The following is a 53,872-nucleotide window of genomic DNA, read 5'->3' as shown; positions in this document are numbered from 1 at the left end:
GTGATCCGCCGCTTCGACGGCGCCAACTCGAAGGGCATCGACATCAGCGCGGCCGCCGGCACGCCGGTCGTAGCCGCGGCGTCGGGCACCGTGGTGTACGCCGGCAACGGTCTGCGCGGCTACGGCAATCTGCTGATCCTCAAGCACAACGCCGACTACCTGACCGCCTACGCGCACAACCGCGTGCTGCTCGTGAAGGAAGGCGAATCGGTCAAGCGCGGCCAGAAAATCGCCGAAATGGGCGACACCGACACGGATCGCGTGATGCTGCACTTCGAACTGCGCTATCAGGGCCGCTCGATCGATCCGTCGAAAGAACTACCGCCGCGCTAAAGGCAAGCGGTGCACTGCGCGTTCGCATCGTGCGCGATGCGTGCCATCTCAGGCACGCACGCGGCAAACCGGGCGCGGGAACCCGCGTGCTATAAACGCTCAATTCGAGGCGGCCTCGCTGCGGCAGCCGCCCCTTTCGTTATTTGCAAGGAATCTGACATGAAGAGCGCATTGGCGCGCGTCGCGACGGCCGCGGCGGTCGGTCTTGGCCTGCTGACGCTCGGCGGCCTCGGCGGCTGCTCGAGCACGACCACGATGACCTACCTGCCGAGCGGCGACACCGGCTTCGCGATCAACTGCAGCGGCAGCGACGCGAGCGTGAGCTGGGCCGAGTGCTACAAGCGCGCGGGCGAAGTCTGCGGCAATTACGGCTACGACGTGGTGTCGAAAGACGTCGACAACGGCGCGACGTCGGGCGGCTCGATCGGCGGGATTTTCGGCGCGAACGTGAAAAACCGTTCGATGGTGGTGCGCTGCAAACAGTAACGCAGGCTGTGCCGGCGAGCGCAATCGCCTATTCACCGGTTAGCGGCGGCGCCAGCGTCCGGAACGCGGATCGATGCGCACGGCAAAGCGCAATAACAGCCCCAGCGCAATGGGCCATACGCCGAGAAAAGTGATCAGCCAGGTCATGACCCGTACGATAAAAGATAATCGGCCATGATCGGTGACGGATGTGAATTCGCAATGAAGGAAGCGAAATCCGCCCGGCAAAATCCCCACGCATCCGGCGAAAAAAAGCCCGGCACGGAGCCGGGCTAACGGGGGTTCGGCGCATATCGGCAAAGGACCGGTTCACCATGCGCCAGAACGAAATCTAACAACCTGCATTTACAAGCGCAATCCATTATTTTTGCGGTCAATGTGACAGGCCGTACGGATTCCGCAAATCGCGAACCGGAAATGTCGCAATGAGCCTGGCTAAATGCGCCGGCTGTTTGATCTAAAGCGGGACAAATCACATAAATGAAATTTCCGGCGTGCGCCGTCTGCCAAAGGGCTGACCACGTCTACGGAAATCGGCCACAAAACAACTGACAAAAGATCATTGGCCGATTTTGACTAATAGGCCCAGCCCGAAACCGACTTTCTCGATACCGAATAAACTTGGTGCGCCAACGCACGCAACAGGCCGATTTCTTATTCGTCTATTATAAATAAGTCATTTTACCTTTTTCATTGCGAAATTCGCGAATAGCGAAATATTAATATCGGTATATCTACCGACAAATGATTAATCCACATTCAGCCGTGTTTCCCGTTCACTCAATCGGACCACAATCTGACAATTGCATCACAGGCGAAGCGTATGCAACGGTTGCGCGCATCGCCCGATCGCGCCGTTGAATCCAATAACCTGAAGGTTCAAAATCCGGGCATCAGAAATCGACGGAGGAATCGAAGGCTTCGATAAACATCGCAGCCATCGCTCCGCCAACCCGCACGAGCCGGACCTGCGGCCCGTCCGGCGAGCCCGCGCCGATGGTTTATAGTAACGACCCCGTTCGACCCCGCTTACGATGACTTCCAACGACGCCCCCCACAGCCCCCTGTACGCCAAGCTGCTCGGCGAAACCGCCAAGATCGGCTGGAGCGAACTCGAACGCTTCTTTGCGCGCGGCATGCTGCTGCGCGTCGCGCGCGACCTCGATCTCGTGAGTGTCGCCGAAGCGATCGCCAGCGACGACACCGCGCAGGTCACGCAATGGCTCTCCGCCGGCCTCGTCGAGCGCGTGCAGTCCGAAACCGCCGCCGACTTCGTGGCGCGCGACCCCGACCTCTGGGCCGTGGTCGTGTCCCCGTGGGTTTGCGTGCAGGAACGCGCTTGAGCGACACGGTAGAAACCGCCGGCCCCCTCGCGCCCGCGCTGCCGGTGCGCTGGCACCGGCGCGTGCTCGCGCTGGCGTTTCCGATCGTCCTCGCCAACCTGACGCAGCCGATTCTCGGCGCGGTCGACACCGCCGTCGCCGGCCATCTGGACGATGCCTCGTATCTCGGCGGCGTCGCGCTCGGCGGGCTCTTCTTCAACTTCGTGTTCTGGGGCTTCGGCTTCCTGCGCATGGGCACGACGGGCCTCGTCGCGCAGGCGCACGGCGCGGACAACCATGACGAACTGCGCAACACCGTCGTGCGCGCGCTGCTGATGGCGGCCGCGATCGGCGCGGCGGTGCTGCTATTGCAGGCACCGCTGATCGGCTGCGCGCTGCGCCTGATCGGCGGCAGCGATGCCGTGCAACGGCACGCGCAGATCTATTGCCATGCGCGCATCTGGGCCGCGCCGCTCGCGCTCGGCAACTACGTCGTGCTCGGCTGGCTGCTCGGCACGCAGCGGGTGCGGCTCGCGCTGCTGTCGCAGGCGTTCATCAACGGCGTGAATATCGTCGCCGTGCTGCTCTACGTCTATGCATTCGATTGGGGCGTGGCCGGCATCGGCGCGGCCACCGCAACCGCCGACGCGCTCGGCTTCGTGCTCGGCCTCGCCCTGCTGTGGCACGGCAGACCGCGCGGCCTGCCGAAGCTGAGCCGCGCCGCCGTATTCGATGGCGCGGCGCTCAGGCGGCTCGTCGTGCTCAATCGCGACATCTTCGTGCGCACGCTGTGCCTGCTGTCGTCGTTCGGCTGGTTCGCGCATCTCGGCGCGCGTCAGGGCGATGCGACGCTCGCGGCCAACGCTCTGTTGCTCAACTTCCAGACCTTCATGGGATACGGACTCGATGGCTTCGCGCACGCGGCCGAGGCGCTCGTCGGCGCGGCAATCGGCGCGCGCGACCGCCGCGCGTTCACGCAGGCGGTCAGGATCACCGCGCTATGGTCGGCCATCGGGGCGGTGGGATTCGCGCTCGTCTACTGGGGCGCGGGCGCGTGGATCATCGGGCGGCTGACCGATCAGGCGGCGGTGCGCGCGGCCGCCGACACCTATCTGCCGTGGGCGGCGCTCTCGCCGGTGATCTCGGTGTGGGGCTTCCTGCTCGACGGCGTGTTCATCGGCGCGACGCGTACGCGCGAGTTGATGTTGTCGATGGCGGTATCGCTCGCGGTATTCGTCGCGGCATCGTCGGCATTGCTCGCGTGGTACGGCAATCACGGGCTGTGGCTTGCGCTGCTGATCTTCATGGCCGCGCGCGGGGTGACGCTCGTGCGTTATTTGCCGCGCGTTTCGCGCGGGATTGCGGCAGCATAGCGCGTCGCGTATCTCTTTGTGTCGAATATCTCTTTATTGCGCCGCAACCCGGCCGCGCCGCGAGCGCGCGAAATCGGGAACGCTGCGCTGCGCCGGTTTTTCGCGGGACGACAGCCGGTTACGGATTGAAACAAGCGCATACATATCACATAACGCACGCACCCTAGAATGATTTCAGCCCGTGCTCTCCGCGCGAACAGTCAGCGCGGGTCAGAGGTGCCGGCGTGCCCGCGCCGGCACTTCGCCTCTCTCCCCTCGCCGTTTTCATTTCGCAGACTCGCTCGCTGACGCGCTTCGCGCGCTTTCTTTGTCACGCTTTCTTGGTCAGTTTGTCAGCGGTCTTTCCGTGCGGCTTCTCGCTACGCTTGCTGGCTGCGCTTCCTGCCTGAGCTTCTTATGGGCGCGCCTGATGGGCATTTTTAACGCGCGCCCCGCCGCTTCACGCGTAGCTAGCCGGCGCCGACCCGCGTGGCATGCGCAGCGTGCTCACTCCGCCGGCGGCGCGGGCACCATCGAGGGCGGCCGATCGTCGGTCGGCACGCCGTGGTAATCGGCGGGATCGTGCGGCGGGCCGCCGTGGTGGCCGGACGGATTGTCCGCGCAGCCGGCAACGCCGGCGCACAGCAGCAAGGCAAGGGTTAGAACGCGGATCATCGGCAGTCGTCTCCGGAGCAAAAGGTAGGCGGACAAACCGTCCGCCGGCGCGCCGAGAGTCTACCCGCAAAGCGCGCGGCATGACGCCGTCGCGCGCAGGCCCGAGCGGCCATTTCGTGAGATTTCGCGTGCCCTGATCTACTATAGGCTCATGGCCGAACGTTTCAGGAGACTGCCATGGACGCTGAATCGATCGCAGGTCTGATCGGACTCGCAGTAGGTCTGCTCGTGCTGGTGGCGCTGTCGGTTTTCGAATCGAAAACCTACCGGCGCGAACACGACGGCGAAGGCATGCTGCATCACTGGACGCATCAGCATCTGCATATGCCGCATTGGAAGTGGCCGCGACATTGAGCGCCGCATTCGCAGGCACCCGGCGACGATGATCTGGCGGCGCTCGAACCGCTGCGTTGGATGCCCGGATTGCGCTCCCGATGGATCAAGCCGCACTCGGCGTCGCGATGAGTTTGCGCGCCGAGTGGCGGGGGGCGGTGCGCGCGGGGTATTGCATGTTTCAGGCTCGTGGCCCGGGTTCTTTGCCTTGCGCCGAGGGGTACATATAGACCAAAACAGACCAAACGATTGACGCGATCGGCTGGCTCCACCTATAATCTTTGGCTTGTCGGAGCGTAGCGCAGCCTGGTAGCGCATCTGATTTGGGATCAGAGGGTCGAAGGTTCGAATCCTTTCGCTCCGACCAAAGAAAATCAAGGACTTATGGCGTTTCGCCATAAGTCCTTTTTCTTTTTCTGGCTCCGTCAAACGGATTCCAGCGCAAACACGATCATGGCAATGATCGAACCAAAGAATAGGCATGCCCCGAGCGTGCGCTTGCGATTGAGCTCGGTCCACAGAATCACGCCCGTTAGCGACAGCAGCACGAGGCTCCCCGCGATGGAGTCGGCGAGCAGGACCCATCCGGCGCTGGCGCCATTGGCTCGGTGCAACGCCTCCAGCATGCCGATGACGCCCTGCTCCCGCCGCTCGACCGACACGAATGTGCCGCCTTTCCAATATTCGGCGTTGACGAAGTAGCGCGGGGAAATGAATCGCGCAGTCCAGCGCTCGGGCTGGACGACCGATTGATCTCCCCAGGTCACGGGCTGCGCAGGCTGACGCGACACGCTGGAGGGCGGCCGGTCGAGATGAAGCCCGGATCGAACCCACTTCCCTAAATCGCGCGGGTCGTTCAGCGAGCCGGCAGCAACCGGCAACTGTACGGTCGAGACCACGGGCCCTTGGCCTACGCGGAATTTCATAACGGCCCGATGGTTCTGCAATATGCCCGTCACACCGAACAGCAGCCCAAGGACGGCCCCCCACAGACCGACCCAGCCATGTATCTTGCGCAGCCATTTGAGAAACTGGCTGCGGCGCGAGCGCGTGGTGGCGCGGATCGTATTGCCGGTACTCGCGGCGGCGACTCGAGTAGAAATTTGCATCTTTCGATCAGGTAGAACGGTTGTCCGGGGCATTCCTATTCCTGCACAGTGAATGCCGTGCCCGCGATTTCATGGAGCAGCTTGACGCGCTGCCGGCGACGATGGTTGGCCGAGCGCCCAGTCCGTGGCCGCATCGAATAGTGTCTGGCCATCGCTGCTCAGCTTTTCGAATGACCGGTTGCCGAGGAACAGCGCGACTCGCCGTGCCGGGGCGATAAAGTCGTAATCCATGGTGGAGCCCTTCTCATAGGCGAACACGACGGCGTGGGACGGTTCACCGGGAACGGTCGCGATCACGGTCGCGCCGGGGCCTGGCCTGCCCCACCCCATCTCGTCATCACGCGGATAGACCCAACGCTTTCCCGCGGGTACGCCACCGGCGATCGGGCTCGGCGCGTTGACCACGCTCACGTAGTGCTCCTTCTGCAGTTCGCCGAAGTCTTCCCCCTTCTTCTGGCCGGTGAAGCGCAACGAATCGTAAAGATCGGACTCCCAGGTGAGAAGCGGGATCGGCACGTCGCGAAAGCCCGTGCTTACCATGTCGCGGGCGCTGACGACCGAAGAGATGATCACGAGATCCATGCCATTCGACGCGCTTGCCGGCGTGTTTTCGTCCACCATGGTGACCGACATCCCGCGCGATTCCAGGTGGGCCCGCACCTTGTCATCCTCCTCGCGATCGCGATGGGAAAGCCGGGTCACGTAGAGAACGCGCTTGTGCAGCGCGACGCCGGGCGGCGAGCCGGCGGGAACGGACTGCGCCATGACCTCGTGAGAAAAACCAGCGACACTCACAGCGAACACGAGCGCGGCAAACCGCATGCCCCGATGACGGGACGTCGCTGAGGAATGAGAGCTGCGAGTCGCAGCGGACCAGACACGGAAAGCAAAATCAAGCATGATGAGCAGGAGCAGGTTTATGCCGGCACGCAAGCCGGCATGGTTCAGAAGTCGAAGGTCGAGGTGAGAATGACGGTGCGTTCGAGTCCGATACCCAACTGACTCGACCCGGCCGACGCCCAGTAGTGCTTATTGAAGGCGTTTTCCACGTTGAGCTGGAAACTCGCCGCCTTGCCATAGATTTTCGTGTCGTAGCGGGCTCCTGCCGTGAACAACGTATAGCCCGGAATGTAGGCCTGGTTCGCATCGTTGATCGGACGCGAGCCGACGAAATACGCCCCGCCATTGACAGAAAATCCGTTGACGTGCGGCACGCGATAATTCAGAAAGACGCTTCCGGTATAACGCGGCGTGTTCTCCGGGCGCTTGCCGAGCGTGGTCGGATCGGTGCTATCGACCAGCGTTGCGTCCAGCCACATGCCTGTCGTCACGATCGAGAGATCGCGCGTGATGTCGCCCTGGTACGAGAATTCGACTCCCCGGTAGCGGCCCACGCCGTTTAATGCGTAGACATTGTCGGCATTCGCGCTGGCGGCCGGCTGCCGGATCTGGAACAGCGCCGCCGAGAAAAGCCCGCCATTGTCGAAGCGATGGCGCACGCCGAGCTCTTCCTGCCGGCTCACGGCGGCAGGCAGCACCTGATAGGCATTCGCCGCGGTCGCGGGCGCGCTGCCTGCCGATTCGAGCCCCTCGATATAGCTCGCATAGACGCTGGTTTGCGGCGTGAGCCTGAACACGAGGCTCGCGGCCGGCGAAACGTGATTGGCGTCCTGCGTGGGCGTATACGCCTGCGTGGCATGATACGAAGCGTAACGCAGGCCCGGCGTGAATTGCAGCCAGGGCGTCAGGTCGATGCGATCGAATACGTAGGCCCCGCTATTCGAGGTGTGCTGCGCATAGAACGCCTTCGATCCCGCCGGCTTCAGGTTCGTGATGCTGATCGGGTTGTAGAGGTTCTGCGAGGCCGTAAAGTAATAAGTCGTGAAATCGGGCTGAAACTGCCACGTCTTGTTCACGCCAAACGTGACGTCATGGTGAAGGCGGCCCGTATCGAACAGCCCGTTGATTTCCGCGCGTACGACCTTGCTCTCGTAGAACTGTCCATCCTGCTGGCTGCCCTGCAAGGTGCCCGCGCCGGTGTTGACGTTGTATTTCTGGAAGACCCATAGCCAGCGGTTGCGCTGCGTGATCGACTGGCCGACTTCCACATTGGCACGCCAGTTGTCCGAAAAGAGATAGTCGGCGCGCAGCAACTGGCTGGTCGCCGTTGCATTCGTTTTCCTGTCGTTCGGAACCAGCAACGTGGAAGGATCGGGCAAACGCGGAAGCGCGATGACACCGCTGACCGCGGCGAGAGGCGTAATGCCGGCCTGCTCGACGACATTCTGGTCGATGTGTTCGAGGTCGTACTTGAACGAAAGACGGTTAGTCGCGCGCCAGTCCAGCGCCACGCTGGCAAAGCGGCGAAAGCCGCGATCGCCGTCGATAGGCGTTTCGACGTGCTCGTCCATCGCATTCACGCGCAGGCCGAACTGGTTGTCGGGGCCGAAACGGCGGCCGATATCCGCGTGTGCGCCAATGGACCCGTGCGAATCCGCCACGATCGAGGCCGAAGTGACGGGATCGCTCCCGGCGCGCTTCGTGACCATGTTCACCACGCCGGCCGGGACGATAAAGCCGTAGTACAACGCCGAGGCGCCTTTGAGCACTTCGACGCGCTCCTTGTTCTCCATCGGCATCCAGATGTTGTTGTCCACGGGCAGGACGCCGTTCAGCAAATAGCTGTTACGGTTGTCGAGCGAGATGCCTCTTATGGATAACTGATCATATGCGATGCCGCTCAATTGCTGTCGAACGACGCCCGCCACGTTACGCAAACCGCCATAGAGGCCGGAGGCCGCCTGCGCCTTCAGCAGTTCCGACGTCACGACGTTGACGGTGGCAGGTACGTCCAGCACATCGAGTCCGGCGTACGGGCCGCTCTGTATCGACCTCGCTACATACGCGCTTGCTTTCTCCTGCTTTGACGTGACGACGATCGCCTTCAGTTCGCTGCCGGGCCCGCTATCCGCCGTGGTGCTTGCCGCGGGACGGGTCGGGTTGGCGGATGCCCCATTCCGCACCGAATCGCCGGAGATCGCGGTGTCGCTGTCGGTCGTCGATGCGCATGCCGCATAAGGCAAGCCGAGGCTCACGACAGCCAGGGCGGCGGCGATGGCAAACGGCGTTGGGGTCGATGATGATTGGGCCGAGCGTCGGCGGCGAAAGGTTGGGTGCATACACGGTGAAACGAGGGGCATGGAACGGACGATGAAGCATTGCTCCGCCATCGACGAGACACGGCTCGCAACGGCACAGGGCGCCGAGCGAAAAGTTGTCAATCAGGAGTACATATCTTCACCACGGCGTGATCGACGGCGCGAACCTGTCTCGTCGCTGCATTTCAGCCGATTGGAAAAATCAGATTGTAAGCAGGCGGAAGTTGATCGTCAATGCATATGAGAATTATTATCATTAACTAATCTGTCGTGGCGCGGGGATAGTTGGGGGTAATCAGGAACGGTTCGGCCAACCTCGCAACCAGTCAGGTCGCGATCTGCAGCATCTCCGCCAGCACCAGTCCAGCCGCCCCGCGCATTCCGGCAAGATAGCCCGCGTCGCCCAGAACCAGTTCCAGGGCGGCTCCCGGGTGCCAAGGCAAAAGGTCATTGACCTCCCGTGCAATTGCATCGAGGAGTGTCTGCCCGCCCGCAGCGATATCCCCATGCAAAATGAACATGCCGGGCGCGACGATCTGTTGAAGATTGGCGATGCCATAGGCCAGATTCCGGGCAAACTTCCTTAGCAGCAAGTCGGCATCGGACGAACCGCCGGATACCAGATCGGTCAACAGCCTGAAATCGAGCTTGTCGGCGTTGCTCAGGCCAACTGAGCCGGCCTCGCGGCGAAGCCATCCGAGCGTGGCGATCGTCTCCAGGCAGCCGCGCTGTCCGCAGTGGCAGAGGGCTCCGCCCACGTGCACACGGGTATGTCCAAGTTCGCCGCCCGTTCCCTTCGGCCCGCGCAGCACGCGACCATTGAGAAAGAGCGCGGAGCCGATACCCTTCGTAACGTACAGGACAGCGAAACTATTTTTCCCTCGGCCCGCGCCGAACCACCTGTCTCCAAGCAGGAGAGCACGCGGATGGTGGTCGACGAATGTCGGCAAGCCGAAGCGACCTTGAACTTCATCCCGAATCCGCAGACCACCCAGACCCGGCGTCATGGCGTTATCGACGATCGATCCGCTGTCGGTGTCGACCATGCCGGCCACCGCCACGCCAATGCCGAAGGGCGCTCTCCCGGCACGCTTCAGGGTGGCCTGGACGCACTTGAAAATGATTTTCAGCAATTCGGACTGCGGCACGTCGCATGAGTCGAACGGCAGCCAGTTTTCAGCCCGAATGCGGCCGTCCATCGAGACGAGCGCAGCACGTACGCCGTCATGCATGAGCAGAACGCCACACAGGGGCTTTGCGTCGGCGGCGAACCAGAGGGGGCGCGCCGGCTTGCCGCCGACGTTATTCGCCGGCAGAGGCTCGCCTTCCACGAGTAAGCCCTTGTCGAGCAGCGGCTGAAGTATCCCGGTCATCGTGGACCGGTTGACGTCGGCATGCCGCGCAAGTTCTGCGCGGCTGGTCGGTCCGAGGTCGAACAGCGCCTGAACCACCCGGTTGCGGTTTGCAGAGCCGACATCGGATGACGAAATCAGGCCCGCTCTCCCCTGCCGGCGGTCGCCGGGCTCAAGGAAGTCATCGAGGCCACGAGAATTTCCGACCGTGCGGCCGAGTGCGTTGGTTTCTTTCATTTTGCAATCGTGTTGGTCGCCGAAGGCCGAACCATTGCCCGGCTAGTCTGAATATTACAGGTGATCGCGGTTGTCTCTGTCGGGCGAGGTAAGAAGTACACGAACGCGTCACATGTTTGTGTGAGACTCGAACATACTAAAACATGATGCACCAACGTCATGCACCGCTCGTCCGTCTGTCTTTCCCTTCACGTGACCCCGCTGTACTTACCGCCTTTGGATATACCCATGGAAAAAATGAAAATGCCGCCAGGAAACGCTCAGAAGCTGCAGGGACCCGCGTTTCCCCTACGCGCCACGGCTCTCGCTGTCATCGTCCTCGTCCCGGTCTTGCTGTCCGGATGCGGCAGCAGCAATGACAATCCTGGCAATACTACGCAAACGCCGACGCCGGCGCCGACTCCCGCTCCGGTCGCAACGTGGCAATTGCCGGCCTCGGAACTGCCGCTCGGCCCTTCGGGACAGCAGGAAGCGCGCACCACCACGCCGTTGAAAACGGGAGTCACTTACTATCAGATAACGCGCGGTCAAACAGCGAGCAGCGATTTCTGGACGATCACCGTTCAGTTCGCGAAAACACAGTCCGCAGCGGCCCCTGCCGCCGCCGCACTGGCGACGGCAGGATATCAGGTGCGTTATGACTCGGCGGGTACAGGCCCAGACGGTTCGCCACTCGGATTCAACGTTTCCGTGGGCCAGTATCCTACGCAAGCGGCCGCGCAGACCGCCGCGACGACCATCGCGCAGCAGACGAACAACGCCTATACGCTCAAAGTGCGCAACACCGGCCTCGACGGCAATGCCTCGTCGACCGGCCCGTGGCTCGTCAATGTCCTTGCCATCGCGCCCACCTTCAAGGGCAATCTGCAGAACGTCATTGCAGGCGGCAACCAGGCGGACACCGGCGGCATGATCGGCCCCGCGGGTCTCGAAACGCCTCAGTCCACGGCCGCGCGAATGGGCGCATTTGCCGCCATTAACTCCGGATACGGTTCGGCAACCGCGCTCGCGACCGGCGGAACGGCAAGCACCCTCGTCTCCAATGGGAAACTCGAAGGCATGGCGGTGAAGGGTCAGCCGGCTGTCTCGTTCGCACAGGTCAACGGCTCGCCGTCGGTCTCGTTCCTGCAAAACGTGTCGACGACGGCGACGGTCACCAGCAGTCAAGGGGCCAGTGCGTCGATCCTTGGAGAGAACCGCTCCATTCTCGGACAGGTCTACAACTGCGGCAGTCCGGGCGCATTGCCTAACGCGGGGCCCGCGATGGATTATCCGTGCACGAACTACAACGACCTCGTGCTGTATGACGGCAACTACAACGGCGGCCTGACATCGGCCACTAACGTCGACCCCGGCTACTCGGGAGCAACCTATGAGGTACTGGTCGATAGCAAGGGCGCCGTGGTTTCCGGAAGTACCGTTCTGGGAGCGCCGCCTCCGCCGGGTGGCTACGTTCTTCAAGGGCTCGGCACAAGCGCGGCATGGCTGCAACAGAATGCGGCCAACGGCGCCTCGCTCAACGTGACGCAAAACGTGCAGTCCAACGCGGGACCGATGACGCTGGCTCAAGGTACGTCGCTGGCAGCGGCAGGTCCTACCCTGCTGCCCGCCGCAACGGTCCAGCAATCCGCCGTGGCCGAGGGATTCTCGCCCACTTTCGGCAACCTCGATCGCACCGGCAGTTGGTACTGGGGCTGGTTCATGGCTCGCAACCCGCGAACGATGATCGGCACGACACCCGACGGCACCATTCTTCTCGTGGAAATAGATGGGCGCCAACCCGGACTGTCCATCGGGACGACCATCCAGGAAACGGCAAACGTCATGCAATGGCTTGGCGCCAGCAAGGCCATCAATCTGGATGGCGGCGGGTCCAGCGCCATGATCGTCAACGGGGCCGACGTCGCTCATCCGTCGGATAACTCGCCGGCAACGCCGACCCAACGAAAGGTCATCTCGTCACTGGTGTTGACCCAGTAATCGCTGTTCGCGCTCGCCCGCTCCGCTCACTAGCCGTGCGGGCGAGCGCGGCTCGGGCGAGCGACGGTAACGCGTGTCGACGCATCCGCATCATGATGCAACACGCCACGGCTTTTTCAAACGACGGTACCCGCCCACCCAACTCAACCACGCTGCTTGCGCGGACTCTCCTCGAGATCGGCGATCGATTGATCGATCGAATCCATATGCGCGGTCATGGCCGCCCTCGCGAGCGCGGGGTCTCTCGCAGCAATTGCCGCATAGATGGCGCGGTGCTCGCTATGCGCCTGCGAGCGCCGTTGCGGAAGACGGGCCGCCGTGAAGGCTTCTTCTTCGACCATGGTGCGCAAGTTTCCGATGATCTTGGCAAGCAGCGGATTACCGGTGGCCCGGGCAATCGCCACATGAAAATCGGCGTCCAGCTTGTTACGGCTCGCGGCGTCGTCTTCGCTCTCCAGCCGGTCGAGAATCGATGCGATTTCGTCAAGCTGCGCCTTGCTGCAACACCGTGCCGCTTCCTCGGCCGATGGAATCTCGACGTAGCGCCTCACCTGATTCAGATGCGCCGGCGCGTAGCCGCCGAATACGAGTTCAGGTTTGACCTCCGTGGCCACGACGAAAGTACCGGACCCGCTTCTGGCAACGGTCAGGCCCATCGCGTCCAGACTCACGAGCGCTTCACGGATGACCGGCCGGCTCACGCCGAAGAGCCGCGCCAACTCGTTTTCCGACGGCAGCCGCTCGTTGATGCCCAACTCCCCGGACTGAATGCTGGCGATAAGCCGCTCGCGCACCTCGTCGACGGCACGACGGCGGCCGATCTTTTCGATCGATCCGGCAAAGGACGGCGCATTAGACACGGATGACCCCAATCTGCCGGGCGCGTTGCACATGCAATCCCTCGCGATGAAGCGCGGCACAGGAAGCGCGATATGACGATGCGCGCAAGACGTCAGTTAGCATGGATGGTTCGCGACGGTATTGACGAGAGTGCCGATCTGGGAAATTTCGATCTCTATTGTATCGCCCTTCTTCAACCAGACAGGCGGCTCGCGAAACGCGCCGACACCACCGGGCGTGCCCGTGATGATGACGTCGCCGGGTCGTAGCGGCGTGAACGACGAGCAATACTCGATGAGCTCCGCAATGCCGAAGATCAGGTCGCTCGTGTTCGCGCGCTGCATGACCGTGCCGTTCAGACGGGTAGTCAACGCGAGATTCGAGGGGTCCGGAATCTCGTCGGCGGTGACGAGCCAGGGGCCGAATGCGCCCGTCGACGGAAAATTCTTGCCGGGCGTGAATTGCGTCGTATGACGTTGCCAGTCACGAATGCTCCCGTCGTTGTAGCACGCATATCCCGCGACGTATTCGAGTGCATGTGCAGACGGCACGCGATGTGCCTCGCGGCCGATCACCACGGCCAGCTCGCCTTCGAAATCCAGTTGCGTGGACTCGTGCGGACACACGAGCGCGCCGAGATGGCCGCATTGGGAATCGGCGAAGCGCGTGAAGATCATCGGATGCGACGGCAGCGCGCGGCCCGTTTCCTTCACATGTGCATGGTAGTTGATGCCGACACACAGAATCTTGCCGGGATCGGAAATGACCGGCAGCATGTCTACCTGGTCGAGCGGCAAATGCTCCGTGGACTCAAGCGCCCAACGGGCAATGTCCGGCAAACGCCCAAGCGCAAGCGCGTGCCTGAGCGTCGCGCCGACCTCGGAGGAAATCGGCGCCACGTCGATAATCCGGTCTTCCTCGACGACGCCATAGGACGCGCGTCCATCGACGCGAAAACTTGCGAGCTTCATGCGGGTATCAGTCCGTTCGATGTTGAAAGGGATCAGGCGGAGTGCCGGACCGCATTGGCCTGTCGCAAGCTGTCCGGCGCGCTCGCGAACCAGGTGCAAACGGCGGCGACCACAAGGCACACCCCCATCAGCACGAGTCCCGATGCGAACGACGGCGATACCGAGCGTGCGTAACCGACGAGATACGGTCCGGCGAAGGCGCCAAGCACGCCGCCGATGTTGACGATCCCCATCACGATGCCGGTCACGCCGGGCGGCACCGCATCGGTGGCGATCGACCAGACGACCGGATACACGCCATAGATGCCACATGCGGCGATCGTCAGCAGCAGCATCGCGATACCGAAGGACACGTTCCCATAGGTGGCCGCGCCCACGATCAGCGCCAGCGCCGAGACGACCAGCGGCCACACGGCATAGCCGCGCCGGCTCACGGCCCGATCGGCGAGATTCGACAGGATGACTAAGGAAATGACAGAAACCGCGAACGGCAGCGAGCTATACCAGCCCAGGGCGACAGAATCGAGTGAGGACGCGTATTGCTTGATGACGCTCGGCAGCCAGATCACGAAGCCGAGAAAACCGATGTTCCAGAACAGCAACACGAAGAAGATCAGGATCACGGCGGGCGAGCGCAACTGCTCGAACACGACCTCGCGCGTCGCTTCCTGACGGGCGGCCGCGCTGGACGCCAAATCCGAGGCAGCGAGATGCTTCAGGAGCGCGGCGCGATCCTGATCGCTCAGCCACTTCGCGACGGCGGGCTTTTCCGCCATGCCCCATAGCCAGACGGCCGCCCACACCAGCGGAAGAATGCCTTCGACGATAAAGAGCGTTTTCCAGCTTCCGTGTTGCAGAATCAGGCCGGCCATCGGCCCGCTGACCGCCGCTGAAATCGGATAGCACAACTGCCAGATGCCGTTTGCGCGAGCGCGCTCCCGTTCATTGAACCAGGCGCGCACGATCACGAGGAAGGTCGGAAAAATGCCCCCTTCCGCGAGACCGAGCAGAAAGCGCACGATCACGAGCTGGGTGGCACTGGTCACGAAGCCCTGCGCAATGGCAACGATGCCCCATGCGACCATCAGCACCGCCACCAGCGATCTCGCGTGGCCCCGGTCGGCCAGCCAGCCGCCGGCGGCCTGCGTAATCGCGTAACCGAGAAACAGCACGCCCGACGAGAAGCCGAGCACGCTGGCCGTGAGCCCGAGCTCCGGCCCCATGGTCGGGATGGCGAAGCTGATATTGGTGCGATCGAGAAAGGCGATCAGGAATGTCACCATCATGATCGGCAACAGGATGATCCATCGGCGTAACATGCAGGTCTCCGTTTTCTATGTGTGTTGTCGTGTCGTCAGCCGATCTCGCGCAGGAACTCGCCCGCCATGCCGGCAACGAGCTCCGCGTCTTCGAGATGCGGGAAATGTCCAAGACCGGACAATGCGCGCAGCTCGACGCGCGGCGCCTGGGTCAGGCCGTCGCGCGCCGCCTCGACCATGTCCTGCGATACGAGCCAGTCTTCGGTGCCGCGCGCGATCAGCACAGGACACCGAACGTTTTCCAGCAGCGCTCTGGAATCGCAATGTGCGTAGGCACGAAGGTCGCCTTGCTGGGCAACCGGGATGATCGACAGCACGCCCCATTCGGAAAACGCGCGCGCCTCGTCCGATGCGGCGGAGCCCACGAGACTCATCGAGAAGTCGAGATTCGCGTGCATCAGGTTCACCTGCGGGTGCGTCATCATCTCGAGCGCGCCGTCGGTGAAAGTCGGCGTATGCGCGGCGCCCTGCAAGGCGATCACCGCCCGCACCTCCGGATGGCGAGCGCCCAGCAGTAGCGCGAGGTTGCCGCCGATCGAGCATCCCATCACCGCCGGGCGTTCGAGCCCCAGCGTCTGCGCGAAACGCCATAGCCAGGCCTGGATCGACTCGATATCGCTGAGGCAGACGTTGCCTGCGAGCGGCCAGCTTTTGCCGTGCCCCGGCAAGTCCGGCGCGACGCAATGAAACTCCGGCGCGAGGCGCTGCATCACGCTTTGCCATTGGCGGTTCTCGCGTCCCGCGGTATGCATGAGCAGGATCGGCTTACCGCTGCCCGCACTTTCGTAGTACGTGCGCACGCCGTCCACATCGACGTAGCGTCCGACGATTTCAGTCATGGGAATCTCCAGAGGCAACCAGGTGCCGTGTCAACCGGAACAGCTGCCAGAGCGGACGATTGGCCCACGTCGCGGCCAGGGCGTCGCCGCTGACCCGGAGTTGGCCGTGCACGACGTTGATGGCCGCGCCGTAGGGCTTCTCGCCGGCGACGAGCCGCGCCCATTCGTCAGCGGGACCCGCTACGACGAACGCCGGCGCATCCGGCTCGACAAGCGCGAGGCTGCCGCGCTCGATACGCAGGCCGATACGGCGGCCGCCCACCTCGAAGCCGAACGCCAGCTCGCGCAGATGCGCGCCGCGCTGGCGGAAGTCGTCGTCCGCATTGGCGGCGGCCACGACCCGCTGCCAGAACGGCTCGCTGCCGACGGTGTCACTCAGTACGATCATTGCGCTCACTTTGAATCTCCCACGATGCCGAGTTTGCGCAAGAGGCGATCCGCGTTTCGGTACAGCACGCCTTCGAGTGCGTCGGGCGAGAACGGGTGCATGCGTACGCGTTCGAGCGCGGTCGGAATCGGCACGACCGGAAAGCCGCTCGCGAACAGGATGCGATCGGGAATGCAGGTGTTGGCGGCCTCGGCGAACTGCGCGCAGCCCGGCAGATGAAAGTAGAACGAAGTATCGACATAGACGTTCTCGTGCCGGAACGCGAGCGCGATCGTTTCGGTGACCCAGGGCCAGCCGGAATGGTCGATGACGATCGTGAGTTCAGGGAAATCGCAGGCCACGTCGTCGATCGGCAGGACGCTGCCGTGTTCGAGCCGCGGGCCGGCGAACGGCAGCGGACCGCTCGTTATCACGACCGGCACGCCGAGTTCCGCGCATTTCGCGTAGATCGGGTAGAGCCGCCGATCATTCGCGGCGATGCGGCCGCCGTACGGATCGAGCGCGACGCCTTTCAAGCCGAGTTCTTCGACCGCGCGCCGCACTTCGCGCACCGAGCGCATGCCGAGCAGAGGATCGATGCCCGCCAGCCCCACCACGCGATCGGGATAGCCGTGCATGACTTCGGCGACGTATTCGTTCGTGACGTCATTGGCGCTCGTGCCGCTCGATTGGCGGCCGGCGAATACGACGCGCTCGACATCGAGCCGCGTCAGGTCCTGCATCCACTCGTCGATCGTGCGCGGTTGCGGCTGCGGCGAGCCGAGCTTGCGCATCACGGTTTGCGTGAGCGGCAGCTCCAGCGCGCGCAGGTATTCGGGCGTGGGCGGGCGAGCCCGGAAATCGATGATAGCCATCAAGCAGTCCTTACGTGAAGAAAACGATCAGCTGCGAAATCTTGCGATGACAGCGGGATCGGGATCGACTCCGAGCCCGGGATTCTGGGGAACGCGCAGCATGCCGTCGACTGGATGAATCCAGTCGCCATAGAGATTCTCGGGAAGGTCCACATACAGCCGCTCGAATGGCACGTCGTCGTGTCCGGACGCCGCGATCAGATGCAGCGTGGCGAGAAAGCCCGGTCCGAAATACGGCGAATGCGGCGCGATGCGCACCTTGGCCCGATCCGCGAGCGCGAAAATCTTCAGCATCTCGCTGACGCCCCCGCACTTGATGACACTCGGCTGCACGAAGTCGAGCGCGCGCGCGTCGAGCAGATCGGCGAAACCGTGGACGTTTGCCACGTTCTCTCCGGCCGCAATCGGCGCGGCGCCGTCTTCGCGCAGCACCGCGAGCGACGCCCGGTCTTCGGGCGGCCAGATCGGCTCTTCGAGCCAGTACAGGTTGCATGCGCGCAAGGACCCGGCGATCTCGCGAGCGGCGTCCAGCGTCCAGGCGCAATTGCAGTCGACCATCAGGCGCGTGGCCTCCCCCGCGGCGCTGCGAGCCGCCTCGATGTTGGCAGGCTCGATCTCATGAAGCTTGAGCGAACGATAGCCGTCACCCAATGCACGCGAGCAATTGTGGGCCACGTCCCGCGGGTTGCCGTAGCGCAGCAGGCTCGCATAGGCAGGCAGGGCCGGGACTTCGGCGGCGGGGTTGAGCAGCTTGTAGAGCGGCTGGCCCGCCACCTTCGCGGCCAGATCCCACAACGCGATGTTGATACCCGATATGCCGTACGTAACCGGGCCATTGCGGCCGAACAGATGGAGTTTTTTCTCCAGCATCTCGCAGATCGCGTCGAGCTCGGCCGGATCGGCGCCGATGATGAGCGGCGTAATCATCTGATCGATCGCGGCCTGCGTGGACGGATCGACGTTGAAGCCGAACGCTTCGCCCCAGCCGCTCAGGCCATCGTCCGTGCGAATCTCGACGAGCAGCACGTCGATCGTGCCCCAGACCGTCCCGCCAAAGCCCGTGGGCGAACCGCCGTGAGAAAACGGCAGGCGAACGATGGTCGTCTCCACCGAAGCAATCTTCATCGCGTCTCCTCGATCTATGCCGCCGCCTGACACCAGGCCATATTTTGACTTGCTGCCAAGCTGCCTTACAGATTAAGTCTAAGCATCATCGCGGCAATACGCAAGCAATGTTTCCAGGATCGCGAACCGGAGCCCCTTTCCGCCAGGCCCCCTCGTCTTGCAAACCGTCATCCACACATGCGACAGTGTCCGCATCCGGCACCGCCGCTGCCCCGCCACCGTCGCGCGCCCCTCAAGGAGACATACATGGACCTGATCCTCTGGCGTCACGCCGAAGCCGAAGATGTCGCCGCCAGCGATCTCGCCCGCGCGCTCACGACACGCGGCCGCAAGCAGGCGCAAGGCGTCGCCAAATGGCTGCGCGCCCGCCTGCCCGAGGACTCCGTGGTGCTCGCGAGCCCGGCGATACGCACGATCCAGACCGCCGAGACCCTCAGCGACCAGTACCGCGTAGTGCGCGAACTCGCGCCGAACGCGAGCGCGCGCGAAGTGCTCGACGCCGCCGGCTGGCCCGACGGCATCGCGCAGACTGTTGTAATCGTGGGACACCAGCCGACGCTCGGCCACGTCGCCGCGCAGTTGCTCGGCAATAGCCCCGCGAGCTGGCCGCTGAAAAAAGCCGGCGTCTGGTGGATCGCGAGCCGCGAGCGCGACGGCGCGGAACAGGCCGTCCTGCGGGCCGCGATCAGTCCCGAGCTGGTCTGACGCGGCTTCCTCCGGACACCCAAACATCGGGAAGCGCACGCGAGCGGCTTACGGGCAGTCATCCAATCGTCACCGGTTTTTCATGCAAGCGTCACCCGGCGTTACTACATTGGCGAAAAAAGAATTTCACACTCTTTTCGATCAGGACCGCCAATGCGAGAACTGCCGACGCCCACCTTGCCCTTCGCTTCGCTCCTCGAATCGCGCCGTTTGCCGCGCGCCGAGGAAACGGTCACCGCCCAGCATCGATTGGAAGTGTCGTGGGCGCGTACCGACGAAGAATTGCGCGAGGCACAGCATCTGCGCTACCGCGTGTTCGCCGACGAAATGGGCGCGCGCCTGTCCGGCCCCACGGGCCTCGATGTCGATGCATTCGATTCGTACTGCGATCATCTGCTCGTGCGCGATCTCGACACGCTGAAGGTGGTCGGCACGTATCGCGCGTTGCCGCCGCACCAGGCCGCGCGCATCGGCCGCCTGTATGCGGAAAGCGAATTCGACGTGTCGCGTCTCACGCACCTGCGCGCGAAGATGGTCGAAGTGGGCCGCTCGTGCGTGCACCCCGACTATCGCAGCGGCTCGGTTATCATGTCGCTGTGGGCCGGTCTCGCCGCGTACATGAAGCACAACGGCTACGAGACGATGCTCGGCTGCGCGAGCGTCGCGATGGTCGACGGCGGCCACTATGCGGCCAACCTGTACTGCTCGCTGCGCGACAATGCGCTGACCGCGCCGGAATATCGCGCGTTCCCGCATACGCCGCTGCCGGTCGACGATCTGCAGACGGGCGCCGTCGTGGCCCCGCCGCCGCTCGTGAAGGGTTATCTGCGTCTTGGCGCGAAGATTTGCGGCGCACCGGCATGGGACCCCGACTTCAACACCGCGGACTTCCTGACGCTGTTCCGTCTGTCCGACATCAATGCGCGCTATGCCCGCCACTTCCTCGGCGACGCGCTGCCGCGCTGAGCAGGCAGTGTGAGCGCGCCGCAAACGAAAAGCCCGGCAAATGCCGGGCTTTTTTCATTCATGCGCGAACTGAAACGAAACGCTCGAAGGCAAGGACATGAAGCCGCGACATGACGCGCGGCCTCGCATGCCCATCAATCTTCCGTATAAACCACACGATACGGAATCCCAACCTTCTCCCACTCCGCCGCTTCCTGAATCAGGCTGTAATCGGTCAGCGGATTGTTGACGACCCATTCGTTCGGCAAGCGCACCTCGTAACCGCCGTTGGCCTGCGCCACCGAGATCCACGGCAGGCCGACGTCCGCGCGGCGGCGGCACAGCAGCGCCGCAAGCCGCAGGCAGAACAGCAGCGGCCATTCGACGTCGCGCGCCTGCGAGAGCTTGCCGAGCTTGCCCGCATGACCGAGCACGAGCGCCGCGAGGCGCGCCTGATCGGTACGCGAGAAACCCGGCATGTCGGCATTGCTCGCGATATAGGCCGAATGCTTGTGATAGGCGCTATGCGAAATGGAGAGCCCGATCTCGTGCAGCGACGCCGCCCAGCCGATGAACATGCGGTTTTCCGCGCGGCGCTCTTCGTCGGGCTCGGTGAACTGGTCGTAGAAGCTCATCGACAGATCGCCGATGCGCCCCGCCTGCGCGCGATCGACGCCGTAGCGGCGCATGAAGCCCTCCACCGTGACCGTGCGCATGTCTTCGTGCTGCGAGCGGCCGAGCAGGTCGTACATGACGCCGAGGCGCAATGCGCCGTCGGTGGTGTCGACGTAATCGACGCCGAGTTCGTCGAACACCGCGATCATGATCGACAGCCCGCCCGCGAGCACCGGTATGCGGTCGCCCTTCAGCGCGACGAGCTTCAGGCGGTTCACGTTCTCGGCCTTGATCAGCGCGCGCTTGAGCTTCTCCAGGCCGCCGCGCGAAATGCCGTGCGTGACGCCCGCATCGTTGAAGCCGTTCGCCTCGACCAGTTCGGCGAGCGCGCGCGCCGTGCCCGACGAGCCGATCGCCTGCTCCCAGCCGGTCTTCTTGTACTCGGCGGAAATGATCTGGATTTCGCGGCGCGCCGCGAGTTCGGCCTGGCGCATCGTGTATTCGTCGACGTTGCCGGCCGGGAAAAATGCGCGGCTATGGCTCACGCAGCCGATATACAGGCTCTCCATCTTGATCGGCGTGTAGTGCGAGCCGATGATGAATTCCGTCGAGCCGCCGCCGATGTCGACGACGAGCCGCTGGCCCGCGCTCGCCGGCACCGAATGCGCGGCGCCCGCGTAAATCAGGCGCGCTTCCTCGCGCCCCGCGATCACTTCGATCGGAAAACCGAGCGCGGCCTGCGCCTCGCCGAGAAATTCGCCGGCATTCTTCGCGATGCGCAGCGTATTGGTCGCGACCGCGCGCACGTGGTCGGGATGAAAGTCGCGCAGACGCTCGCCGAAACGCTTCAGCGCGTCCCAGCCGCGCACCTGCGAGGCACGGTCGAGCATCTTGTCGCTCGACAGGCCGGCCGCAAGGCGCACCGGCTCGCGCAATGCATCGACCTGATAGATCTGGCTGCCCGCGTCGGTTTCCTCGACCCGGCCCACGATCAGCCGGAAGCTGTTCGAACCGAGATCGACCGCAGCGAGGAGTTGAGGGGTATTGGCCATCGGGTAAGCGGACTCCATGCGCGCTAGCGCGGCGGCTGCGGCGCCGGGCGTGGATGCCGGCAGCACCGCGCGCCGGCCCGGCGTTTTCGGCGCACGTTGCGCGTCGCGGCCGGCCGCGCTGTTCAAAGACGCCATTCTAAGCGTACCGGGCCTCACAATGTCACCTCTGAGCGCAGGGAGACTGGAATGGTCGCACAAGCCGTGCGTCATATTGACGACAGACGCCGATTACGGCATAAAATCTCAAAATAGCAAGAATGTCATAAGGGCGTCATTAAACTGTGCGAATTTCCGAGCGTCTTTCCGCCTCCATTCCAGACATTCCACTTCCGCTGCCGATGTCCATCCGCTATCCCTTATTGAATCGCGAACTGGGCATTCTGGGTTTCAACGAGCGTGTACTGGCGCAAGCCGCCGACCCCGCCGTCCCCCTGCTCGAACGCCTGCGCTTCATCTGCATCACCAGCAGCAATCTCGACGAATTCTTCGAAGTCCGCATGGCCGGGCTCCAGGAGCAGATCCGCGACAACCCCGGCGCGCTGTCGCCCGACGGCATGTCGCTGCAGCACGTGTACGGCCTCGTGGTCGAGCGGGCGCAGAAGCTCGTGCATCGCCAGTACACGATGCTGCACGACACGGTGCTGCCCGCGCTCGAACAGGAAGGCATCTATTTTCACGGCACCGAAGCCTGGAGCGACGCGCAGACCGAATGGGCGCGCAACTACTTCTTCGACGAACTGCTGCCGGTGCTCACGCCGATCGGCCTCGACCCGGCGCATCCGTTTCCGCGCGTGCTCAACAAGAGCCTGAACTTCGTCGTCGAACTCGAAGGCAAGGACGCCTTCGGCCGCCAGGCGATGATGGGCATCGTGCAGGCGCCGCGCGCGCTGCCGCGGCTCGTGCGCATGCCGCAGGAACTGTCGGGCTATCCGCATGGCTTCGTGCTGCTGAGCTCGCTGTTGCAGCGCTTCGTCGGCGAGCTGTTTCCGAGTCTCGTCGTGCGCAGCTGCAACCAGTTCCGCATCACGCGCAACAGCGAACTGTTCGTCGACGAGGACGAAATCACCAACCTGCGCGTCGCGCTGCAGGGCGAACTGCCGGCGCGGCATCTCGGCAACGCGGTGCGCCTCGAAGTGTCGGCCGAAACGCCGGCGCACGTCGTGCGGCGCCTGCTCGACGAAAGCGGCCTGTCGAACAAGGACTGCTACTACGCGAACGGCCCGGTCAATCTGGTGCGGCTCATGCAGTTGCCCGAGATGGTCGACCGGCCCGATCTGAAGTTCGTGCCGCATATTCCGTCGACGCCGACGCAGATCGCCAACAGCGCCAGCATGTTCGACGTGATCGATCAGGGCGACGTGCTGCTGCATCACCCGTACGAGAGCTTCCAGCCCGTGCTGGAACTGCTGCTGCAGGCCGCCAAGGACCCGAACGTGGTCGCGATCAAGCAGACCATCTACCGCACCGGCACCGACTCGCCGCTGATGGACGCGCTGATGCAGGCCGCGCGCAACGGCAAGGAAGTCACGGTGGTGGTCGAGCTGCTCGCGCGCTTCGACGAGGAAACCAACATCAACTGGGCCTCGCAGCTCGAAGCGGTCGGCGCGCACGTGGTCTACGGCGTGGTCGGCCACAAGTGCCACGCGAAGATGATGCTGATCGTGCGGCGCGTGTCGTCGGGCGGCAAGACCACGCTCAAGCGCTACGTGCACCTCGGTACCGGCAACTATCATCCGCGCACCGCGCGTCTTTATACCGACTTCGGTCTGATGACCGCCGATCAGAAAATCTGCGAGGACGTGCACCACGTGTTCCAGCAACTGACCGGCATCGGCGGCGAACTGAAGCTGCACGAGCTGTGGCAATCGCCGTTCACGCTGCACCCGAAGCTCGTCGAGTCGATCCGCAAGGAAGCCGAGCATGCGCGCGCCGGCAAGAAGGCGCGCATCGTCGCGAAGATGAACGCGCTGCTGGAGCCGACCGTGATCGCCGAGCTGTACGAGGCGTCGCAGGCCGGCGTGAAGATCGATCTGATCGTGCGCGGCGTATGCTCGCTGCAGCCCGGCGTGGCGGGACTTTCGGAGAACATCACGGTGCGCTCGATCGTCGGGCGCTTCCTCGAGCACCATCGCACCTACTACTTCTACGACGACGGCAAGGAGCAGGTCTATCTGTCGAGCGCCGACTGGATGGATCGCAACCTGTTCCGCCGCGTCGAAGTCGCGTTCCCGGTCAATAACCGGCGCCTGAAGCGGCGCGTGATCGCGGAAGGGCTGTCGGCGTTTCTCGGCGACAACCAGTCCGCGTGGCTCATGCAAAGCGACGGACACTATCGCCGGCGCCGGCCGGGCAAGTCGTCGCGCAATGCGCAGATGAGTCTGCTCGCGAAGTTCTGCGCATAGCCGCTGTGTTTTCGAGGTGTGCGCGACAATGGCGCGCGCCTCGATGAAGCCGACGAAGCGCAAATAAAAAAACCGCCTGAAGAAGGCGGTTTTTTTATTTCATGGCCGCTGCCGCACTCAAACCGGCGCCGCCTGGCAGCGTGCCGTGCGATACACCGGAAAGCGCACCGTGAACGTGCTGCCGCGCCCTTCCTCGCTCTTCACGTCGAGCTGCGCATCGTGGCGCTGCAACACGTGCTTGACGATCGCGAGACCGAGGCCCGTGCCGCCGGTGTCGCGCGAGCGGCTGCGATCGACGCGATAGAAGCGCTCGGTGATCCGCGGAATATCGGCGGCCGGAATGCCGAGACCGCTGTCCGTGACCGAGAACACCGCATGGCCGCCCACCGAGCGCCAGTTCACCTTGATCGTGCCGCCGTCCGGCGTATAGCGGATCGCATTCGTCACGAGATTGCCGAGTGCGCTGAACAGCTCGGTTTCGACGCCGGTGACGGTCAGCTCCTCGTCAACCTCGAAGACGATGCGGTGATGGTCGCTCGACAGACTGTCCGCATCGTCCCGCAGATGCCGCAACACCGCGCGCATGTCGATCATGTGATCGCTCGGCGACTTGTTGTCGCCCTCGAGCTTCGCGAGCACGAGCAGATCGTTGACGATATGGCGCATACGTGACGCCTGCTGCTCCATCAGCTCGAGATAACGCGCGCGTTCGGCCTCGCCGAGCGGCAGCTCGCGCATCGTTTCGAGAAAACCGGACAGCACCGTGAGCGGCGTCTTCAGTTCATGCGAGACGTTGGCGACGAAGTCGCGCCGCATCGCGTCGGTGCGTTCGAGCTCGGTGATGTCCTGCGAGAGCACGAGCTTGCGATTGTCGCCGTACGGAAACACCTGCACCGACAGCACGTTCTGGCGCTTTTCGCCCATGCCGCGCATGATCAGCATTTCCTCGTAACGATGCGAATTGAGGTAGTGCACGAAATCCGGATGACGCACCAGATGCGTGATGTGCTGGCGCAGATCGCGCTTCGCGTCGAGCCCGAAGTGGCTTTCGGAAATCGCGTTGCACCATTCGATCTGATCGTGATCGTCGAGCATCGCGACGCCGTTCGGCGAGGCCTGGATCGCCTGGATGAAACGCGAATGCTGCTGCTCGACCTGGCGCACCTGGGCGTGCCAGCGCTTCGCGAGCTTGTGCAGACGATAGTAGATTTCGCCCCAGATGCCGGGAGCGCTCGGCACTTCGCCGTACACCGGCGCGTCGAGCAGACGCCACAGGCGCTGCTTGTGGAAAGTACTGAAGATGCTCTGCGCGAGCAGCAGGATGATCGCGAGAGCGAGGCCCGCCTTGACGTTCACCAGTGCGCCGACCACCGCGCACAGAACAGCCAGCAGCACGACCGACACGATGGAGCGCGCCCAGATGATGTTCATGGTCTAGCGATCGAAGAGAAAATACGGCGCAGGAGGGAGTGGCGGCGCCGCGCACCGCCGCGGCTATCAGGCGCTCTTCGCCAGCCGGTAGCCGCTGCCGCGTACGGTTTCAATCATAGCATCGCAACCGGCGGGCTTGAGAGCCGCGCGCAGGCGCTTGATATGCACGTCGACGGTGCGTTCCTCGACGAACACGTGGTCGCCCCAGACCTGATCGAGCAGTTGCGTGCGGCTGTGCACGCGCTCCGGGTGGGTCATGAAGAAGTGCAGCAGGCGGAATTCGGTCGGGCCGAGATCGAGCTTGATCTCGCTGCCTTCCGCGTGGGCGGCGACGCGATGCGTAGCCGGATCGAGCTTGAGGCCGTTGATCGCAACCACGTCTTCGGTCAGCTGCGGCGCGCGGCGGCGCAGCACCGCCTTGATGCGCGCCATCAGTTCCTTCGGCGAAAACGGCTTCGTCACGTAGTCGTCCGCGCCGATCTCGAGGCCGAGCACCTTGTCCTGCTCGTCGCCGCGCGCGGTCAGCATGATGATCGGGATATGCTTCGTGCGCTCGTTGTTGCGCAGGTCGCGTGCGAACGAAATTCCCGATTTACCCGGCAACATCCAGTCGAGCAGCACGAGGTCGGGCAGTACGTCGCTGATCAGGTTGTGCGCCTGCTCCGCGTTGTACGCGCGAATCGGGCAATGTCCGGCGTGTTGAAGATTGACCGAAATCAGTTCGGAAATGGCTGGCTCATCTTCAATGACGAGAATGCTGCTGGGCATCGGCACCTCTGTTCCTTATCTCTGGATTAGCTGAGTGCTTCGCGTTCGAGCGTATCGCGCGACTGATGCCGCACGTCGGTGCCCTTCACGATGTAAATGATGAATTCGGCGATGTTCTTCGCGTGGTCGCCGATCCGCTCGATCGCCTTGGCGATGAACAGGAAGTCGAGGCCCACCGAGATCGAACGCGGATCTTCGGTCATGTAGGAAATCAGCTTGCGCACGAAGGCGCGGAATTCCTCGTCGATCGCCTTGTCGTCGCGCACGATCTGCGCGGCGGCAACCGTATCGAGACGCGCGAACGCGTCGAGCGCGCGGCGCAGGATCGACACGGCCATCTCGCCCGAAAGCTTGATCTCGGCGATGTTGATCGTGCGCGACGCGCCGTCTTCCATCAGGCGCTTGGTGCGCTTCGCGATCTTCTCGGCCTCGTCGCCGGCGCGCTCGAGGTTCGTGATGGTCTTCGAGATCGCGATCAGGAGGCGCAGGTCGCGCGCGGCCGGCTGGCGGCGCGCGATGATGTTGCTGCACTCCTCGTCGATCTCGACTTCCATCCTGTTCAGACGGTCTTCGGCGGCGATCACCTGCTCGGCGATGTCGAGGTCGAATTCGTTGAGCGCCTGCATCGCGTTGACGATCTGCGATTCGACGAGACCGCCCATTTCGAGCACCTTCGACGAAACGAGGTTCAGATCGGCATCGAACTGGCTGGACAGATGTTTATCGGACATGTCGTACTCCGTTGTATTGCCCGGCTGATTAGCCGAAGCGGCCCGTGATGTAGTCCTCGGTTTCCTTGCGGACCGGCTTGATGAAGATCTTTTCGGTGTCGCCGAATTCGATCAGTTCACCAAGGTACATGTAGGCAGTGTAGTCCGAACAGCGGGCCGCCTGCTGCATGTTGTGCGTGACGATCACGACCGTGTAGTCGCTCTTCAACTCCGCGATCAGCTCTTCGATGCGGCCCGTCGAGATCGGGTCGAGCGCCGAGCACGGCTCATCGAGCAGCAGCACCTCGGGGCGGATCGCGATGCCGCGCGCGATGCACAGACGCTGCTGCTGGCCGCCCGACAGACCGTAGCCGCTCTGGCCGAGCTTGTCCTTCACTTCGTTCCACAGCGCCGCCTTCGTGAGCGCCCATTCGACGCGGTCGTCCATTTCCGAGCGCGACAGCGTTTCGAACATCTTCACGCCGAACGCGATGTTGTCGTAGATCGACATCGGGAACGGCGTCGGCTTCTGGAACACCATGCCGATGCGCGCGCGCAGCAGCGAGATATCGCGGCGCGTGGTCAGCAGGTTTTCGCCGTCCATCAGGATTTCGCCTTCGGCGCGCTGCTCCGGATAGAGCGCGTACATCTTGTTGAAGGTGCGCAGCAGCGTGGACTTGCCGCAACCCGACGGACCGATGAACGCGGTCACCTTGCCTTCGGGAATCTGCAGATTGATGTTCTTCAGCGCGTGATACTTGCCGTAGAAGAAGTTCAGGTCGTTGACCTCGATCTTCGGACGCGCCGGCGCATGCGCCTGGCCGCTTTGTTCGGGGTCGGAGCCGGCGGGCGCGCTCACGTGCCCGATCGGATTGAGTTGGGTTTCTGCCATGTTCATCGGATTCACTCCGCCCATTACTTGTTCGAAAAGATCGTGCGCGCGAGGATGTTCAGTCCGAGCACCGCGAGCGTGATCAGGAAGACGCCGGCCCACGCGAGCGATTGCCACTGCGCGAACGGGCTCATCGCAAACTTGTAGATCGTGACCGGCAGGTTCGCGACCGGCTGGCTCATATCGACCGAGAAGAACTGGTTCGACAGCGCGGTGAAGAGCAGCGGCGCGGTTTCGCCGGCAATCCGCGCGACCCCGAGCAGCACACCGGTCACGATACCCGCGATCGACGCCTTCAGCGTGATCGACAGCACCATCTTCCACTTCGGCGTGCCGAGTGCGAAGGCCGCTTCGCGCATCGCGTTCGGCACGAGCTTCAGCATGTTCTCGGTCGTGCGGATCACGATCGGAATCTGCAGCAGCGCGAGCGAGAGCACGCCGGCCCAACCGCTGAAGTGGCCCATCTTCGCGACGACGAGCGCGTAGACGAACAGACCGATCACGATCGACGGCGCCGACAGCAGGATGTCGTTGATAAAGCGCGTCACGTTCGCGAGCCAGCCCCTCTGGCCGTATTCGGCGAGATAGACGCCGGCCATGATGCCGATCGGCGTGCCGACGAAGGTCGCGAGCGCGACCAGCATCAGGCTGCCGACGATCGCGTTGGCGAGACCGCCGCCGTCGGTGTTCGGCGGCGGCGTCGACTGCGTGAACAGCTCGATCGACAGCCCGCCGATACCGAGGCGCAGCGTCGTGTACAGAATCCACACGAGCCACAGCAGACCGAACGCCATCGCGGCGAGCGAGCAGGTCAGCGCAATCGCGTTCTTCACGCGGCGGCGTCCTTGCAGACGCGTGCGCATCGCTTCCAGGGTTGCCGCGTCGCGCAGACCCGGCATGTTCAGAGAGGACTCGCTCATTTCGCACCCTCCCCTTTCTCAAGACGAAGCAACATGATCTTCGAAATCGACAGCACGATGAATGTAATCACGAACAGGATCAGGCCGAGTTCCATCAGCGCCGACGTATGCAGGCCTGGGTCCGCTTCCGCGAACTCGTTGGCGAGCGCCGACGTGATGCTGTTGCCCGGCGAAAACAGCGAAATATTGTCGAGCAGGTTGGTGTTGCCGATCACGAACGTGACCGCCATGGTCTCGCCGAGCGCGCGGCCGAGGCCGAGCATCACGCCGCCGATCACGCCGGTCTTCGTGAACGGCAGCACGATCTTCCACATCACTTCCCACGTCGTGCAGCCGATACCGTACGCCGACTCCTTGAGCAGCACCGGCGTGACTTCGAACACGTCGCGCATGACCGAGGCGATGTACGGAATGATCATGATCGCGAGAATCACGCCCGCGCACAGAATACCGATGCCGATCGGCGGGCCCGCGAACAGCGCGCCGACGAACGGGATGCCGCCGAGCACCGCGCCGAGCGGTTTCTGGAACCACGTCGCGAAGATCGGCGCGAACACGAGCAGGCCCCACATGCCGTACACGATCGACGGAATCGCGGCGAGCAGCTCGATCGCGATGCCGAGCGGGCGGCGCAGCCAGGCGGGTGAAAGTTCGGTAAGGAAAAGCGCGATGCCGAAGCTGACCGGCACCGCGATGATGAGAGCGATGAGCGAGGTGGCGATGGTGCCGTAGATCGGCACGAGTGCGCCGAACTGCTTGCTAGGTGGATCCCAGACCGCTGTCCACAGGAAGGAAAGACCGAATTCCCGGATCGACGGCAACGAGGAAATGATCAGCGAAACGATGATGCCACCGAGCAACAGCAGCGTAACGACGGCGGCCAGCCGAGCCAGGCCGCCGAAGATCACGTCGCCGGAGCGGCCAGGCGCCTTCTGCTGAGACGCGCTGCCAGGCGGGGTGGCCCGGCTCGTGCCGGACGCTAGATGAATATCGGACATGGGAGCCTGAGTGACCTGTTGAAGCTGTTCCAGTTGCCGGACCGCACGCTGGGCGCAGCCGGTGACGCGGTGGCGAATGCCGGGTTAATGCCATTGGCCGTCCTCTCGCGAGGACGGCCAATGTAAGGCTCTGGCGCGGCTAAACCGCCGCGCCGGGGCAAGGCTGGACGGTCGCTTAGTCGGCGATCGGCTTGCCTGCTGCGTCCTTCACCTTCTGCTTCCACTGCGTGCGGATTTCCGACACGACCGACGGCGGCAGCGAGATATAGTCGAGGTCGTCAGCAGCCTGGCCGCCGTTCTTGAACGCCCAGTCGAAGAACTTCAGCGTTTCCGTGCCTTGCGCCGGCTTGTCCTGCGCCGTGTGCAGCAGCACGAACGTCGCGCCGACGATCGGCCATGCGTTCTTGCCCGGCTCGTTCGTCAGGATCTGGTAGAACGACTTCGACCAGTCAGCGCCAGCAGCCGCTGCCTTGAACGTTTCGGTTTCCGGCTGAACCACTGCGCCCGATTCGTTCTTCATCGCGACGTAGTTCATGTGGTTCTGCTTCGCGTACGCCCACTCGACATAGCCGATCGAGCCCGGCAGACGCTGCACGAATGCCGCGACGCCGTCGTTGCCCTTGCCGCCCGTGCCGGTCGGCCAGTTGACCGTGGTGCCTTCACCGACCTTCGACTTCCATTCCGGGTTGACCTTCGACAGGTAGTTCGTCCAGATGAAGCTGGTGCCCGAACCGTCGGCGCGGCGAACCACGGCGATGTCCAGATCCGGCAGCTTGACCTTCGGGTTCAGCGCGGCGATCGCCGGGTCGTTCCACTTCTTGACCTTGCCGAGGTAGATGTCGCCGAGCACTGCGCCCGACAGCGTCAGTTCGCCCGGCTTCACGCCCGGCACGTTGACCGCCGGCACCACGCCGCCGACCACCGTCGGGAACTGGAACAGGCCTTCTTTCGCGAGTTCGTCGTCCTTCAGCGGAGCGTCCGAACCGGCGAAGTCGACGGTCTTCGCGACGATCTGCTTCACGCCGCCGGCCGAGCCGATGCCCTGGTAGTTAACCTTGCCGCCGCCCGACTTCTGGTAAGCGTCGGCCCACTTCGTGTAGATCGGTGCTGCGAAGGTGCTGCCCGCGCCGGTGATGTCTGCGGCTTGCGCTGCCATAGCGAAGAGCGCGCCAGCGACGCCAGCGAACACGGTTTGCATCAATTTCATGAGACCTCCAAGGTGTGAGCGGTATGAGCGTGGAACACGAACACCGCGAAGCTTAGGGTCTCTTTATGACAAAACAATGACTGACCGTGAAACGGATGTGACAGTCATATTACTGTGCGAAAGGTGCTGGAACGGATAAACCGGCGCTCTGACGATGCGGGCTGCATCGCCTTGTAGATTAGGCGAAAAAAGATGGGGCGCGAACGTTTGCGCGAGGTGAGATGGGGGAATTTATGGTCGCTTTTTGATCGGGCGGGTTGTGCTGTTTTTTTGGCGGGATGGCGAGGTGAGGGGGATTTTGCCGGGCGGGCGCGTTGCGGTGCGTTCGGGCGTTCGGCGAGCTTGATGCGTTCCAGTGGATAAGGACGTCTTCCGCGCTCGTGCTTTGGCTGCCCGGCGGTAGAGACAGGACTGGCGGCGGGACGTCGTTACCCTCGCCCCGCCGCTCACGTGTGGCTCAAGCCGTCGCCGTCCTCACCGTCTCGGCAATCGCTTCCGCATGCTGGACGGCGTCGTCGGCGTTTTGCGCCTCGACCATCACACGCAGCACCGGCTCCGTGCCCGACGCGCGGATCAGCACGCGGCCATGGCCATCGAGCGCACCTTCAGCCGACTTGATCGCGCCGCGGATCGCCGCGCTGCCCTTCCAGTCCGCGTCCGGCTTCATGCGCACGTTGATGAGTTTCTGCGGGAACAGCTTGACGCCATCGAGCAGCTCGGCGAGCGATTTACCGCTGCGCTGCATCGCCGCGAGCACGAGCAGCGCCGAGACGATCCCGTCGCCGGTCGAATGGCGATCGAGCGACAGGATATGGCCCGAGCCTTCCGCGCCGAGCTGCCAGCCATGCTCGCGCAACTGCTCGAGCACGTAGCGGTCGCCGACCGCCGCGCGCACGAACTTCACGCCGGCGTTGCGCAGCGCGACCTCGACGGCCATATTGGTCATCAGCGTGCCGACCGCGCCTTCCACGTTGCCGGCGGTCGCGATGCGGTCCTTGACCAGCACGTAGAGCAGTTCGTCGCCGTTGTAGAGGCGGCCGGCCGCGTCCACGACCTGCAGACGGTCGGCGTCGCCGTCGAGCGCGATGCCGAGATCGGCATGATTGGCGCGCACCGCGCGCACCAGCGCGTCGGGCGCGGTCGCGCCGACGCCGTCGTTGATGTTGAAGCCGTTCGGCGCGACGCCGATCGGGATCACTTCGGCGCCGAGTTCGTGGAAGACGTGCGGCGCGATGTCGTACGCGGCGCCATGCGCGCAATCGACGACGAGCTTCATGCCGCGCAGATCGTACGCGGCCGGGAACGTGCTCTTGCAGAACTCGATATAGCGCCCTGCGGCGTCGTCGAGACGCCGCGCCTTGCCGAGCCGTTCGGAAGACGCGCAGGCAAGCGGCAATTCGAGCTGCTCCTCGATCTGCGCCTCGACGTCGTCTGGCAGCTTGTTGCCGTCGGCCGAGAAAAACTTGATGCCGTTGTCGTAGTACGGGTTGTGCGATGCGCTGATGACCACGCCCGCCGCAAGCCGCAGCGCGCGCGTGAGGTAGGCGATGCCGGGCGTCGGCATCGGGCCGGCCAGCATCACGTCGACGCCGGCCGCCGAAAAGCCCGATTCGAGCGCCGCTTCGAGCATATAGCCGGACACGCGCGTGTCCTTGCCGATCAACACCGTTGGCCGCGTGCCGGTTTTGGCCCAGTGGTCCGCACCCGCGAGTACCTTGCCGGCCGCGTAGCCAAGCCGCAACACGAATTCCGGCGTAATGGGCCCTTCGCCGACCTTGCCTCGAATTCCGTCCGTTCCGAAGTAACGACGTGCCATGCTTTATCACTCTCCCTATTACTGTGAGTTCAACTGCGGACGCGGCTCGCGTTCGCCGCGTCGCGCAGGGTGGCCCAGACTTTCAATGCATCGACTGTTTGCGCGACGTCATGCACGCGCAGAATCGCGGCGCCCCGCTCGGCCGCGCACACGGCCGCGGCGATGCTGCCGGCCACGCGCTCCGATGCCGGGCGCCCGACCACGGCGCCGATCATCGACTTGCGCGAGACACCCGCGAGAATTGGATACGGCGACGCGGCCCGTGGGGCCGTGTCGCGCAAATGCGCGAGCAGCGCGTAGTTGTGCTCGACGACCGCCTTACCAAAACCGAAACCGGGGTCGACGCTGATGCGCGCACGCGCAACCCCCGCCTGCTCCAGCGCTGTTACGCGTTCTTCGAGGAAGGCGCGCACCTCGCCGACGACATCATCATATTCGGGCTCGCCGAGCTGCATGGTTTGCGGCTCACCGAGCATATGCATCACACAAAGACCGCAGTTGCCGTCGCGCACGGCGTCGATCGCGCCGGGCATCCGGAAGCCCCAGATGTCGTTGATCAGGTCGGCGCCCGCGCTCAATGCGTGGCGCATCACTTCCGGCTTGTAGGTATCGACCGACAAGGGCACGTTCGCGCCGCGCAATTGTTCGACGAGCGGCAGCACGCGTTCCAGCTCCTCGTCGAGCGACACCGGCGGCGCGCCCGGCCGCGTCGATTCACCGCCAATATCGATGATGTCCGCGCCATCGAGCATCATGCGCTCGGCCTGGCGCAGCGCGTCGTCGCGAATCGTGTACTTGCCGCCGTCGGAAAACGAATCGGGCGTGACGTTCAGAATGCCCATGACCAACGGGCGTTCAAAGGTCAGCGTGAAGCGGCCGCATTGCAGCGGCTCCGGAAGAAGAACGGAAGAGGAATCGACTTTCGACACGCAGCGGTGCTTCACATAGAACGGATAAATGCAAAACGGGCCGGTGTGCTACACACCGGCCCGCACTTTCTACTGGCTGCCGATCAGGCCGGCGCGGTCGCGCTACCCGGCTTGACCTCGGTGCCCGGACTGCCGCCCGACGAGGTATCGCCCGCCGACGGCGGAGAACTCTTCGGCGAACGCGGCGGACGACCTGCCATGATGTCGTTGATCTGATCTGCGTCGATCGTTTCCCACTCCATCAGCGCGGCGGTCATCGCCTCGACCTTATCGCGGTTCTCTTCCAGCAGACGCCGTGCGAGGGTGTACTGCTCGTCGAGCACACGGCGGATTTCCGCGTCGACCTTCTGCTGCGTCGCTTCCGAAATGGTTCGCGTGAAACCGCGGCCAAACGGCGAGGCGTCGTTTTCGTCGTCGACGTAGACCATCGGTCCGAGCGCGTCGGTCATGCCGAAGCGTGCCACCATCGCGCGAGCCGTCTGCGTCGCCTTGTTGAAGTCGTCCGATGCGCCCGTGCTGATCAGGTTCAGGAACAGCTCTTCGGCAACGCGTCCACCGAACAGGATCGCGAGACGATCGAGCAGATAGTCCTTCGAATACGTTTCGTTGTCATGCTCCGGCAGTTGCCACGTCACGCCAAGCGCACGACCGCGCGGAATAATCGTGACCTTGTGCACCGGATCGGCCTTCGGCAACAGCTTCGCGATCACTGCGTGGCCCGATTCGTGATAAGCCGTTGCACGCTTGGACTCCTCGCGGATCACGGCCGACTTGCGCTCCGGACCCATGAAGATTTTGTCCTTCGCGTCTTCGAAGTCGGTCATTTCGACGATACGCTTGCCACGGCGTGCCGCGAACAAAGCCGCTTCGTTCACGAGGTTCGCCAGATCGGCGCCCGAAAAGCCCGGCGTGCCACGCGCGATCACTGCGGCGTCGACGTCGTTCGAGATCGGTACCTTGCGCAGATGCACCTTCATGATGTGCTCGCGACCGCGGATATCGGGCAGACCCACATACACCTGGCGGTCGAAACGGCCCGGACGCAGCAGCGCCTTGTCGAGCACATCCGAGCGGTTCGTGGCCGCGATCACGATGACACCCGAGTTCGCCTCGAAGCCGTCCATCTCGACGAGCATCTGGTTCAGCGTCTGCTCACGTTCGTCGTTGCCGCCGCCCATGCCGGCGCCGCGATGGCGACCGACCGCGTCGATTTCGTCGATGAACACGATACACGGCGCGTGCTTCTTCGCCTGTTCGAACATATCGCGCACCCGAGCCGCACCGACACCGACGAACATTTCAACGAAGTCCGAACCCGAGATGCTGAAGAACGGCACTTTCGCTTCGCCAGCAATGGCGCGCGCAAGCAACGTCTTACCCGTTCCCGGCGGGCCAACCAGCAGCACACCACGCGGAATGCGGCCACCGAGCTTCTGGAATTTCTGCGGATCGCGCAGGAAGTCGACCAGTTCCGACACTTCTTCCTTGGCTTCGTCGCAGCCGGCGACGTCGGTGAAATTGATTGCGTTGTTGTTCTCGTCGATCAGCCGCGCGCGCGACTTGCCGAACGAGAAGGCCCCGCCTTTGCCGCCCCCCTGCATCTGTCGCATCATGTAGAACCAGAAACCGATGATCAGGATCGTCGGCCCGAGGTAATACAGCACGGACATCAGTGCATTGGGTTCGTCGTCAGCCTTGCCGCTCACCTGTACGCCGTACTTCATCAGATCGCCGACCATCCAGATGTCGCCGGGCGACACGATCTGGTATTTCTGGCCGTCTGCTGGAGTGACCGTGAGGTTCCGCCCCTGGACAATGACGTTCTTGACTTTGCCGTTCTTCGCGTCGTCCATGAACTGCGAATAGGAAACGCCTTCCTGGACACGGGGCTTGTCGAACTGCTTGAACACCGTAAACAGCACCAGTGCGATCACCAGCCACACTGCTGCCTTCGAAAACATATTGTTGTTCAAAGCACCACTCCTTCACTTAGACGGGCGCCTACATTTGCCTTGCGGCACCACGAAAGCATTCTAATCCAGTCCGCAGCCCCCTGCCATAAGGTTTCGCTACCACGGAAATAGCGTAGCGGGCCGTGACGACGCCGTTTTCCGGCACTTCAGGCTCTTTAACGGCAGGGGTGGAACGATCCGGCAGCGCCCTATGCGGGACGCTTCAGATGCTTACCCAAAATAAACGTTTCTGACGACTTGTCCCGCGACGCTTTCGGCTTGCGGGCCGCTACCACCTTGAACTGGCGCTTGAACTTTTCGACAATCTGGCTGTAACCGCTGCCATGAAAGCACTTGACTAAAAGGGCACCATCCGGTTTCAGGTGATTCTGCGAGAATTCCAGCGCGAGATCGCACAAATGCTCGATCCGCGCGGCATCCGCCACCGCCACTCCGGACAGGTTGGGCGCCATATCCGAAATTACAAGGTCTACCTGGCGCGCACCGACCAATTCTTCGAGCTGAACCAGCACCGACTCCTCGCGGAAGTCGCCTTGAATGAAGTGGACGTCGGCGACGGGCTCCATCGGCAGGATGTCGAGAGCGATAATCGTGCCGTCGATGCCGCCCTCGCGTTCCGCGTTGCGCTGGGTGCCGCCCGCGAGCTTGTTGCGCGCGTACTGGCTCCAGCTGCCCGGCGAGGAACCGAGATCGACGATCACCTGCCCCGGACGGATCAGCTTGTCCTGCTCGTCGATTTCCTTGAGCTTGTAGGCCGCGCGGGCGCGATAACCTTCCCGCTGCGCCATTTTGACGTACGGGTCGTTGATGTGGTCATGCAGCCACGCGGTATTGAACTTGTTTTTTGCCATTAAAGATTGAACTCTTGCTGCGTCGTGTCGCGCTTTAGGGGATAATACGCGGTTAATTCGCGCGGCCCCGCCAAACTGGCGGCCATCCGCGATTCTGTTGTTCTGACGCGCGTCCTGCCGAATCAAACTGCCCGAGTCGTTCGCCGACCGGGCGAAAACGCAGGAGCCGCCATTTTAGTCGAGTCTCCCACTTTCCATGCCAGCTCTTAAAGTCTCTTCCGACCAACGCGCCGAACTGCGCTCCCAGGCTCACGCGCTCAAACCGGTCGTGCTCGTCGGCGCCGAAGGCTTGACCGATGCTGTGCTCGCCGAGATCAAGGTCCACCTAGCCGCTCATGAGCTCATCAAGATCCGCGTGTTCGGCGACGAACGCGAGGAACGCATTGCCGTCTACGAACAGATCTGCGACGAGCTGAACGCCGCGCCGATCCAGCATATCGGCAAACTGCTCGTGATCTGGAAGCCGGAGGCGGCGCAACCGGCGGCGAAAGCAAAACGCGGCGCATTGCCCAGCGCCCGCGAAGCCGCCGTTGAAGCGAAGCCGGCCAAAGGACGAGCGCCGCGCGTCGTCAAGGTCGTCAAACCGACCGAAGTGCCGATGCGCAAACCGAGAGCGAAGGCCGTGCTCGTGCGCGGCAACGAGCGCGTCACGCAAGGCGGCAACATCAAGCGCGCGAAGAAGCGCCAAACCAGCGCGAAGCGCTCGCATCAGTCGTCGAAATAAGCGATGGTGGAAGGTGCGGATTTGGTCCGCACCTTATGCAGCGAGCTATCGGAATTGAATGACTGAAGGCACGATGGCTGGCGCCCCGGCCAACCGGGCAGAAAACACTGCCGGCTCAGCCATCCGTTAGCAGGCGATTAACATACGGTAACGACGCGGACAACCGCGAGCAAAACGAAGCAGCGGCAAATAAAACCCGGCAAAGCGACGATCAGTCGCACACGAACCTCAGCCCGCCACCTTCCGCCCGGCACCGCAAGCGCCCTCTTCCGCCGCCGTCGAACCGGCGTTCGCCGGCAACAACCACACGAGCGCAACACCAAGCAGGCTCTCGACCAGATAAAACAGGCTCGAGACGCCGTGCAGGATGCCAAAGCGCGTCGCATAAACCGAATGGCCGACGTCGCTGCCCGCTTGCTGCGCGGCAATACGCAACGCATTCATGAACGGCTGCAGCGCGAAATATCCCACCAGCACGCACACGAGCATGCCGGCGATCAGCCAGCGCGCGCGGCGATACGCCGCGCTGCCGCGCCGAACCAGCAGATTGGCGAGACCGAGCAGCAAAATGCCGCATACCACGCCAAGCACGCCCTGAATGCGAAACAGCTGCGCCGCGACAGCGCCCGCCGTCATCCGGTCGAGCGTCGTGAACAGCACGGGCGCCACGGCATAGCCGATAGTCAGCAGACTGCCGACCCACACCACGGTCAGAAGACGGAAAAATCGATGCGGCATCACGGACACCAGCGCCACCCTCACACGTAGCTGACCGCGATGATTTCGTATTCGCGCACGCCGCCCGGCGCCTGCACCGAAGCGACGTCGCCTTCCGACTTGCCGATCAGCGCGCGCGCGATCGGCGAGCTGATCGAGATCAGGCCGTGGTCGATGTCCGCTTCGTCGTCGCCGACGATCTGGTACTTGACCGATGCGCCCGAATCGAGATCTTCGAGTTCGAGCGTCGCGCCGAACACCACGCGCCCGTCCGCTTCCACTTGCGACGGATCGATGACCTGCGCGCCCGCGAGCTTCGACTCGATTTCGGCGATGCGGCCTTCGATGAAGCCCTGCTTTTCCTTCGCAGCGTCGTATTCCGCGTTTTCCGACAGATCGCCCTGGGCGCGCGCTTCCGCGATCGAGTTGATCACGGCCGGACGTTCAACCGATTTCAGGCGCTGCAATTCATCGCGCAGCATGTCTGCGCCGCGCTTCGTCAATGGAATAGTGCTCATAAACAACTCTGGAGGCAAAAAACGGCCGTAAAAAAAATCACCGCGGTTAAGTGCATTCCGCGAAAGCCGCCGCCCGTGGACAGACCCCGGGCCGCAGCACCTGCGGAACGCCGCTTAACCGCGGCACTTACATCTTGAACAGGTAGTCGAAGCCTTAGTTTAGGCGAGCATGGAGTCCTTGTAAATCATAGACTTCCAGGTTCTTCAGATAACGAAGGCCCTCCACCGCCGCGCGCGCGCCCGACATCGTCGTGTAGTACGTGACCTTGTTCGCCTGCGCGCTCATGCGGATCGAACGAGAATCGGCGATCGCCGCGCGCGTTTCGTCGACGGTCGTGAAGACGAGTGCGATCTCGCCGTTCTTGATCATGTCGACGATGTGCGGACGGCCGTCCTTCACCTTGTTGACGACCTTGACCGGCACGCCGGCCGCTTCGATCGCGGCAGCCGTGCCCTTGGTCGCGACGATCGGATAGCCAAGCTCGTGCAGCATGCGCGCGACTTCGACGGCCTTCGGCTTGTCGGCGTCCATCACGGTCAGGAGCACCGTGCCCGATTCCGGCAGACGCGAACCCGCCGCGAGCTGCGACTTAAAGAGCGCCTCGCCAAAGGTCTGGCCGACGCCCATCACTTCGCCGGTCGAACGCATTTCAGGTCCGAGCACCGGGTCGACCGCCGGGAACTTGACGAACGGGAACACCGCTTCCTTCACGCTGAAGTACGGCGGCTCGACTTCCTTCGTCACGCCTTGCGCGGCGAGCTTCTGGCCGACCATCGCGCGCGCCGCGATCTTCGCGAGCGGCAGGCTCGTTGCCTTCGACACGTACGGCACCGTGCGCGACGCGCGCGGATTGACTTCGAGCACGTAGATGATGTCTTCCTTCGAACCGTCTGCCTGGGGCACCTGCTGGATCGCAAACTGCACGTTCATCAGACCGACCACGTTGAGCGCCTTCGCCATCGCGGCGGTCTGACGCTTCAGTTCGGCGACGGTCGCCTTCGACAGCGAATACGGCGGCAGCGAGCAGGCCGAGTCGCCCGAGTGCACGCCGGCCTGTTCGATGTGCTCCATCACGCCGCCGATAAACACGGCCTCGCCGTCCGAAATGCAATCGACGTCGCATTCGATCGCATCGTTCAGGAAGCGGTCGAGCAGCACCGGCGAGTCGTTCGACACCTTGACGGCCTCGCGCATATAGCGTTCGAGGTCGCGCGGCTCGTGGACGATTTCCATCGCACGGCCGCCCAGCACGTACGACGGACGCACGACGAGCGGATAGCCGATTTCGTCGGCGAGCTTGAGTGCTTCGTCTTCGGCGCGCGCGGTGCGGTTCGGCGGCTGGCGCAGACCGAGGTCCTGCAGCAGCTTCTGGAAACGCTCGCGGTCTTCGGCCGCATCGATCATGTCCGGCGAGGTGCCGATGATCGGCACGCCGTTCGCTTCCAGATCGAGCGCGAGCTTCAGCGGCGTCTGGCCACCATACTGCACGATCACGCCGACCGGCTTTTCCTTGTCGACGATTTCGAGCACGTCTTCAAGCGTCAGCGATTCGAAGTACAGACGGTCGGACGTGTCGTAGTCGGTCGAGACGGTTTCCGGGTTGCAGTTGACCATGATCGTTTCATAGCCGTCTTCGCGCATCGCGAGCGCGGCATGCACGCAGCAGTAGTCGAACTCGATACCCTGGCCGATCCGGTTAGGCCCGCCGCCGAGCACCATGATCTTCTTGTTGCTGGTCGGATTCGCTTCGCACTCTTCCTCGTAGGTCGAGTACATGTAGGCAGTTTTGGTTGCGAATTCGGCCGCGCAGGTGTCGACGCGCTTGTAGACCGGGCGCACGTTCAGCTCGATACGGCGCTCGCGCACGTCCGCCGGCTTCGCGCCGAGCAGCTTGGCAAGACGCCGGTCCGAGAAACCGCTCTGCTTCAGATACTTCAGCTCGTCCTTCGAAAGGCTCGCGAGCGTGCGGCCTGCAAGCGCCTTTTCCTTCAGGATGATCTGTTCGATCTGCGCGAGGAACCACGGGTCGATCGCGGTCTCTTCGAAAATTTCCTGCGCGCTCATGCCGATGCGGAACGCGTCGCCGACATACCAGATGCGGTCCGGACCGGCTTCGCCGATCTCGCGGATGATCTCGTCGCGATGGCGGGTCTTTTCGTCGAGACCGTCGACGCCGACTTCGAGGCCGCGCAGCGCTTTCTGGAACGACTCCTGGAACGTGCGGCCGATCGCCATCACTTCGCCGACCGACTTCATCTGCGTGGTCAGGCGCGAATCGGCTTCGCGGAATTTCTCGAACGCGAAGCGCGGGATCTTCGTGACGACGTAGTCGATCGTCGGCTCGAACGAGGCCGGGGTCTGCCCGCCGGTGATTTCGTTCCTGAGCTCGTCGAGCGTATAGCCGACCGCAAGCTTCGCCGCGACCTTCGCGATCGGGAAGCCGGTTGCCTTCGAGGCCAGCGCCGACGAACGCGACACACGCGGATTCATTTCGATCACGATCATCCGGCCGTCTTTCGGATTGATCGAGAACTGCACGTTCGAGCCGCCCGTGTCGACGCCGATCTCGCGCAGCACCGCAAGCGATGCGTTACGCAGGATCTGGTATTCCTTGTCGGTGAGCGTTTGCGCCGGCGCGACCGTGATCGAGTCGCCGGTGTGGATGCCCATCGGGTCGAGGTTTTCGATCGAGCAGACGATGATGCAGTTGTCCGCCTTGTCGCGAACCACTTCCATCTCGTACTCTTTCCAGCCGAGCAGCGACTCTTCGATCAGCAGTTCGCGCGTCGGCGAAAGGTCGAGACCGCGCTTGCAGATCTCTTCGAACTCGTCGCGGTTGTAGGCGATGCCGCCGCCCGAGCCGCCCAGCGTGAACGACGGACGGATCACGACCGGATAGCCGCCCGAGCCGGTTTCCGCGGCGATCTTCGCCTGCACCTGCAGCGCTTCGTCCATCGAATGCGCGGTGCCCGACTTGGCCGAACCGAGGCCGATTTTGGTCATCGCGTCCTTGAACTTCTGGCGGTCTTCCGCCTTGTCGATCGCTTCCGGCGACGCGCCGATCAGCTCGACCTTGTACTTTTCCAGCACGCCGTGCGCGTGCAGATCGAGCGCGCAATTCAGCGCGGTCTGTCCGCCCATCGTCGGCAGGATCGCGTCCGGGCGCTCCTTCGCGATGATGCGCTCGACCACTTCCCACGTGATCGGCTCGATGTAGGTCACGTCGGCCGTGTTCGGGTCGGTCATGATCGTCGCCGGATTGCTGTTGACGAGAATGACCTTGTAGCCCTCCTCACGCAGCGCCTTGCATGCCTGCGCGCCCGAGTAATCGAACTCGCACGCCTGGCCGATGATGATCGGACCCGCGCCGATGATGAGGATGCTCTTGATGTCTGTCCGCTTGGGCATAACGCTCCCGCTAATGTATTCCTGTGTCGACTGGAGTTGGCGCTTCAGCGCCTTACTTCAGTCCCATGCAACCCGGTTGCTATTCTTTCCGTCGGCGCGCGCCGTTTTCACGTTGCGCGCTGTTTCGTGCGGCTGGCTCCACGTGCGCCCCGGCCGCCCCCGTTGCCCGATGCGGCGGACCTTGGGGCGGCTTGCCGGGTTCGGCCCGGCTGTCGTTCGGCCTTGCCGCCGTGCCTTCGGGGGCTGCCGAACCGCCTGGCGAAGCCCTGTGGCGCCGGACGGCCGGGAGTGTCACGCACGCCCCGCCGCCCTTGCGTGCCGTTAAGCCGCCGCGCTGCTGCCGCCCTGCTTCGCGTCCATCAACGCGGTGAAGCGGTCGAACAGATACGCGATGTCGTGCGGCCCCGGCGATGCTTCCGGGTGGCCCTGGAAGCAGAACGCCGGCTTGTCGGTCAGCGCGAAGCCCTGCAGCGTGCCGTCGAACAGCGAAACGTGCGTGGCGCGGGCGTTGGCGGGCAGCGTGTCGGCGTCGACCGCGAAGCCGTGGTTCTGCGACGTGATGACCACGCGGCCGTCGTCGAGATCCTTGACCGGGTGATTCGCGCCGTGGTGGCCCGTCTTCATCTTCATCGTCTTGGCACCGACCGCGAGGCCCATGATCTGATGGCCGAGGCAGATGCCGAAAGTCGGGATGCCGCGCTCGATCAGCTCGCGCGCCGCCGCGATCGCGTAATCGCACGGCTCCGGATCGCCGGGGCCGTTCGACAGGAACACGCCGTCCGGGTTGAGCGCCAGCGCGTCGGCGGCGCTCGCTTGCGCCGGCAGCACGGTGACGTGGCAGCCGCGCTCGGCCAGCATGCGCAGGATGTTCTGCTTGACGCCGTAATCGAATGCGACGACGCGGTACTTCGGCGCCATCTGCTCGCCGTAGCCCGTGCCCAGACGCCATTCGGTCCGGGTCCACTCGTAGCTTGCCTCAGTCGACACGACCTTCGCGAGATCCATGCCGGCGAGGCCCGGGAATGAACGCGCAAGCTCGATGGCCTTCGCTTCGTCGTCCGAGCCGGCAAGGATCGCGCCGTTTTGCGCGCCCTTGTCGCGCAGCACGCGGGTCAGCTTGCGGGTATCGATGCCGGCGATGGCGACCACGCCTTCGTCCTGCAGGTATTGCTGGAGCGTGCGCTCCATGCGGAAGTTCGACGCGAGAACCGGCAGATCGCGAATGATCAGGCCGGCGGCATGGACTTTCGTCGCTTCGACGTCTTCGGCATTCACGCCGACGTTGCCGATATGCGGATACGTGAGGGTGACGATCTGGCGCGCGTAGCTCGGGTCCGTCAGGATTTCCTGATAGCCGGTGATAGCGGTGTTGAACACGACTTCACCGATGGTGTGCCCGGGGGCGCCGATCGAATAACCACGAAAGACCGTGCCGTCGGCGAGCGCGAGTAGAGCGGGAGAAAATGACGGCAACACGGGAGACTCCTTGGGGGAACACCCTGTTGCCACCTGTCTATCCGATTGCGAGCCGCAGCGAAACACATCGTGGATGCGCGCGCAGACTCGCTCGCGTGCTGCCGGTGACGCTGCAAGGGGCGCGATGGGTCCATTGTGTGGACGGCTCGGCGGGGTGCGGGGCCCTTCTTGCGACGCCAATGGCGCGCGGCGGATGAACGGTAGGGGAAAGGTAGGCGCTAGGGTGCGGGTTGATAAGCTCAAACCTTGGAATTATAGCCTGAATCGGCCCTTCTCTCCAAATCCGAGATAAGATGCCGATCCGGCGAGGCTCCGTTGAAAGATGCCCGGAGCCTTATCCGGCAACGCCTGGCGCCCTCAGGAGCGCGCCTTCGCGCGCCCCGAATCGCAGGCGCATCGGCGGGGCCAAACCTCGAGATTCATTCCCCAAACAGCCCCGCCAGCCGGCTCAGGCTTCCTGCCCGGCATGCACCTCGGCCGGCCGCGTCAGCTTGCGCCCCGGCAGCACGTACCAGATCGCGCTCAGCACCTGCAGCGCCACCAGAATCTCCCAGGCGGTCAGATGCGCGATGGCCGGGTAATGCCCACCGCTCGCCGGCCAGTGCGACAGCACCGCACCGACGCCGATCTGGAAGCCGAAGATCAGCAGGAAGATGATCAGCGTCAGCGTGGTGTTCACGCGGCCGATCATCTGCGCCGGGAAGTGCCGCGCCATCACGGCGTAGCTCAGAATGCCGGTCCCGCCGAAAATCCCGTAAGCCGCCCACAGCAGACTCGCGGGCAGCGGCGCCTTGAACATGATCAGCAACTGCGTGAGCACGTAAAGCGCCATGCCGATGCCGCAGAACGCATACAGCGAGATGCCGCGCCGTTCGAGACTGCGCGCCGCCGCGCCGAAGCCGACGCAGCCGGCCATCATCGCGAAGCCGAGAATCGACACGAGCGCCGCCGCCTCGTGCGGCTCGAAGCCCTGCACGTCGCGCAGCCAGGCGCCGACCCACAGCGACTGCATCGCGTAGAAAACGCCCTGCGTGACGACCGAGAACGACGCGATCTTCCAGAACGCCGCGCTGCGCAGAATATGCAAGGTGCCCTTGAACTGCGCGCCGATGCTCGCCTGACGATGCGTTGTCTTGACGTCCGGCGTGAGCGTCCACAGCGCGAGCGCGACCACCACCGTCAGCACGCCGAGTCCGACGCAGACCGAGCGCCAGCTCGCAAAGCCGAGCACCCACGTGAGCGGCGAACCGACCATCACGCCACCGAAGCCGCCGATCGCCATCACGAGCCCGTTCATCAGCGGCAGACGCGCCACCGGGAAATGCTGCGCGAGCGCCTTGAACGAGGCGCCGAGGCACACGGACACGCCGACGCCGATCAGCAGCCGCCCCACCATCATCACGCCGAGGCTCTGCGCGGCGCCGAATACCGAGATGCCGAGCGCGGCGAACAGCAGCGTGACGGCCGTCACGCGGCGTGCGCCGAAGTGATCGAGCAGCACGCCGGCCGGAATCTGCGCGCCCGCGAAACCGAGAAAGTACAGACTGGTCAGCACGCCGAGATCGGCGGCGGACAGCCCGAGGTCGTGCGTAATGAACGGCGCAAAACCGAGATTGACGCCCCGGAACACATAGGAGACGAAATAGCCAGCGGAAAAGAGCAGAAAGACGCGCAGTTGAGTCGACGACATAAGCCTTGAATCAGAGAACGGAAAGGACGGAACGGCCGACGCGGCCAAAGCACGAACAATAAAGGAAATACGGCAAACGCGCCGAATGGTCTGCACAATGCAAAACGCCGTCACCCGAAGGTGACGGCGCCGGAAGAACACGGTGCGTGGGCAAAGCGCAATCGGGTGACCATTCATGCACCGCGCCCGCAACGCGGGCCACGGCCGCAAGAGCCGCTGTGGGCCTACTTGCCCTTCTTCTTCGTGCTGGCGGAGGTCTTCGGGTGGCTCGGCGCCGCAGCCTTCGGTGCCTTGCCCGACGTGGAAGCCGACACCTTCTCGACCTTGCCCTTGCTGGCCGCGGGCGCCGCCGGCCTGGCGGCCTTGCCGACCGGCTCGGCCACCTTGACGATGGCCGAACGCGAATGCCCATTCTTCCTGCCGTTGCGCGCTTCGCCATGCGTCTGCGCGACATGCGTGCCGATCTTCTGCACGCCGCCACCCTGCACGTCGGTGGCGATCTTCTCCGGCCCCGGCTCGCTCGGCATCGGCTTGCCGACCGGCACGTGCAGCACGATCACCTGACCGCGCGACACCTGATCGCGATGCGTCTTGTTCCACGCCTTCAACTGGCCGACCGACACGCCGTAGCGCAACGCGATCGCCGCCATCGACTGATTGCGGCGCACGCGAATCAGCATCTTGCGCGTGTCGGGAACGTCGGGCTCCATCGCCAGCACCGCGCTTTCGGCGACGTCGGCGCTGATATCCTCGTCGTCGTCCGAACCGCGCGGCACGACGATCGTCGAGCCCGGCTTCAGGCGCATGCCGACCGGAATCTTGTTCACTTCCATCAGCGTGCCGGCATCGACGCCGATTTTCTCCGCAATCGCAGCCGGCGTCGCGCGCTGATCGACCGTGTACGTGGTCCACGACGACAGCGAACCCGAGTACGTTTTCAGATTGCGCTCGAAGGCGGACGCGTTGTCGAACGGCAGCAGGATCTGCGGCTGCGTCGCGCCGAGAATCACCGGTTTCCTGAACGACGGGTTCAGCGAGCGGAATTCGTCCGTCGACATATTGGCGAGCCGCGCGGCGACGTCGACGTCGATGTCGTGCGAGGTGGTCACCGTCACGAAGTACGGGTGGTTCGGAATCGACGGCAGCGTGAGCCCGTACATCTGCGGGTTCATCACGAGGTTCTTGACCGCCTGCAGCTTCGGCACGTAGTTGCGCGTCTCGTTCGGCATGCGCAGGCTCATGTAGTCGGTCGGCAAGCCGGCCGCCTCGTTGCGCGCGATCGCGCGCTGCACGTTGCCCTCGCCCCAGTTGTACGCGGCGAGCGCGAGCTGCCAGTCGCCGAACATGTCGTGCAGATTCGACAGATAGTCGAGCGCGGCACTGGTCGAGGCGAGCACGTCGCGACGCTCGTCCTGCCACATGTTCTGCTTGAGGTTGTAGGTGCGGCCGGTGCCCGGCATGAACTGCCACATGCCCGCCGCCTTCGCGACCGACAGCGCCTGCGGACTATACGCGGACTCGATGAACGGCAGCAGCGCGAGCTCGGTCGGCATATGGCGCGCCTCGAGTTCCTCGACGATGTGGTAGAGGTATTTCTGCGAGCGCTCGGTCATGCGCTGAACGTAATCCGGACGCTGCAGATACCAGTTGAGCTGCATGTCGACGAGATCACTCTGCAGGTCCGGCATCTGGAAGCCGCGGCGAATGCGGCCCCACAGATCGGCGTCCTGGCTCGTCAACTGATTGACGGAGCTCTGGTCGACATTGATGGTTTCTTTAGCGGTGGCGTTCTTGCGAAGGGCGTCGGCTACGGCTTGCTGGCTGGCGGGGTTATTGGCGGTACTCGTCGTCGGCCCTTGGCTCGCGCAGGCGGCGAGTGTCAGGACCAATAACGCACTTAAGATAAATCGCATGAACGTCTCAGCTTCCACAAGGACTGGAAATTGCAGCCGATAGTACGAAACGTCAACGTTTCCGTCAATCGGAAAATCGAGAAAAAAATCAACCAAATCTTGGGCTTGGCGAATTTTTCCGATTCATCGCATGAGGAACGCCCGAATGCGCGCTGGTTCAGCAGAAGCGATTCTTCCATTCGCGCATCAGCGTGAAGGCCGTCAGGCGATCGGACACCGTTTCGTGCAACTGCGCTTCGAGACTCGCCTGCACCGCCGGTTCGCCGGCGCGCAGAAACGGATTCACCGCGCGCTCGTGCGCGATGGTGGTCGGCAGCGTCGGCACATGACGCGCGCGCAACTCGCTCGCCCGGTCGCGCCATGCCTGCAGTTCGGCGTTGTGCGGCTCGCACGCGAGCGCGAAGCGGATATTCGAGAGCGTGTACTCGTGCGCGCAATGCACTTCGGTCGCACCGGGCAGCGCGGCGAGCGCATCGAGCGAGGCGAGCATCTGCTGCGGCGTGCCTTCGAAGAGCCGGCCGCAGCCGCAGGCGAACAGCGTGTCGCCGCAAAACACGTGCGGCGTGCCGCGCGAATCGGCTGCCTGGAAATAGGCAATGTGCCCGCTCGTGTGACCGGGCACGTCGAGCACGCTGAATTCGAGCGCGGGTGCCGCAATCGTCACGCGATCGCCGTTTTCGAGACGATGCGTGAGATGCTCGATCGCTTCACCGGCGGGGCCGTACACCGGCACGTCCTGGCCGTTCAGCAGATCGGCCACCCCGCCGACGTGGTCTTGATGATGGTGCGTGAGTAAAATAGCGCTCAGCCGCCATCCGCGTTGGGCCAGAAAGGCGCGCACAGGCGCGGCTTCGCCCGGATCGACGACGACCGCGTGGTGTCCGTCGGCAACGACCCAGATGTAATTGTCTTCAAACGCCGGGACCGGTACGTACTCGAGCGCATTCATAGGCGACGCATTCTTTGATATGACTGATCGAGCGATTATAGACTGGCCCGCCTGGACCGATTCGCCGCCCGGCCGCTACGTGCTCGAATGGGAACAGACCCAGCTCGACCGTGTGGTGTCGGACGTGTTCGGCTATCATGCGCTGCAGCTCGGTCTGCCCCGGCTCGACGCGCTGCGCGAGAACCGCATGCCGTGCCGCGGCCTCGTGCTCGACGCCGCCAGCGGCGCGAGTGCGCCGTATACGTTTCCGCGCGGCACGCGGCAAGACGGCGGCGGCCTCGGCGCCGCGCAAGGCGACGCGGCCGACCCGGCGGAACTGTCCGGCTTGTCCGCGCCAGCCGGACGCAGCACGGTCTGGTGCGATCTGCTCGACCTGCCGTTCGAAGCGCAAAGCGTCGATCTGATCGTGATGCCGCACACGCTCGAATTCACGAGCGACCCGCACCGGCTGCTGCGCGAAGCCGAGCGCGTGCTGATGCCCGAGGGGCAGCTCATCATCCTCGGCTTCAATTCGCTCTCGCTATGGGGCGTGCGGCAGTCGGTCGGCAAGATGACCGGCCAGCCGTTCGTGCCCGCCGCCGTCGATCTGATCGCCTTCACGCGTCTGAAAGACTGGATCAAGCTGCTCGGCTTCGACCTTGAACGCGGACGCTTCGGCTGCTATCGTCCGCCGCTTGGCAGCGAGCAGTGGCTCTCCCGCTATGCTTTCATGGAAGCCGCCGGCGACCGCTGGTGGCCGATTTTCGGCGCCACCTACATGATCAAGGCGATCAAGCGCGTGCGCGGCATGCGCCTCGTCGGGCCACTCAAGGTCAAGAAGCCCGTGCTCGCCGCCGGGCTCGCGTCCGCCGCCTCCCCGAATACACGCAACCATACCGAATGACTACGAATCACATCGACATCTATACCGACGGCGCCTGCAAGGGCAATCCCGGCCCTGGCGGCTGGGGCGCGCTGCTGCGCTTCGGCGGCCAGGAAAAAGAACTGTTCGGCGGCGAAGCCAACACGACCAATAACCGCATGGAGCTGATGGGCGTGATTGCCGCGCTCGAAGCACTCAAGCGCCCATGCGAGGTGATCGTGCACACCGACTCGCAGTACGTGCAGAAAGGCATCAGCGAATGGATTCACGGCTGGAAAAAGAAAGGCTGGATCACCGCGGCGAAGCAGCCGGTGAAGAACGCCGATCTGTGGAAACGGCTCGACGCACTGGTCGCGCAACATGAAGTCGAATGGCGCTGGGTGCGCGGACACAACGGCCACCCGGAAAACGAGCGCGCCGATCAGCTCGCCAATCGCGGGGTTGCGTCGCTCGCGGAAAGGTAAGGGCCAGCGCCTCGCCGAAGCGCGTTGCCGCAAGGCAATCCGCTTCGCTTGCACCCTCTCCGCTTTTTTTGCTGCACATTTTTTCGAAGCAGGCTAATCCGACATGCGTCAACTCATCCTCGATACCGAAACCACCGGCCTGAACGCCCGCGGCGGCGACCGGATTCTCGAACTCGGTTGCGTCGAACTGGTGAACCGCCGGCTCACCGGCAACAATCTGCACTTCTATATCAATCCGGAACGCGACAGCGATCCGGGCGCGCTCGCGGTGCACGGCCTGACCACGGAGTTCCTGAGCGACAAGCCGAAGTTCGCCGAGATTGTCGATCAGTTTCGCGACTTCATCGAAGGCGCGGACCTGATCATTCACAACGCGCCGTTCGACATCGGCTTTCTCGACGCCGAATTCGCGCTGCTGGGCCTGCCGCAGGTGAAGACGTACTGCGGCGAGATCATCGACACGCTCGCGCGCGCGAAGCAGATGTTCCCGGGCAAGCGCAATTCGCTCGACGCACTGTGCGACCGCTTCGGCATCAGCAACGCGCACCGTACGCTGCACGGCGCCCTACTCGACTCGGAACTGCTCGCCGAAGTTTATCTGTCGATGACGCGTGGCCAGGAAAGCCTCGTCATCGACATGCTCGGCGAGACGCAAACCGGTGTCGACACGGATGCGCCGCGCGTCGCGCTCGAATCGCTGGAGTTGCTCGTGGTCGCCGCGAACGACGACGAAACCGCCGCGCACGAAGCCGTGCTCGACGATCTCGACAAGGCCGTCAAAGGTGCCAGTGTGTGGCGCTTTGAACCGGCGCCGGCAATCGCAGCCGCTGCGGATGAGCAGATTACTTAAAAAGTACTGGACGAACCCGTCAATCACTGACATAATTTGAATCTCTTCGGGTGGTTAGCTCAGCGGTAGAGCACTGCCTTCACACGGCAGGGGTCACTGGTTCGATCCCAGTACTACCCACCAGATTCTTGGTGTGTCGATCACCGAAGACTAAAGGGCTGACGCAGCAATGCATCAGCCCTTTTTCTATTGGCCTCTTTGTCTGCTTGCCCTGTCATTCACCAAAAAGCTGTCGAGGCGCGGGCTGTCGCTGTCAATGTCCGCGAACACCGCGATTATTCCGCATGTTTGCGAGCATCTGGCTGTCCTGATATATTCGGCTCCTGGCGATCCGCCGCGCGCAGTCGCTACGCACATCGGCGGATCTTCCGGTTTCTTCATCTCAAACATCACAGGGGGCGTCGCATGTTCGCAGTGCATATCGCGCTTCCTCGTATGGTCTCGCGACCGTCGGCCCGTCCGACGCGACAGTTGCGGCCTTAAAAGCCGCAACGTCGCCGCCGCCGCGGGCCCGCCCCGAAAGGCGCGCCGCATTCATTCCAGACAGCCTGTCGTGTGGTTACCGTGGTTCGTTACCGCGCGGTTAGCGCCTCGCATTCCGGCCTACGTCGCTGTCTCACCTCTTCGCTTCTGACTGGAACCTCGCCACGCGCCTGCGTCGCCGGGTTATAGCAAATGACCAGAAAAAAACTCGACTTTCGCGGACAAGCCTTCAAGGATGTCCTCGGCTTCACCTTCCGTCACTGGGCGCGGCAACCGTGGCGCATCGTCGCGATCGCCGCACTCGCGCTCTGCACGGCGGCCGCGGACATCCTCACGCCGGTGTTCGCCGGCCGGCTCGTCGATGCGATCGCGTCCGGCCCGGCCTCTTCCGAACCCGTATGGCACCACGCGCTCGCAGCGTTCGGCGCGCTCGCCACGCTCGGCCTCACCGCGACGCTGCTGCGCCAGGGCGTGTACTTCAACATCATCCGCTTCACGCTGAAGATGATGAGCGAGATTGCCGCGAGCGCATTTCATCGCGTGCAGCGCTTTTCGACCGACTGGCACGCGAACAGCTTCGCCGGCTCCACGGTGCGCAAGATCACGCGCGGCATGTGGGCGCTCGATCTGCTCAACGACACGCTGCTGATCGCGCTGCTGCCGTCGCTCGTCATGCTGGCCGGCGCGACCGCGCTGCTCGGCTGGCGTTGGCCGATGATGGGCATCGTGGTCGGCATCGGCTCGGCGCTGTATATCGCAGTGACCGTGTCGGTCTCGCTCGGCTTCGTCGCGCCGTCCGCACGGCTCGCCAATGCATGGGACACGCGCATGGGCGGCGCGCTCGCCGATGCGGTCAGCTGCAACGGCGTCGTCAAGGCGTTCGGCGCGGAAGCCCGCGAGGAAGCGCGCCTCGCGCAGGTGATCGGCAAATGGCGGCAGCGCACCCGCCGCACATGGGTGCGCGGCACGCTCAACGGCGGGCTTCAGGGCGGCATGCTGGCCGCGATCCAGGCGGCGATTCTCGGCGTGGCGCTGCTGCTGTGGGTGCGCGGCGAAGCCGGTGTCGGCGACATCACGTTCGCGCTGACAATGTTCTTCATGCTGCAAGGCTATCTGCGCGACATCGGCATGCATATCCGCAACCTGCAGCGCTCGGTCAACGACATGGAAGAACTCGTGTCGCTCGAAAGCCAGCCGCTCGGCATCGAGGACCGTCCCGGCGCGGGTCCGATCGCGATCCGCCACGGCGAGATCCGTTTCGAGCACGTGTCGTTTCACTATGGCGCACACAGCCGCCCGCTCTACGACGACTTCTCCATGCGCATCGCGCCCGGCGAGCGCGTCGGCCTCGTCGGCCATTCGGGTTCGGGCAAGACGACCTTCATCAAGCTGATCCAGCGGCTTCACGATATCTCGGGCGGCCGCATCACGATCGACGCTCAGGACATCGCCCAGGTCCAGCAGACGTCGCTGCGCAGCCAGATCGCGATCGTCCAGCAGGAGCCGGTGCTGTTTCACCGCTCGCTCGCCGAGAATATCGCGTATGGACGGCCCGGCGCGAGCCGCGCCGAGATCGAGCGGGCCGCGCGGCTCGCGAGCGCGCACGACTTCATCGACGCGCTGCCCAACGGCTACGACACGCTGGTCGGCGAACGCGGGATCAAGCTCTCGGGCGGCGAGCGTCAGCGTGTGGCGATCGCGCGGGCTTTTCTCGCCGACGCGCCGATCCTGATTCTCGACGAAGCCACCTCGAGTCTCGACAGCGAAAGCGAAGTGCTGATCCAGCACGCGATGGAGCGGCTCATGCAAGGCCGCACGACGCTCGTGGTCGCGCACCGGCTGTCGACGGTACGCGCGCTCGACCGGTTGCTGGTGCTCGACAAGGGCAAGGTGATCGAGGAAGGCAGTCACGACACGCTGATCCGGCGCGAGAACGGCCTGTACCGGCGGCTCTTCGAGCGTCAGGCGCTCGAATTGATCAAGGGTCTCGGCGAGCCCGAACTCGCGCGCGCAAGCGCGGACGCGAAGGCCGATCGGGTCGACGATTCGGGCTTGCTGGTCGGTTAGCGGATCACGCGGAATCAAACGAAAAGGCCCGCCGGCCCGGCGGCCAACCTGGCAACCGGCACCGCAACCACGGAGATGGCCGCTATACCACGCCTTCCGGCAAGCCGATGCCGCGCGCCATCCCCGTCGCGGCAAACACCATCAGCACGAGCAACACGGTCTGGATCACGCTGAAGTGCGCATAGGAACGCGCCTTCTTCAGATTCGGCGGCTGGCCGCTGCGGACCGACGCGCGCCAGCGCATCAGGCCGAGCATCGACGGCACTTCGAGAATCAGGATCAGCACGAGCAGCGTCATCTTGACGTGAAAAAGCGGCTCGTGGAGATAGTAGTCGGCGCCCTTCTCATAACCGCCGAACGCGCGCATCAGGCCCGTGACGATCAGCACCAGCGCGGAAATGCCCCAGCGAGTGTCCGCGCGAAATACGGAGCGCAACGCGGCGGGCACCGACGCCCGGCGCAAGGCCCAGGTGCGTCTCAGAATCGACGCGAGCGCAAAACCATAAGCAAGCAGATGAAGAGCGGCAAGCAACCAGCGAACCAGCATGGCGACTCCTGCGAAAGACGCGATACGATCGATGTGTGTCCCACTCGCCCGCGTGCCGGCCGGGCGTCATGACTGCATTATCCGCGAAGCTCTGCTTCGGGATGCGCGCATCGGCCACGCGATGTGGTCGATAGCGCAAAACGTGCAACCTCAGACTTGCCGCAGCGTCGTGTCGAGCGCACGCGCCGCGACGCGATCGCCTTCGGTCGCGAGCGCGGCGCGAAAGACGGTCTGCCGGTTGTGACCGGCGGCCGCGGGCGAATCCCACAGCAACTCGACTTTCGGACGCACACCCAACACGCCGCGGGTCAGCGCA

General features: G+C 63.7%; 46 protein-coding genes and 2 tRNA genes. 16 read left to right on the top strand and 32 right to left on the bottom strand.

From position 1 onward, the window contains the following. The 4 genes from GXB81_RS13855 to GXB81_RS13835 all read left to right on the top strand — a co-directional run. Positions 1-333: peptidoglycan DD-metalloendopeptidase family protein (locus tag GXB81_RS13855; protein ID WP_205989426.1), on the top strand; the 333-nt coding region annotated here is incomplete at its 5' end. A gap of 159 nt (positions 334-492) precedes the next feature. Next, entirely contained in the window at positions 493-819 is a 327-nt protein-coding gene (locus GXB81_RS13850; protein WP_167043114.1) for a hypothetical protein, read from the top strand. 1,034 nt (positions 820-1,853) lie between these two features. Further along, a complete protein-coding gene (locus GXB81_RS13840; RefSeq protein WP_205989425.1) occupies positions 1,854-2,162 on the top strand; it encodes a DUF2288 domain-containing protein in 309 nt (102 codons plus the stop codon). Beyond that, a complete protein-coding gene (locus GXB81_RS13835; protein WP_167043110.1) occupies positions 2,159-3,514 on the top strand; it encodes an MATE family efflux transporter in 1,356 nt (451 codons plus the stop codon). The genes GXB81_RS13840 and GXB81_RS13835 overlap by 4 nt, the downstream gene beginning before the upstream one ends. Before the next feature lie 486 nt (positions 3,515-4,000). Here GXB81_RS13835 and GXB81_RS13830 read toward each other — a convergent pair whose 3' ends face one another. Further along, entirely contained in the window at positions 4,001-4,168 is a 168-nt protein-coding gene (locus GXB81_RS13830) for a hypothetical protein (protein WP_167043108.1), read from the bottom strand. Positions 4,169-4,345: 177 nt separating this feature from the next. Between GXB81_RS13830 and GXB81_RS13825 the strand changes: the two genes are divergently transcribed. Both GXB81_RS13825 and GXB81_RS13820 read left to right on the top strand, forming a co-directional pair. Continuing rightward, positions 4,346-4,522: a hypothetical protein gene (locus GXB81_RS13825; RefSeq protein WP_167043106.1), complete on the top strand. Its 177-nt coding sequence runs from the start codon at positions 4,346-4,348 to the stop codon at positions 4,520-4,522. A 269-nt stretch (positions 4,523-4,791) separates the two neighbouring features. Continuing rightward, positions 4,792-4,868 (top strand) — tRNA-Pro (locus GXB81_RS13820). Positions 4,869-4,926: 58 nt separating this feature from the next. Here the strand turns inward: GXB81_RS13820 and GXB81_RS13815 are convergent. The 4 genes from GXB81_RS13815 to GXB81_RS13800 all read right to left on the bottom strand — a co-directional run bounded on the left by GXB81_RS13815 (position 4,927) and on the right by GXB81_RS13800 (position 10,357). Further along, positions 4,927-5,610 (bottom strand): PepSY-associated TM helix domain-containing protein, encoded by a 684-nt coding sequence (locus GXB81_RS13815; RefSeq protein WP_205989424.1) that lies wholly within the window; start codon positions 5,608-5,610, stop codon positions 4,927-4,929. 69 nt (positions 5,611-5,679) lie between these two features. After that, positions 5,680-6,375: a hypothetical protein gene (locus GXB81_RS13810; protein WP_167283578.1), complete on the bottom strand. Its 696-nt coding sequence runs from the start codon at positions 6,373-6,375 to the stop codon at positions 5,680-5,682. 179 nt (positions 6,376-6,554) lie between these two features. After that, positions 6,555-8,705, bottom strand: coding sequence for a TonB-dependent siderophore receptor (locus tag GXB81_RS13805; protein ID WP_346777793.1), 2,151 nt, complete (start codon positions 8,703-8,705; stop codon positions 6,555-6,557). A gap of 389 nt (positions 8,706-9,094) precedes the next feature. Next, positions 9,095-10,357, bottom strand: coding sequence for an ROK family transcriptional regulator (locus tag GXB81_RS13800; RefSeq protein WP_167043098.1), 1,263 nt, complete (start codon positions 10,355-10,357; stop codon positions 9,095-9,097). Positions 10,358-10,585: 228 nt separating this feature from the next. On the opposite strand from GXB81_RS13800, the gene GXB81_RS13795 reads away from it, so the two are divergent. Then, positions 10,586-12,337: a phosphodiester glycosidase family protein gene (locus GXB81_RS13795; protein WP_205989421.1), complete on the top strand. Its 1,752-nt coding sequence runs from the start codon at positions 10,586-10,588 to the stop codon at positions 12,335-12,337. A gap of 143 nt (positions 12,338-12,480) precedes the next feature. Here the strand turns inward: GXB81_RS13795 and GXB81_RS13790 are convergent, their stop codons facing one another. The 7 genes from GXB81_RS13790 to GXB81_RS13760 form a co-directional block, all read right to left on the bottom strand. Beyond that, positions 12,481-13,230, bottom strand: coding sequence for a FadR/GntR family transcriptional regulator (locus GXB81_RS13790; protein ID WP_205989420.1), 750 nt, complete (start codon positions 13,228-13,230; stop codon positions 12,481-12,483). A gap of 63 nt (positions 13,231-13,293) precedes the next feature. Further along, positions 13,294-14,148 (bottom strand): fumarylacetoacetate hydrolase family protein, encoded by an 855-nt coding sequence (locus tag GXB81_RS13785; RefSeq protein ID WP_205989419.1) that lies wholly within the window; start codon positions 14,146-14,148, stop codon positions 13,294-13,296. A 32-nt stretch (positions 14,149-14,180) separates the two neighbouring features. Then, complete coding sequence (locus GXB81_RS13780; RefSeq protein WP_205989418.1) at positions 14,181-15,467, bottom strand: MFS transporter; 1,287 nt, start codon at positions 15,465-15,467, stop codon at positions 14,181-14,183. A gap of 35 nt (positions 15,468-15,502) precedes the next feature. Continuing rightward, the gene (locus GXB81_RS13775; RefSeq protein ID WP_205989417.1) at positions 15,503-16,306 is read right to left on the bottom strand and encodes an alpha/beta hydrolase; all 804 of its coding nucleotides are present in this window, start codon (positions 16,304-16,306) and stop codon (positions 15,503-15,505) included. Beyond that, complete coding sequence (locus tag GXB81_RS13770; RefSeq protein WP_205989416.1) at positions 16,299-16,694, bottom strand: hypothetical protein; 396 nt, start codon at positions 16,692-16,694, stop codon at positions 16,299-16,301. Before GXB81_RS13770 ends, GXB81_RS13775 begins: the two co-directional genes overlap by 8 nt. A 5-nt stretch (positions 16,695-16,699) precedes the next feature. Next, the gene (locus GXB81_RS13765; protein WP_167043083.1) at positions 16,700-17,548 is read right to left on the bottom strand and encodes an amidohydrolase family protein; all 849 of its coding nucleotides are present in this window, start codon (positions 17,546-17,548) and stop codon (positions 16,700-16,702) included. A 27-nt stretch (positions 17,549-17,575) separates the two neighbouring features. Then, positions 17,576-18,673 (bottom strand): mandelate racemase/muconate lactonizing enzyme family protein, encoded by a 1,098-nt coding sequence (locus tag GXB81_RS13760; RefSeq protein ID WP_205989415.1) that lies wholly within the window; start codon positions 18,671-18,673, stop codon positions 17,576-17,578. Positions 18,674-18,919: 246 nt separating this feature from the next. Here GXB81_RS13760 and sixA point away from each other — a divergent pair, with 246 nt between their 5' ends. Beyond that, positions 18,920-19,378, top strand: coding sequence for a phosphohistidine phosphatase SixA (sixA, locus tag GXB81_RS13755; RefSeq protein ID WP_167043079.1), 459 nt, complete (start codon positions 18,920-18,922; stop codon positions 19,376-19,378). 153 nt (positions 19,379-19,531) lie between these two features. Beyond that, positions 19,532-20,344: a GNAT family N-acyltransferase gene (locus tag GXB81_RS13750; protein WP_167043077.1), complete on the top strand. Its 813-nt coding sequence runs from the start codon at positions 19,532-19,534 to the stop codon at positions 20,342-20,344. Positions 20,345-20,478: 134 nt separating this feature from the next. Here GXB81_RS13750 and ppx read toward each other — a convergent pair whose 3' ends face one another. Continuing rightward, positions 20,479-22,125: an exopolyphosphatase gene (gene ppx, locus GXB81_RS13745; RefSeq protein ID WP_167043075.1), complete on the bottom strand. Its 1,647-nt coding sequence runs from the start codon at positions 22,123-22,125 to the stop codon at positions 20,479-20,481. A 203-nt stretch (positions 22,126-22,328) separates the two neighbouring features. On the opposite strand from ppx, the gene ppk1 reads away from it, so the two are divergent. Then, positions 22,329-24,392: a polyphosphate kinase 1 gene (gene ppk1, locus GXB81_RS13740; RefSeq protein ID WP_167043073.1), complete on the top strand. Its 2,064-nt coding sequence runs from the start codon at positions 22,329-22,331 to the stop codon at positions 24,390-24,392. Between the two features lie 117 nt (positions 24,393-24,509). Here ppk1 and phoR read toward each other — a convergent pair whose 3' ends face one another. The 11 genes from phoR to GXB81_RS13685 form a co-directional block, all read right to left on the bottom strand. Beyond that, positions 24,510-25,823: a phosphate regulon sensor histidine kinase PhoR gene (phoR, locus tag GXB81_RS13735; RefSeq protein WP_167043071.1), complete on the bottom strand. Its 1,314-nt coding sequence runs from the start codon at positions 25,821-25,823 to the stop codon at positions 24,510-24,512. Positions 25,824-25,889: 66 nt separating this feature from the next. Beyond that, complete coding sequence (phoB, locus tag GXB81_RS13730; RefSeq protein ID WP_008922879.1) at positions 25,890-26,591, bottom strand: phosphate regulon transcriptional regulator PhoB; 702 nt, start codon at positions 26,589-26,591, stop codon at positions 25,890-25,892. A 26-nt stretch (positions 26,592-26,617) separates the two neighbouring features. Further along, positions 26,618-27,322, bottom strand: coding sequence for a phosphate signaling complex protein PhoU (gene phoU, locus GXB81_RS13725; RefSeq protein ID WP_167043069.1), 705 nt, complete (start codon positions 27,320-27,322; stop codon positions 26,618-26,620). A 28-nt stretch (positions 27,323-27,350) separates the two neighbouring features. After that, complete coding sequence (gene pstB / locus GXB81_RS13720) at positions 27,351-28,199, bottom strand: phosphate ABC transporter ATP-binding protein PstB (RefSeq protein ID WP_167043067.1); 849 nt, start codon at positions 28,197-28,199, stop codon at positions 27,351-27,353. 17 nt (positions 28,200-28,216) lie between these two features. After that, positions 28,217-29,113 (bottom strand): phosphate ABC transporter permease PstA, encoded by an 897-nt coding sequence (pstA, locus tag GXB81_RS13715; protein ID WP_167043065.1) that lies wholly within the window; start codon positions 29,111-29,113, stop codon positions 28,217-28,219. Further along, positions 29,110-30,111: a phosphate ABC transporter permease PstC gene (gene pstC, locus GXB81_RS13710; protein WP_167043063.1), complete on the bottom strand. Its 1,002-nt coding sequence runs from the start codon at positions 30,109-30,111 to the stop codon at positions 29,110-29,112. Before pstC ends, pstA begins: the two co-directional genes overlap by 4 nt. A gap of 175 nt (positions 30,112-30,286) precedes the next feature. Continuing rightward, positions 30,287-31,318 (bottom strand): phosphate ABC transporter substrate-binding protein PstS, encoded by a 1,032-nt coding sequence (gene pstS / locus GXB81_RS13705; RefSeq protein WP_167043061.1) that lies wholly within the window; start codon positions 31,316-31,318, stop codon positions 30,287-30,289. Between the two features lie 457 nt (positions 31,319-31,775). Beyond that, complete coding sequence (gene glmM / locus GXB81_RS13700) at positions 31,776-33,134, bottom strand: phosphoglucosamine mutase (RefSeq protein ID WP_167283588.1); 1,359 nt, start codon at positions 33,132-33,134, stop codon at positions 31,776-31,778. 29 nt (positions 33,135-33,163) lie between these two features. Next, the gene (gene folP / locus GXB81_RS13695; protein ID WP_205989427.1) at positions 33,164-33,976 is read right to left on the bottom strand and encodes a dihydropteroate synthase; all 813 of its coding nucleotides are present in this window, start codon (positions 33,974-33,976) and stop codon (positions 33,164-33,166) included. Between the two features lie 170 nt (positions 33,977-34,146). Further along, on the bottom strand, positions 34,147-36,036 hold the full coding sequence (ftsH, locus tag GXB81_RS13690; protein WP_167043055.1) for an ATP-dependent zinc metalloprotease FtsH: 1,890 nt from the start codon (positions 36,034-36,036) through the stop codon (positions 34,147-34,149). 188 nt (positions 36,037-36,224) lie between these two features. Further along, entirely contained in the window at positions 36,225-36,887 is a 663-nt protein-coding gene (locus GXB81_RS13685) for an RlmE family RNA methyltransferase (RefSeq protein WP_167043053.1), read from the bottom strand. 196 nt (positions 36,888-37,083) lie between these two features. On the opposite strand from GXB81_RS13685, the gene GXB81_RS13680 reads away from it, so the two are divergent. After that, positions 37,084-37,611 carry a YhbY family RNA-binding protein gene (locus GXB81_RS13680; RefSeq protein ID WP_167043051.1) on the top strand — a complete coding sequence of 176 codons (528 nt, stop codon included), beginning with the start codon at positions 37,084-37,086 and terminating at the stop codon, positions 37,609-37,611. Between the two features lie 228 nt (positions 37,612-37,839). Here GXB81_RS13680 and GXB81_RS13675 read toward each other — a convergent pair whose 3' ends face one another. The 7 genes from GXB81_RS13675 to gloB form a co-directional block, all read right to left on the bottom strand. Further along, complete coding sequence (locus GXB81_RS13675) at positions 37,840-38,349, bottom strand: DUF4149 domain-containing protein (RefSeq protein WP_205989414.1); 510 nt, start codon at positions 38,347-38,349, stop codon at positions 37,840-37,842. Positions 38,350-38,369: 20 nt separating this feature from the next. Then, a complete protein-coding gene (greA, locus tag GXB81_RS13670; RefSeq protein WP_085480876.1) occupies positions 38,370-38,846 on the bottom strand; it encodes a transcription elongation factor GreA in 477 nt (158 codons plus the stop codon). Positions 38,847-39,000: 154 nt separating this feature from the next. Continuing rightward, complete coding sequence (gene carB / locus GXB81_RS13665) at positions 39,001-42,255, bottom strand: carbamoyl-phosphate synthase large subunit (protein WP_205989413.1); 3,255 nt, start codon at positions 42,253-42,255, stop codon at positions 39,001-39,003. A 321-nt stretch (positions 42,256-42,576) separates the two neighbouring features. Beyond that, the gene (gene carA, locus GXB81_RS13660) at positions 42,577-43,731 is read right to left on the bottom strand and encodes a glutamine-hydrolyzing carbamoyl-phosphate synthase small subunit (RefSeq protein WP_167043045.1); all 1,155 of its coding nucleotides are present in this window, start codon (positions 43,729-43,731) and stop codon (positions 42,577-42,579) included. 448 nt (positions 43,732-44,179) lie between these two features. Further along, positions 44,180-45,421 carry an MFS transporter gene (locus GXB81_RS13655; RefSeq protein WP_205989412.1) on the bottom strand — a complete coding sequence of 414 codons (1,242 nt, stop codon included), beginning with the start codon at positions 45,419-45,421 and terminating at the stop codon, positions 44,180-44,182. A gap of 224 nt (positions 45,422-45,645) precedes the next feature. Beyond that, complete coding sequence (locus GXB81_RS13650) at positions 45,646-47,334, bottom strand: transglycosylase SLT domain-containing protein (protein ID WP_205989411.1); 1,689 nt, start codon at positions 47,332-47,334, stop codon at positions 45,646-45,648. 157 nt (positions 47,335-47,491) lie between these two features. Next, positions 47,492-48,283 carry a hydroxyacylglutathione hydrolase gene (gloB, locus tag GXB81_RS13645; RefSeq protein ID WP_205989410.1) on the bottom strand — a complete coding sequence of 264 codons (792 nt, stop codon included), beginning with the start codon at positions 48,281-48,283 and terminating at the stop codon, positions 47,492-47,494. Between the two features lie 19 nt (positions 48,284-48,302). On the opposite strand from gloB, the gene GXB81_RS13640 reads away from it, so the two are divergent. The 5 genes from GXB81_RS13640 to GXB81_RS13620 all read left to right on the top strand — a co-directional run bounded on the left by GXB81_RS13640 (position 48,303) and on the right by GXB81_RS13620 (position 53,009). Next, on the top strand, positions 48,303-49,166 hold the full coding sequence (locus tag GXB81_RS13640; protein WP_167043037.1) for a class I SAM-dependent methyltransferase: 864 nt from the start codon (positions 48,303-48,305) through the stop codon (positions 49,164-49,166). Beyond that, positions 49,163-49,609, top strand: a complete 447-nt coding sequence (gene rnhA / locus GXB81_RS13635) for a ribonuclease HI (protein WP_167043035.1) — start codon at positions 49,163-49,165, stop codon at positions 49,607-49,609. The genes GXB81_RS13640 and rnhA overlap by 4 nt, the downstream gene beginning before the upstream one ends. 103 nt (positions 49,610-49,712) lie before the next feature. Next, entirely contained in the window at positions 49,713-50,459 is a 747-nt protein-coding gene (dnaQ, locus tag GXB81_RS13630; RefSeq protein ID WP_205989409.1) for a DNA polymerase III subunit epsilon, read from the top strand. A 48-nt stretch (positions 50,460-50,507) separates the two neighbouring features. Next, positions 50,508-50,582 (top strand) — tRNA-Val (locus GXB81_RS13625). 552 nt (positions 50,583-51,134) lie between these two features. Further along, positions 51,135-53,009, top strand: coding sequence for an ABC transporter ATP-binding protein (locus GXB81_RS13620; protein ID WP_205989408.1), 1,875 nt, complete (start codon positions 51,135-51,137; stop codon positions 53,007-53,009). An 82-nt stretch (positions 53,010-53,091) separates the two neighbouring features. Here the strand turns inward: GXB81_RS13620 and GXB81_RS13615 are convergent, their stop codons facing one another. Continuing rightward, positions 53,092-53,556 carry a DUF2214 family protein gene (locus GXB81_RS13615; protein WP_167283593.1) on the bottom strand — a complete coding sequence of 155 codons (465 nt, stop codon included), beginning with the start codon at positions 53,554-53,556 and terminating at the stop codon, positions 53,092-53,094. Positions 53,557-53,872 lie beyond the last annotated feature (316 nt).

This window comes from Paraburkholderia sp. Ac-20336, from assembly GCF_017105025.1.
In the GTDB taxonomy this organism is placed as follows: domain Bacteria; phylum Pseudomonadota; class Gammaproteobacteria; order Burkholderiales; family Burkholderiaceae; genus Paraburkholderia.
This window is presented reverse-complemented; position numbering and strand designations above follow the sequence as displayed.

Coding starts and splice junctions, on each gene's coding strand:
- GXB81_RS13850 (WP_167043114.1), top strand. CDS start 493: ATGAAGAGCGCATTGGCGCGCGTCGCGACGGCCGCGGCGGTCGGTCTT.
- GXB81_RS13840 (WP_205989425.1), top strand. CDS start 1,854: ATGACTTCCAACGACGCCCCCCACAGCCCCCTGTACGCCAAGCTGCTC.
- GXB81_RS13830 (WP_167043108.1), bottom strand. CDS start 4,168: ATGATCCGCGTTCTAACCCTTGCCTTGCTGCTGTGCGCCGGCGTTGCC.
- GXB81_RS13825 (WP_167043106.1), top strand. CDS start 4,346: ATGGACGCTGAATCGATCGCAGGTCTGATCGGACTCGCAGTAGGTCTG.
- GXB81_RS13815 (WP_205989424.1), bottom strand. CDS start 5,610: ATGCAAATTTCTACTCGAGTCGCCGCCGCGAGTACCGGCAATACGATC.
- GXB81_RS13810 (WP_167283578.1), bottom strand. CDS start 6,375: ATGGCGCAGTCCGTTCCCGCCGGCTCGCCGCCCGGCGTCGCGCTGCAC.
- GXB81_RS13800 (WP_167043098.1), bottom strand. CDS start 10,357: ATGAAAGAAACCAACGCACTCGGCCGCACGGTCGGAAATTCTCGTGGC.
- GXB81_RS13795 (WP_205989421.1), top strand. CDS start 10,586: ATGGAAAAAATGAAAATGCCGCCAGGAAACGCTCAGAAGCTGCAGGGA.
- GXB81_RS13790 (WP_205989420.1), bottom strand. CDS start 13,230: ATGTGCAACGCGCCCGGCAGATTGGGGTCATCCGTGTCTAATGCGCCG.
- GXB81_RS13785 (WP_205989419.1), bottom strand. CDS start 14,148: ATGAAGCTCGCAAGTTTTCGCGTCGATGGACGCGCGTCCTATGGCGTC.
- GXB81_RS13780 (WP_205989418.1), bottom strand. CDS start 15,467: ATGTTACGCCGATGGATCATCCTGTTGCCGATCATGATGGTGACATTC.
- GXB81_RS13775 (WP_205989417.1), bottom strand. CDS start 16,306: ATGACTGAAATCGTCGGACGCTACGTCGATGTGGACGGCGTGCGCACG.
- GXB81_RS13770 (WP_205989416.1), bottom strand. CDS start 16,694: ATGATCGTACTGAGTGACACCGTCGGCAGCGAGCCGTTCTGGCAGCGG.
- GXB81_RS13765 (WP_167043083.1), bottom strand. CDS start 17,548: ATGGCTATCATCGATTTCCGGGCTCGCCCGCCCACGCCCGAATACCTG.
- GXB81_RS13760 (WP_205989415.1), bottom strand. CDS start 18,673: ATGAAGATTGCTTCGGTGGAGACGACCATCGTTCGCCTGCCGTTTTCT.
- sixA (WP_167043079.1), top strand. CDS start 18,920: ATGGACCTGATCCTCTGGCGTCACGCCGAAGCCGAAGATGTCGCCGCC.
- GXB81_RS13750 (WP_167043077.1), top strand. CDS start 19,532: ATGCGAGAACTGCCGACGCCCACCTTGCCCTTCGCTTCGCTCCTCGAA.
- ppx (WP_167043075.1), bottom strand. CDS start 22,125: ATGGCGTCTTTGAACAGCGCGGCCGGCCGCGACGCGCAACGTGCGCCG.
- ppk1 (WP_167043073.1), top strand. CDS start 22,329: ATGTCCATCCGCTATCCCTTATTGAATCGCGAACTGGGCATTCTGGGT.
- phoR (WP_167043071.1), bottom strand. CDS start 25,823: ATGAACATCATCTGGGCGCGCTCCATCGTGTCGGTCGTGCTGCTGGCT.
- phoB (WP_008922879.1), bottom strand. CDS start 26,591: ATGCCCAGCAGCATTCTCGTCATTGAAGATGAGCCAGCCATTTCCGAA.
- phoU (WP_167043069.1), bottom strand. CDS start 27,322: ATGTCCGATAAACATCTGTCCAGCCAGTTCGATGCCGATCTGAACCTC.
- pstB (WP_167043067.1), bottom strand. CDS start 28,199: ATGAACATGGCAGAAACCCAACTCAATCCGATCGGGCACGTGAGCGCG.
- pstA (WP_167043065.1), bottom strand. CDS start 29,113: ATGAGCGAGTCCTCTCTGAACATGCCGGGTCTGCGCGACGCGGCAACC.
- pstC (WP_167043063.1), bottom strand. CDS start 30,111: ATGTCCGATATTCATCTAGCGTCCGGCACGAGCCGGGCCACCCCGCCT.
- pstS (WP_167043061.1), bottom strand. CDS start 31,318: ATGAAATTGATGCAAACCGTGTTCGCTGGCGTCGCTGGCGCGCTCTTC.
- glmM (WP_167283588.1), bottom strand. CDS start 33,134: ATGGCACGTCGTTACTTCGGAACGGACGGAATTCGAGGCAAGGTCGGC.
- folP (WP_205989427.1), bottom strand. CDS start 33,976: ATGGGCATTCTGAACGTCACGCCCGATTCGTTTTCCGACGGCGGCAAG.
- GXB81_RS13685 (WP_167043053.1), bottom strand. CDS start 36,887: ATGGCAAAAAACAAGTTCAATACCGCGTGGCTGCATGACCACATCAAC.
- GXB81_RS13680 (WP_167043051.1), top strand. CDS start 37,084: ATGCCAGCTCTTAAAGTCTCTTCCGACCAACGCGCCGAACTGCGCTCC.
- GXB81_RS13675 (WP_205989414.1), bottom strand. CDS start 38,349: ATGCCGCATCGATTTTTCCGTCTTCTGACCGTGGTGTGGGTCGGCAGT.
- greA (WP_085480876.1), bottom strand. CDS start 38,846: ATGAGCACTATTCCATTGACGAAGCGCGGCGCAGACATGCTGCGCGAT.
- carB (WP_205989413.1), bottom strand. CDS start 42,255: ATGCCCAAGCGGACAGACATCAAGAGCATCCTCATCATCGGCGCGGGT.
- GXB81_RS13655 (WP_205989412.1), bottom strand. CDS start 45,421: ATGTCGTCGACTCAACTGCGCGTCTTTCTGCTCTTTTCCGCTGGCTAT.
- GXB81_RS13650 (WP_205989411.1), bottom strand. CDS start 47,334: ATGCGATTTATCTTAAGTGCGTTATTGGTCCTGACACTCGCCGCCTGC.
- gloB (WP_205989410.1), bottom strand. CDS start 48,283: ATGAATGCGCTCGAGTACGTACCGGTCCCGGCGTTTGAAGACAATTAC.
- GXB81_RS13640 (WP_167043037.1), top strand. CDS start 48,303: ATGACTGATCGAGCGATTATAGACTGGCCCGCCTGGACCGATTCGCCG.
- rnhA (WP_167043035.1), top strand. CDS start 49,163: ATGACTACGAATCACATCGACATCTATACCGACGGCGCCTGCAAGGGC.
- dnaQ (WP_205989409.1), top strand. CDS start 49,713: ATGCGTCAACTCATCCTCGATACCGAAACCACCGGCCTGAACGCCCGC.
- GXB81_RS13620 (WP_205989408.1), top strand. CDS start 51,135: ATGACCAGAAAAAAACTCGACTTTCGCGGACAAGCCTTCAAGGATGTC.
- GXB81_RS13615 (WP_167283593.1), bottom strand. CDS start 53,556: ATGCTGGTTCGCTGGTTGCTTGCCGCTCTTCATCTGCTTGCTTATGGT.